We start from the raw sequence: 55955 nt of genomic DNA, 5'->3' as shown, positions 1-55955 counted from the left end.
CTCGGGTCGCCGTCCCGCCCGCGCTCATGCGCACCCTGCGTACCCTCCCGCCGCACTCGGCATGGCGCCCTTCCGCGCCGCCCCGGCCCTTTCCCTCCCCCTTCCGAATCAGGACATCACCATGAAAACCCTGCACGTCTCCGCCGACGTGTCCGCGAGCACGGACACCGTCACCCCGCTCACTCATCCGCCGGCCCGCGCCTCCGTCCTGGAAAGGACGGCGATGCGCCTCGGCCTCTGGCTGCTCCTCTGGGGCCGTCACCGCTCGGAGCGCCGCGCCGACTTCGACGCGTACTCCCGCCACCGTCTCGCCGAGCAGGTATGGGCGGAACGTCACCGGGCAGACGCCTATGGGACGTTCCACCTCCCCCTCCTCTGAACCGCGGCGCCGCCGCATCCGCACCAGGAGGTGCACACATGTCCCCGTCCACCCTCGAATTCCATCCGATCCGCGTCCCCGGGTCCGTGCACGGCGACGACGCCGCCGACTTCCGCGACATGGTCGAGGTCCGCAACCGGGTGTACCGCGAGATCTCCGGTCATGACGACAACCGGACGACGGCGGAGGAGATCCTCCCCGTCTACCGTCCCGACGACCCGCACGAACGGCGCTTGCTCTGGCTCGTGCGGGCGGCGGGACGGCCGGTCGGCCGACTGGGGATCGACCTCCCGTTGGAGGCCGGTTCCCGGTCGGCGTACCTGCTGATCGAGCTGGCCCGGGACGCCTGGGGCCGCGGCATCGGCTCGGCGGCCGAGACGTTGCTCGTCGACGTGGCTCGCCGGGAAGGACGCTCCATCCTGCAGACCTGGGTGGAACACCCCGCCGCAGAGGGAGAGCGCCTCACGCCGCCGACGGGCTACGGGAGCGTGCCGCTCGACCACGCGGCACGCTTCCTGCTGCGCCACGGGTACACGCTCGAACAGGTCATCCGGGTCAGTGCCTACGACCTGCACGGACCGCACGAGCACCTCGCCGTCCTCGCGGAGCACGCCCGCGCCGCCGCATCCGGCTACCGGACGGTGCAGTGGGAGCTCCCTACTCCGGACGCGTACATCGAGGGGTATGCCTGGATGAAGTCGCGCATGTCCACGGACGCGCCCGCGGCCGGACTCGTGGTGGACGAGGAGATCTGGGATGCGGATCGCCTCCGTGCCCATGACGCCCAGTACCTGGACGGAGGCCGCCGCGTGCTGGTCACCGCCGCCGTGCACGTCGCCACCGGGGAGCTGTGCGCCTTCAACGAGCTGGCGATCGGGCAGGACCCCACGGAAGCCTCCCACCAGGAGGACACCCTCGTGCTGACGGCGCACCGAGGTCACCGCCTCGGCATGCTCGTGAAGGCCGAGGGCCTGCTGAGCTGGCGCGAGCGGTGGCCGGGCTCGCCGCGCGTGATCACCTACAACGCGGAGGAGAACCGCCCGATGCTCGACATCAACGAGGCGCTGGGATTCGTTCCCCGCGCCTATGAGGGGGCGTGGAAGAAGGTGCTCGGATGACCCGGACGGGTCAGGCGCGCGGCGGCCGCTGGCAGCGCGGGCAGTAGTGACTCGAGCGGTTCATGAATCCGACCCGCACGATCGGCGAGCCGCACCGCGGGCACGGCTGGCCGGTGCGCCCGTAGGCGTTCAGCGAGTGGGCGAAGTACCCGGCCTGACCGTTCACGTTCACGTACTGGGCGTCGAAGCTCGTGCCGCCCTCGGCGAGGGCGCGGTGCAGCACGGTCCGCACCTCGGCCAGCAGCCGGTTCACCGAGCGGGTGTGCAGCGAGAGCGCCGGCGTCTCCGGGTTGATCCGTGCTGCCCACAGCGCCTCGTCGGCGTAGATGTTGCCGATTCCGCTCGCGACCGTCTGATCGAGCAGGACCCGTTTCACGGCGGAGGCCTTCCGGCCGAGGGCGGAGCGGAAGCCCGTATCGGAGAACGCGGGATCCAGCGGGTCCCGGGCGATGTGCTGCACCTGCGAGGGCACGGCCGGGCGTTCCGTGCCCCACCCGCCCGGAGCGCCGTCCGGTGTGGGAACGAGCGTGTCCACCGCGAGCGAGCCGAAGGTGCGCTGATCGGCGAAGACGACGCTGATCTCCCCGTGCCGCGGGTGCTGCACGTCGACGCGGATGCGCTCGTGTCGCTCCCGCGCGGCGCCCGGCTCGCGCAACAGCATCTGCCCGCTCATCCCGAGATGGGCGACCATGCACTCGCCGGACGCGACCGACTCGTCCTCGATCGGCAGCCAGAGGAACTTGCCTCGGCGCGCGGCGGTCTCGATCCGCCGGCCGACCAGGGCGTGCTCGAAGTCCGCGCCGGTACCGGGATGCCTCGTGAGGGCACGCTCGTCGAGCACCTCGACACCGGTGATGACGGCTCCGGTGACCGCGGGGGCGAGGCCCGCGCGGACGACCTCCACCTCGGGAAGCTCAGGCATGCGACGTCCCGGTCAGGACTGGGCCGACAGCAGGTGCCACGCCTGCAGTGCGGCCGCCATCTCGGCGTGCTTCTTGCTCGTCCCGGTGCCGATCTGCGTGATGTCGCCGACGGAGACACGCGCCGTGAACACCCGGGCATGATCGGGACCGGTCGCCTCCACGGCGTACGCCGGCGCGGGGAGGCCGCGAGCAGCGGCCAGTTCCTGCAGGCTGGTCTTGGGGTCGACGGCAGCACCGTAACGCTCGGGGTCGCCCAGCAGCGGCTCGATCAGCCGGAGCACCAATGCCGTGGCCTCTTCCGGCCCCGCCGACAGGTACGTCGCGCCGATGAGGGCCTCGGTCGTGTCGGCGAGGATGGAGTCCTTGTCGTCGCCGCCGGTCAGCTGCTCGCCCCGGCCGAGGCGGATGTACTCGCCCAGGCCGAGCCCTCGCGCGACCTCCGCCAGTGCCACCGTGGAGACGACGCTGGCGCGCCGCTTCGCGAGCGATCCTTCGTCGAGATCCGGATGCTCGGTGTAGAGCTTCACCGTCACGGCCTGACCCAGCACCGAGTCGCCGAGGAATTCGAGTCGCTCGTTGTGCGGGCTCTGCCCATGCTCGTAAGCGTAGGAGCGGTGCGTGAGCGCGAGTGAGAGAAGCTCGGGGTCGATGTCGACCCCGAGCTTCTCGGAAAGTGCGGAGAGGTCCGCCGCGTCCTTCATGGGACGAGGATCAGACGTCGGCGACCTTGCGGCCCTTGTACTCCAGGAACAGCTCAGTGCCCTGCGAGTCCGTGACGACCTTCGCCTGGTGGGGACGCGAGTAGACGGTCTGGCCGTTCTCGACGGTCTTGACCAGCGTGATGGGCGCGGCCTTCCACTGCGCGCGGCGCGAGCGAGTGTTGGAGCGCGAAACCTTGCGCTTCGGGGGGTTACCTGCCATGGTCTTCTCTTTCCTACGAGGTCTGTGTGCTAAGTCCGGGCTCGCCGGGATCGGAGTCCTGGTCCGCCGCGAGTTCCGCAAGCGCTGCCCAGCGCGGATCGAGGGCTTCGCGTGGTTCCACCACGGTGTTCTCAGCCAGACGTTCTCCGGTCTCAGGGTCGAGACCGGGGCAGTCAGGCCGGCACACCGGCTGGAAGGGAAGCGACAGGACGATCGCATCCCTGACCAGAATTTCAAGATCCACGTGGTCGTCTTGAACTTCGAAGTCCGCCGCTTCCTGACCAGGATACGCGAAAAGCTCCTGGAACTCGACTTCGACGGGCTGGACGATGTCGGTGAGGCACCGACCGCAGATACCGGCGGCCTGACCGGCGGCGACACCGGAGACGAGGATCCCCTCGTGCACGGACTCGAGTTTCACGTCGAGTTCGATCACGGACTTCTCCTCCACGGCGACGAGTCCTTCGCCCCATTTGTCCGCGGTCTGGACGTCGAAGGACACCTCGCGCATCTCCCCCGGATGGTGGACGATGTCACGGACGTTGATGCTGTAGGGGCCGGGCCGACGAGTTCTCACCCCGAGAGTCTAGTTGGCTCAGATGCCCCGCGCGCCGGTGTCCAGGAAGCGCGCGACCGGTTCCGGCACGTAGGGGGACACATCGCCCCCGAGCCCGGCGACCTGACGCACGAGCGAGCTCGACACGAGCGCGTGAGAGGGGTCGGGAAGCAGGAAGACGGTCTCGATGCCGGCGAGGTGCCGGTTCACGATCGCCATGGGCGTCTCGTAGGCCACGTCCACCTGGGAACGGATCCCCTTGACCAGCACTCCCGCGCCCACATCCGTGGCGTAATCGACGAGCAGGCCCATGCTCCACGAGGCGATCGTCAGGTGCCGCGAGTCCATGCCGTCCTCGACGATGGACTGCTCCAGCAGCGACACGCGCTGGGCGATGGGGAGCATCGCCTCCTTGCCGGGGTTGTGCACCACCAGGACGTGGACGTGATCGTAGAGCGACGCCGCGCGCCGGATCACATCGAGGTGGCCCAGCGTCGGGGGGTCGAACGATCCGGGGACGACGGCGATCCGGTTGCTCACGCTCTTACCCTACCGGGCGCGCAGGGTGCGCCCGGCTGTGCGTCAGTTCTTTGCGAGCGCCGCGCGCTCCCCCGTGTCCAGCCGCCGCTCGATCGCCCCGGCCAGGCCGGGGTGCCGCTCCAGCCCCGGATCGTCGGCGAGGATCGCCTCCCCCTCCTGCCGCGCCAGAGCGATGAGATCGGCGTCGGTCACCACCCGGAGCAACCGGAGCGAGGAACGTGCACCCGACTGGGCATCGCCCAGCACGTTGCCCTCGCCACGCAGCTCGAGATCGATCTCGGCGAGCTGGAAACCGTCCAGGGTCGCGGCGACCGCCTCCACGCGCGATCGGGCGGGCGTGCGCATCGGGGCCTCGGTCACCAGCAGGCACAGCCCCGCCACCTCACCGCGTCCGACGCGTCCGCGCAGCTGGTGCAGCTGCGACACCCCGAAGCGGTCCGCGTCCAGGATGATCATCGTGGACGCGTTGGGCACGTCCACGCCGACCTCGATCACGGTGGTGGCCACCAGCACGTCGATGTCGCCGGCAGCGAAGGCGCGCATGATCGTGTCCTTCTCCTCGGCCGGCATCCGGCCGTGCAGCACCGCCACGGTGATGTCGCCGAACAGCGGATGCTGCTCCAGCAGCGCGGCGACCTGCACGACCCCCCACCGGGTGCGGCTCGAACCGCTGTCGTCCGCGGCTTCCTCGGCCGTCTCCTCCGGCGCTTCCTCGCCCTCTTCCACCGCGGCGTCGCCGGCAGCCTCCACGTCGATGGCCGGGCACACCACGAAGACCTGGTGCCCCTTGCGCACCTCCTCGGCTGCGCGCTCCCACACCCGCGCGAACCATCCGGGCCGTTCCGCCAGCGGGGCCACGAACGTCTCGATCCCCGCCCGGCCGGCGGGCATCGTCCGGATCGTGGACACGTCCAGATCGCCGAAGACGGTCATGGCCACGGTGCGCGGGATCGGCGTGGCGGTCAGGACCAGGGCGTGCGGGCTCGTCCCCTTCGCGCGGAGGGACTCGCGCTGTTCGACCCCGAACCGGTGCTGCTCGTCCACGACGACCAGCGCAAGGTCCGCGAACGTGGTCTTCTCGCTCAGCAGCGCGTGCGTGCCGATGACGATGAGCGCCTGGCCGGAAGCGACCCGGAGCGCGGCGCGCCGGCGGTCGGCGGCACCCATCTGCCCGGTCAGGAGCGTCGGCATGAGCTCCGGCGCGAGCTGCGTGCCCAGCATCCGGGTGATCGAGCGGAGGTGCTGTCCGGCGAGCACCTCGGTCGGGGCGATGAGCGCGGCCTGCCCGCCGCTCTGGGCGACCTGCAGCATGGCACGCAGCGCCACGAGCGTCTTCCCCGAGCCGACCTCGCCCTGCACCAGCCGGTTCATCGGCCGGTCACCGACGAGATCCGCCGCGATGGCGTCCCCGACCTCGACCTGGTCGCGGGTACGCGAGAACGGCAGCGCCGCGTCGAAGCGCTCGAGCAGCGACCCGGCGGGCCGTGGGACGGCCGAGAGTGCCCGGACGTGCTCCCGCTGCTGCAGGAGAGCCGTCTGCAGCACCAGCGCCTCGTGCCAGCGCAGCGTATGCACCGCTTCGGCGATGACGTCCTCCGACTCGGGTCGGTGCATGCGCTGCAGGGCATCCCGGATGGACAGGAGCCCCTGACGCTCCCGGAGCGGGGCGGGAACGGGATCGTCCAGTGGCCCGAGGACATCGAGGACGTGGCCGATGAACGAACCGATCTGCCAGCTCGACAGCGTCGACGTGGCCGGATAGATCGGGATCGGCTGCGTCGCGTAGGCCTGCGCCGTGGCCATGACCGCGTCGTCGTCGTCGAAGAGCTCGTAGTCGGGATGCGCGAACTGCTTGCCGCGCCGGTACTCGCCCACCTTCCCGGAGAAGATCCCCCGGCGTCCCGGCCGGAGGTCCTTCATCCGCCACGCCTGGTTGAAGAAGGTGAGCTGCAGGTCGCCCTGACCGTCCGTGATGATCACTTCCAGGAGCGACCCGCGACGGCTCTGCATCTTCCGCTCGTTGGCGCTCTTGATCTGGGCGACGATGGTCACCTGTTCGCCGACGACGAGCGAGTCGATGGGGGTGAGCTCGCCGCGCTTCGCGTACCGGCGCGGGTAGTGCGAGAGCAGATCGCCCACGGTGCGCATCTGAAAGGCGCGCTGCAGAGCGGATGCGGTCTTGCCGCCGACCACGCCGTCGAGGCGACTGTCGAGGGTGACCGGCATGTCAGAAGTCTAGGCGTCGGCACCGACAGCACCTCGCCGCCCGCATGTGCGCGGGAGAGAGCGCCGTGCACCGCGTACGGTGGGCGGATGTCCCGATTCCTCGCGCGTCTGTTCTGGACCTTCAGCAGGTGGTCGCTCGTCACCGAGCCTGCCCCCACCCGGCCGACCATCCTGATCGGTGCGCCGCACACCTCCAACTGGGATTTCGTGCTCATGCTGGCCATCGCCTGGCAGCTCGGCATCCCGGTCCGGTGGCTCGGCAAGGACGGCCTCTTCCGCGGATGGCGCGGACCGATCATGCGGGCACTCGGGGGTATCCCGGTGGATCGCTCGGATCCCGCGGGCGTCGTCGCGGAGGTGGTCGCCGACGTGCACGCCGGCGAGGTCTTCGGCCTGGTCGTCACGCCGGAGGGGACGCGCGCGGGGTCGGGCTGGAAGTCCGGCTTCTACCGCATCGCCCGGCAGACCGGGATGCCCGTGACCCTCGGCTACGTAGACCGCACCACCATGACGACCGGGCTCGGGCCCACGCTGGAGATGACCGGCGATGTCGCGGCGGACATGGACCGCATCCGCGCCTTCTACGCCGACAAAGCGGGGCTACGCCCGCAGCTGCGCACCGAGCCGCGCCTGCGGGACGAGTCCCCGGATGCCGGCGATCGCTCCGCCTGAGGCGGACGGGCGCGACGCGCTCCTCGCTAGGCTGGACGGGTGACGCGCATCATCGCCGGGACCGCCGGCGGCATCCGGCTCGACGTGCCCGGTAGCGGTACCCGACCCACCAGCGAGCGGGTGCGGGAGGCGCTGTTCGGCGCCCTCGACTCCGCCGACGCGATCGACGGCGCCCGTGTGCTCGACCTCTACGCGGGTTCCGGGGCGCTCGGGCTCGAGGCATTGAGCCGGGGCGCGGCGCAGGTGGACCTGGTCGACAAGGCCGGCGGCGCGGCATCGGTGGCCGCACGCAACGCGGAACGGGTGAGCCGCGCGACGGGAACCCCGGCCCGCACGCACCGGAGCGCCGTAGCCACCTACCTGAGCGTCCGCCGAGGCCCCTTCGACCTCGTCTTCCTCGACCCTCCCTACGACCTCGCCGACGCCGATCTGGCGGAGGATCTGCGGCTGCTCCGTCCCTCGCTCTCGCCCGACGCCCTCGTGATCGTCGAGCGGGGACGCCGCGCGGCCGAACCCGGCTGGGCGGACGCGGACCTCGAGGTGTACCGCTCGCGGACGTACGGCGACACGACCCTGTGGTGGGCTCAGCCGCGCGCCGAGTCCCAGTCCTGATACGGGTCCCAGCCGCCGCGGCCGCCGTACGGGGCACCGTCGACCAGCACCGGGGCGCCGCCCCGGGGCGTCACGCGCCCGATCACCCGGAACCCGTCCGGCACGCCGTCGACCGGGAAGGTCGCGAGCAGCGCGTGGTCCTCGCCGCCGGTGAGGGCGGTGCCTGCGTCCGGGCCGAGCCCCTCGCGCGCGAGGTCGAGCGTGACGCCGGACGCCTCGGCGAGGCGGGTGGCATCCAGGAGGAGCCCGTCGGACACGTCCATCATCGCGGTGGCGCCGGCCCGTGCCGCGACCGGCCCGAGCGCGATCGGCGGTTCCGGTCGCAGTTGCGCCGCCACGGCGCGGCGTTCGTCGGTTGACAGCTCGTCCGTCACCACCGGGACGGGCGTCCCGTCGGCATCACGGAACCGATCGAACAGCAGACGCAGTCCTCGAGCCGCCTCCCCCGCCGCACCCGCGAGCGCCACGACGTCCCCGGCGGACGCCCCCGACCTGCGGATGGGCGGCCCGCTCAACGTGCCGAGCGCCGTCACCGCGATCGTGAGCGTGTCCGAGACGGTCAGGTCGCCGCCCTCCACCGCACACCCCGGAGCGAGCCGGTCGCAGGCGGCGCGCAGGCCGTCGGCGACGGCTTCGACGAAGGACAGGCGCGTGTCCTCGGGCATCGCCAGGGCGACCAGGAGCGCCACCGGGCGCGCGCCCATGGCGGCGATGTCGGCGAGGTTCACGGCGGCGGACTTCCAGCCGAGGTCGAAACCGCTCGACCAGGCCAGGCGGAAGTCCGGCCCGTGCACGAGGGTGTCGACGGTGGCGACCACCGGCCCCCCGGCGAGGTCGAGCACGGCGGCATCGTCCCCGGGGCCGACCGCAGCGGTGCTGGGCGGGAACCGGGAGAGGATGCGGCGCAGGATCGTGCCCTCGCTCGTCTCCCCCACGGTGGGGTCCGATGGGGCAGCGGTCATGCTTCCACGCTACCGGCTCCCCCTCCGTGCTCCGCGGCGCGGGGCGCCCCGTCAGGGACGACGGGTTAGCCTGGAGGGGTGCCCCGATCGCGTCTGTCCCGTTCCTTCGCGCCCGCCGTCACGGCCGCACTGCTCGCTCTCGGGATGGCGCTCAGCGGATGCGCCTCGACCGTGTCCCTCGAGCCCGCACCGGAGGCCAACGACCCGCTCTGCGCGGAGGTGACGGCGTACCTGCCCGAGACCGTGGACGGCCAGCAGCGCCGGTGGACGGATGCCCAGGCGACCGGAGCGTGGGGTGACCCCGCTGCGGTGATCCTGACGTGCGGGGTGACCCCGCCCGGCCCCTCGGAGCTGCCGTGCCAGACGACCGGAGGCGTCGACTGGATCATCGACGACGCCGACGCGCCCAACTACCGGGTCACGAGCTTCGGGCGGACCCCCGCCGTCGAGGTCTACCTGGACACCCAGGTCGTCTCCAGCCGTGAGGTCCTCGACCGTCTCTCCCCGCTGGTGGCGAAGCTCCCCCGCGACGGGGAATGCACCGCGCGACCGGGGACGCCCTAGCCCCGCATGCGCGGCGGATGCGGTCGTCAGCCCCGGGCGAGCGCGGTCTCGATCAGCTCGGAGATGAGCTCGGGGTACGTCATCCCGGACGCGATCCAGCACTTCGGGAACATCGAGATCGGGGTGAAGCCGGGCATGGTGTTCAGCTCGTTCACCACCGGTCCGTCCTCGGTGAGGAAGAAGTCCACCCGTGCGAGCCCGCGCCCGTCCACCGCGGCGAAGGCGCGCAACGCCATCTGCTGCACGGCCTCGGTCTCCGCATCCGTCAGCAGGGCCGGGCAGACCACCTCGACGCCGTCGCCGCCGAGATACTTGCCTTCGAAGTCGTAGAACTCGCGGGTGGTGAGCACGATCTCGCCCGGCAGGGATACCCGGGCGGCCGCGCCGGACCGCCCCTCGAGCACCCCGACCTCGATCTCGCGCCCCACGACCCCCCGTTCGACGAGGACCTTGTCGTCCTCGGCGAAGGCGATCCGCAGCGCCTCCTCCAGCTCGTCGGCGGTGTGCACCTTGGAGACGCCGACGCTCGACCCGGCGCGGGACGGCTTGACGAACCAGGGCAGCGGGGTGTCCCCCATGGCGGCGAGGACGGAGGCAGCGGTGCCGTCCCAGTCCGCGCGGCGGATGGTGATCCCCGGAGAGACGGGCACACCGGCGGCCTGGAGGGCGACCTTCATGAAGTGCTTGTCCATGCACAGGGCGGAATCGAGCACGCCGCCGCCCGCGTAGGGCAGTTCGAGCGTGTCGAAGAACCCCTGGATGGTCCCGTCCTCGCCGTGGCTGCCGTGCAGGATGGGCAGGACGACATCCACGGCGCCGAGGTCCTCGAGCGCGCCCTCGGCCGTGCGCACGCGCATGCGGCGGTCGCCGGCCGCCTCCGGCCAGAGCACCCGCGTCCCGTTGTCGACGACCTCGGGCATGTGCTGCGGGTCCAGCCTGAACTTCGCGGGATCGTCCGCCTCCAGGACGAACGCGCCCGTGCGGGTGACACCGACCGGGATCACCCGGTAGCGGTCACGGTCGATCGCTTCGAGGACCCCCGCCGCCGTTGCGGAGCTGATCGAGTGCTCGCTGGATCGACCGCCAAAGAGCACCGCCACCACCGGCTTGTCCATACTGTGTCCTCTCACCCTTCGGGGTGTCGTCGTCGGTTGTCAGGTGCGGGGCGATCTCGCGCGGGTTCATCGTGCCGTCGAGCACGCGCTTGACCTGCTCGACGATCGGCATCTCGACACCGCTGGCACGGGCCAACTGCAGGACGGGCGCGACGGAGGCGAGACCTTCCGCGGTCTGCTGCATCTGGCTCACGACGTCCTGGAAGCTGTACCCCTGGCCCAGGAGGCGGCCCGCGGTGTTGTTGCGGCTCAGCGGGGACTGGCAGGTCGCGATGAGGTCGCCGAGCCCGGCGAGCCCCTGCAGCGTCTCGGGCTGGGCGCCCTGCGCGACCGCGAAGTCGGTCATCTCGACGAGCCCGCGCGTGATGATCGACGCCTTCGTGTTCTCGCCATACCCCACGCCGTCGACGATTCCGATGGCCACCGCGATGAGGTTCTTCAGAACGCCGCCGAATTCGGTACCGACCACGTCGGAGTTGACGAACGTCCGGAAGTAGCGGTTCCGCGCGAGACGCGCGACCGCCGCGGCGGTATCGGCGTCGATCGAAGAGATCACGGCGGCCGTCGGCTGCTCCTGGGCGATCTCGAGCGCGAGGTTCGGCCCGGAGGCGACGGCGATGCGCGCGGGATCGCACGCGAGTTCCTGCTCGATCACCTGACTCATCCGCAGTCCCGACCGCTTCTCCACGCCCTTCATCAGCGAAACGAGAGGGATCTCGCTGCCCACGAGCATGGGGCGCAGCACCTTGAGGTTCTCGCGCAGGCTCTGGCTCGGGATCGACAGGAAGATCTGGTCGACGCCGTCGATGGCCTCCTCCAGCTGTGCGGTGGCCGACATCGACCGGGGCAGGTTGATGCCCGGCAGGTACTTGGAGTTGCGCTTCCCGGTATGGATCTCGCTCGCCAGCTCCGCCCGGCGGGCCCACATGACGACGTCCGAACCGCCGTCCGCGAGGATCTTGCCGAAGGTCGTCCCCCAGCTGCCGGCGCCGAGGACGGCGACCTTGGCCGGACGCGCCTCTGCGCGGCGGCTCACGCCTCGCCCTCCCGCTCGAGCCGGCCGGTCTCGGCCTGGCCGTGATCGCCCGGGTTCCACCGGGTCGGCGGCGCCTTCTCGCCGCGCAGTCCCTCCAGGAGATGCGCGATCTCATCCATGAGCATGGTCGTAGCCTCCTGCTGAGCGGCGGGGTGCAGGGACCGGTCGGTGAAGCCCGCCAGGTCCAGCGGCTTCCCGATGACCACCCGGACGCGCTTGCGCAGCGGCCAGAGACTGAGCTTCCCGTACCGGGGAAGGATGCGCTGCGCACCCCAGTGCGCCATCGGGATCAACGGGATGCCGCCGGCGAGGGCGAGCCGGGAGGCGCCGGTCTTGCCTCGCATCGGCCAGAGATCCGGGTCCCGGGTGAGCGTCCCCTCGGGGTACACGATCACGCCGGCCTGCTTCTCGACGAGCTTCTCGGCCGTCTCGAGGGTCTGCCGGGCACCGGTCGCCGAGGCGGAGCGAGCGACCGGCACCATTCCCGTGGCCCGGAGCGCCGCGCCCAGCACGGGGATGCGGAAGAGGCTCTCCTTGGCCATGAAGCGCGGCGCGCGGCCGAGCCGCCAGACCGCTGCCGCCACGAGCACGGGATCGATCTCGCTGTAGTGGTTGGGCGCGAGCACGTACGGGCCCGTCTCGGGCAGGTTCTCCTCGCCCTCGATCTCGATCTTCGCGATCACGCCGATGATCGGGACGACGATGCCCGCGAGGGGCCAGAAGATGCTGGGCCGCGTTCTCTCCGGAGACGCCCGGCGGCGACGGGTTCTGCCTGCGGCCATCAGCCGATGACGTCGAAGTCCGCGCCGAGCGCGGTCAGCTTGTCGAGGAAGTCGGCGTAGCCGCGTCGGATGATACCGATGTTGCGCACGGTGGACTCGCCCTCCGCCGCCAGCGCCGCGATGACGTGGCTGTATCCGCCGCGCAGGTCCGGAACGGTGATGTCGGCGCCGTGCAGCGGGGTCGGCCCGTTGATGACCGCCGCCTGCTCGAGGGAGCGACGGGGCACGCGCCGCGGACCGTCCTGAAGTCCGTTCGGGTACACCGTGATGTCGGCGCCCATCTGGACGAGCGCCTGGGTGAAGCCGAACCGGTTCTCGTAGACGGTCTCGTGGACGATGGAACGACCCTCCGCCTGCGTCAGCGCGACGATCAGGGGCTGCTGCCAGTCGGTCATGAACCCGGGGTGCACGTCGGTCTCGACCGTGACGCCACGGAGCTGTCCGCCGCGGCGGAAGAGGATGCCGTCCTCACGGATCTGGAAGTCGGCGCCGACCTTGCGCAGCACGTTCAGGAACGTGAGCATCTCCTGCTGGCGCGCCCCCTCGACGAAGATCTCGCCGTCGGTGGCGATCGCGGCACTCGCCCAGCTCGCGGCCTCGTTCCGGTCGAAGATCGCGCGGTGGTCGTAACCCTCGAGACGCGGAACGCCCTCGATGACGATGACGCGGTTCGGCTCGTACGAGATGATCGCGCCCATCTTCTGCAGGACGGCGATGAGATCCATGATCTCCGGCTCGATCGCCGCGTTGTGCAGCTCCGTGACGCCCTCGGCCCGCACAGCGGTCAGGAGCACCTGCTCGGTGGCACCGACGCTCGGGTACGGGAGGTGGATGTTCGCACCGTGCAGCCCGCGCGGCGCCGACAGGCGGATGCCGCTCGGGAGCTTCTCGACGACCGCGCCGAACTTGCGCAGCGCGTCGAGATGGAAGTCGATGGGCCGGTCGCCGATGCGGCATCCGCCGAGGTCGGGGATGAACGCCTGACCGAGGCGGTGCAGCAGCGGTCCGCAGAAGAGGATCGGGATCCGCGACGCACCGGCGTGCGCGTCGATCTCCTCCATGTGCGCGCTCTCCACGCCGCGGGGATCGAGCACGAGGGAACCGCGCTCACCCAGCTCCTGCACCTGCACACCGTGTACCTCGAGCAGGGATCGCACCACGGCGACGTCGCTGATCTCCGGGACGTCGCGCAGCGTGCTCGGGCTCTCACCCAGGAGGGCCGCCACCATCGCCTTGGTCACGAGGTTCTTGGCGCCCAGAACCTGCACCGTTCCGCGCAACGGTCGCCCGCCGCGGATGGCGAGAACCTCGCCTTCCCCTCCTTTCCGGCCGCCCGTGGTCGCGGTGTCGCCGAGGAGTGTCATATGCGGTGCCTCACTGTGCGGGAAGCGACGGAACCGGTAGGGTCCGCGGCTTCCAGGGTTCGCGTCGCGCCTCGTAGGCGGCGATCTTGTCTTCGTTCCGGAGGGTGAGCCCGATGTCGTCGAGACCCTCCAGGAGCCGCCACCTAGTGTAATCGTCGATCTCGAACGGGACCCGGAGCTCGCCGATCGCGACCTCCTTGGCCTGCAGATCGACCGTCGCCGAGACCCCGGGCTGGGCGTCGACGGCAGCCCAGAGACGCTCCAGGTCGGCCTCCGCGACGATTCCGGTCACGAGTCCCTGCTTGCCCGCGTTGCCGCGGAAGATGTCCGCGAACTTCGTGCTGAGCACGACCCGGAAGCCATAGTCGCGCAGCGCCCAGACGGCGTGCTCCCGGCTCGACCCGGTGCCGAAGTCCGGTCCAGCGATGAGCACGGACGCACCGGCGAACGGCGCCTGGTTGAGCACGAACTCGGGGTCCTGCCGCCAGTTCGCGAACAGCGCGTCCTCGAAGCCCGTCTTGGTCACGCGCTTCAGATAGACGGCGGGGATGATCTGGTCGGTGTCGACGGCCGCTCGCTTGAGCGGCACCGCGACGCCGGTGTGTACGGTGAACTTCTCCATGTCAGGCCTCCGCTCCGACGGTGAGCACCTCGGCGACCGGTTCCAGGTCGCTCGGGCTCGACAGGGTGCCGCGGACCGCGGTGGCGGCGGCGACGAGGGGGGACACGAGGTGCGTGCGGCCGCCCTTGCCCTGACGCCCCTCGAAGTTGCGGTTCGAGGTCGACGCGCAGCGCTCACCCGGCGCCAGCTGGTCCGGGTTCATGCCGAGACACATCGAGCATCCCGCGAAGCGCCATTCCGCACCGAAGTCCAGGAACACCCGATCGAGGCCCTCGGCCTCGGCCTCCAGGCGCACCCGCGCGGAGCCGGGGACGACCATGACACGCACGCCGTCCGCCTTCTTCCGGCCCTTGACGACGGAGGCGAAGGCCCGCAGGTCCTCGATCCGGCTGTTCGTGCACGAGCCCATGAACACGGCGTCGACGGGGACATCCTTGAGCCGGGTGCCCGGCTCCAGGTCCATGTACTCGAGCGCACGTTCCGCTGCGGCGCGGTCGTTCGCGTCGGGGAAGTCGGTGGGCGCAGGCACCACGTCGTTCAGCGGGACGCCCTGACCGGGGTTGGTCCCCCAGGTGACGAACGGCTCGAGCTCGTCGGCGTCGAGGACCACCTCGGCGTCGTAGACGGCGCCCTCGTCGGAGGGCAGCGTCCGCCAGTAGGCGACCGCGTCCTCCCAGTCCTGACCGGTCGGGGCGTGCGGCCGGCCCTTGAGATACGCGAAGGTCGTCTCGTCGGGGGCGACCATGCCCGCGCGGGCGCCCGCCTCGATCGACATGTTGCAGATCGTCATGCGCCCCTCCATCGAGAGGGCGCGGATGGCACTGCCGCGGAACTCCAGGACGAAACCCTGCCCGCCGTTGGTCCCGATCTTGGCGATCACCGCCAGGACGATGTCCTTCGCGGTGACGCCCGGCTTCAGGTCGCCGTCCACCGTGATCGCCATCGTCTTGAACGGCTTCAGCGGCAGCGTCTGCGTCGCCAGGACATGCTCGACCTCGCTCGTGCCGATCCCGAAGGCCATCGCGCCGAAGGCGCCGTGCGTCGAGGTGTGGGAGTCACCGCAGACGACGGTGATACCGGGCATCGTCAGTCCCAGCTGCGGACCGACGACGTGCACGATCCCCTGTTCCTTGTCGCCGAGCGAGTGCAGGCGCACGCCGAACTCGGCGGCGTTGCGCCGCAGGGTCTCGATCTGCGTGCGGCTGGTGAGGTCCGCGATCGGCTTGTCGATGTCCAGCGTCGGGGTGTTGTGGTCTTCCGTGGCGATGGTGAGGTCGAGTCGGCGCACCGGCCGTCCCTCGGCGCGCAGACCGTCGAAGGCCTGCGGGCTCGTCACCTCGTGCACCAGGTGCAGGTCGATGTAGATGAGGTCCGGTTCGCCGTTCTGGCCCTTGACGACCAGGTGGTTGTCCCAGACCTTCTCGGCCAGGGTGCGGGGCGGCGCGGAGTGCTCGGTGTGGCTCATGCTCTGTCGTTCTCCTGAGGATGACGGTGGATCAAGCCCGCGAAGGAACTCCGCGACGAGGGAGGCCTGGGTTAGGACTCGTCGCGGCCGCTAAGGAGAAGGCGAGCGATCCGCATCCGCTCAGGTTACCACCGCGATAGGGGCTCGACCCGACCTCCCCGGTTCGCCACCGCAGCGCGCCGGGTGGGGCGCTCCGGCGCCGAGGGATGCCGATCAGTCGCGGCCCGACGATGCGTCCTCGTCGGAGACCTCGGCGGGTGATGTCGGCGCGGCGGGGGCCGGTCCGGTGCGACGGGCGGCGATCAGGCTCGTGATCGTGGCGACCGCCATCGCTGCCACGATGACCGCGAGCGACGTCAACGTGGAGATGTCCGGCGCCCACTCGACGTGCTGCCCGCCGTTGATGAACGGGAGCTCGTTCTCGTGCAGGGCGTGGAAGAAGAGCTTCACCCCGATGAAGGCGAGGATGAACGCGATCCCGTAGTGCAGGTACTTCAGGCGGTCGAGCAGCCCGCCGAGCAGGAAGTAGAGCTGGCGCAGTCCCATGAGGGCGAACAGGTTCGCCGTGAAAACGATGAACGGACTGCGGGTGATTCCGAAGATCGCCGGGATGGAATCGATCGCGAACACGAGATCTGTGAACCCGATCGCCAGGAACACGAGGATCATCGGGGTCCACACCCGCTTGCCGCCCACGACCGTGCGCAGCTTCGACCCGTCGTAGGAGTCGCTGATGTCGATGAAGCGGCGCAGGAACCGGACGAGACCCGTCTCCCGCTTGACGTCGTGGTCCTCCTTGCCGGGGAACGCCTGCCGCCACGCCGTGTAGATCAGGAAGAGGCCGAAGACGTAGAAGATCCAGCTGAGGTTCTCGATCAGGACCGCGCCCAGCATGATGAATGCGCCGCGCAGGACGAGCGCGATGATGATCCCCACCATCAGCACCTCCTGCTGGTACTTGCGGGGCACCGCGAACTGCCCCATCAGCAGCACGAAGACGAAGAGGTTGTCGATCGAGAGGCTGTACTCGGTGAGCCAGCCCGCGACGAACTGCCCGGCGGCGTCGCCGCTCCCCGTCACGCCGAACAGGATGACCGCGAACACGAGCGCGAGCGCGACGTAGAAGGCCACCCAGAGCGTGGCCTCCTTCATGGAGGGGATGTGGGGGCGCTTCAGGATGATGAGCAGGTCGGCGACCAGGATGAGCACCAGGACGACCAGGGCACCGATCTCGAACCAGAGCGGAATCTCGAAGCCCATGAGAGCCTTTCCGGAGGTGCAGGGGGACGCCTCAGTCTAGAGCGTGGGCGCCGTCACGTCTGAGACGATCTCCCCGGGACGGACACCTGAGGGTGAGACACATCACCGGACGCGGCGGCGGCCGGTGCGTGAAGGGGGAATCGGGATGACGACGGATGCGGAGCTGGTCTCGCGTGCGGTGTCCGGGGACGAGGGCGCGTTCCGCACCCTGTATCGACGTCACGTCGATGCGGTGTACCGGGTGGCCATGATCCTCCTCGAGGACAGGGCCGACGCCGAGGACGCCACCCAGGACGCCTTCGTCACCGCCTGGCGCAAGCTCGGCGAGCTGGACCTGCGGGGCGAGTCCGCCCTGCCGTGGCTGGCGACCATCTGCCGGTACACCTGCGCGAACCGTCTGCGCACCCGCGGTCGGGAACGGGCCCACACCGCCGGCGAGGTCGACGAGCGCACCCCCGCCACCATCGACGTCGAGCAGCACGTGGTCGGCGCGGAGCTCGCCTCGCGCATCGCCCGCGAGGTCGCCGAGCTGAACGAACTCGACCAGCGGATCTTCGTGCTCTGCGTCACCGAGGGATTCGCGTACCAGTCCGCCGCGGCAGAGCTGGGGCTGAGCCACGGTGCGGTCCGGAATCGCCTGTCCCGCATCCGGGGCCGGCTGCGGGAGTCCGTCCAGGAGGGAAGCGCAACGTGAACCAGCAGATCGCGCAGAACGAGCAGACGCTGCCCGAGGCGCCGGACACGGCGCAGGTCGCACGGATGGAGGCATCCGTGATGGGCCGGATCCGCGAGGACCGGTCCCGGCGCCGGGTGCGCCGGGTCCGTATGTGGGGCGGCGCGGCCGCCGTGGCCGCGGTGGTGGCCCTGGCCGCCATCATCTCCCCCGCGGTGCTCTCCGGCATCGGGGGCGCCGCGTCGTCCACCGACGGGACCGTGATGGTCGCCCCCGCCGCGGAGCCCTTCCCGCTCCTGGAAGGACCGGCCATGGACGAGGGGATGCTCGAGGGCCGCAGCGCCGGTGGCGCTGCGGAGTCCGCGGACATGGCCCTCGAGGGCGCGACGGGAAGGGACGTGATCGCGAACGGGTGGGTCCAGCTGACGGTGGATGACGTGGAGGCGACGACGGACCGGGTGACGGCGCTCGCGGTGGCCGAGGGCGGCTACGTCGAATCCGCGAACCTGGGACGCACCGGTCCCCTGCCCGCGGACCGGTCGATGCCCGTGGTGGGCGGCGAGAGCTGGATCACCATCCGGGTCCCCGCGGACCGGCTCACCGCCGTCGTCGATGAGGTCTCCGGCTTCGGAGAGGTCACCGCCACCTCGATCGACCGCACGGACGTGACGACGCAGACGGTCGATCTGCGGGCGCGGATCACCGCGCAGGAGGAATCGGTGGCGCGGCTGACCGAACTCCTGGGGCAGGCGGGGTCCGTCGCGGACCTGATCGCGGCGGAGAGCGCCCTGGCCGAGCGGCAGGCCCAGCTCGACGCGGACCGCCAGCAGCTCCAGCTGCTCGAGACCCAGGTCGCGATGTCGTCGCTGACCGTCACGCTGAGCCGTACCCCGGAGACCGTCACCGCGGATCCGGCCGGTTTCGGGGACGGACTGTCCGCCGGGTGGAACGGACTGGTCGCGACCCTGAACGGGACGGTGGTGGCCCTCGGCTTCCTCCTGCCCTGGCTGGTCCTGGTGGGCGTGATCGTGCTCGCGGTGTGGGGCATCCGGACACTCGTCGTGCGGCGACGGCACCGCGGCACCCGGGCCGGCGGGTCCGACGTCAGCGACGGCTGAACCGGGACGTCGGCAACGCTGGGCGGTGATCGCAGGTCCGGCTCCGCCGGTGGCGGCGGTCCGACCCGGCGGCTCCGCTCGGCGACGGGAGGAGGATCCACCGAGACGAGGATTCCCGGAGGGCGAGCGTCCTCGCGTGGGCGGATCCTCCTCGCGTCGGGGGCAGAGGCAGCTGTCACACCCCGGACGCTCGAATCATCAGCGGGACACCGAGGCGTGCGCGCACGCCGGCGACGGGCCGGGTGCGGAGTGCGCGGCCACAGGGGTGGGTCGGATGTCGGAGGTCGGCGTTAACGTCGCGGGTACGCGCCGCTCTTCGCAACGCTTCCGCTGAAGAAGGACCTCATCATGAGCACGCTGCACCTCTCCCCCTCGGTCTCCGTCCCCCCGCAGACCACGCCGTCCGCGCCGCTCCCCCGTCCTGTCCGTCGACGATCCACCGATCGGATGTCGTTCGTCGACCGCGCGGCGATGCGCGTCGGGCTCCGGCTCGTCGCGTGGGGCCTCCGCCACGCCCGGCGGACGCTCTCCGTCGAGGCGCACGACAGGCAGGAGGCCGCCCGGCAGGCGCGGCAGGAGCACGACCGCGCCATCGCCTACGCGGCGCTGACCTCCCGCATCCTCTGATCCCGCGTCTCCGGGATCGCCGCCCATCATCGTGTCGGCGGTCCCGGATACCGTCGGAGCATGTACGAGACGCGCCAGGAGATCGCCGACCTGCAGGGTCTGATGGACCGGTCCCACGCGGCCGGATCAGCGCACCTCCGCGAGATCGTCCAGGGCGAACGCCGGCTGACCGCGGCCCGCGTGGTCGACGAGCTCGTCGGGATGAAGGTCCTGAGCCTCGCCACCGTCACCGCGCGGGGGGAACCACGCGTGAGCGCCGTGGACGGTCACTTCCTGCACGGCGCCTGGACCTTCGGGACGGACGGACGCGCAGCCAAAGCACGTCACCTCGGCGTCCGGCCCGCAGTGAGCGCCGCGCACGTGGACGGCGAGCGGCTGGGTGTGTTCTGCCACGGCGAGGCGGTCCGGTTCACACCGGGCCATCCGACGTGGACCGAGACGATCGCGCACTGGCGCACGCACTACGGCAGCGACCCGACGACCTGGGGCGACGACATCCGGATGTACCGGATCACGCCGTCCTGGTTCGTCGGCTACGGCGTTCCCGACCGCCCCGCGGACGGCGGCGCGGTCGACGACTCCGGGATCAGATGACGCCGAGCGCCAGCATGGCGTCTGCCACGCGGGTGAATCCGGCGATGTTCGCTCCGGCCACGTAGTTGCCCGGCGTCCCGTACTCCTCGGCGGTGTCCAGGCACCGGTCGTGGATGGAGCGCATGATCTCGCCCAGACGCTCCTCGGTGTAGTCGAACGACCACGAGTCGCGGGACGCGTTCTGCTGCATCTCCAGGGCGCTGGTCGCGACCCCGCCGGCGTTGACCGCCTTGCCGGGGGCGAACAGCACGCCCGCCTCCGTGAACACGCGCGTCGCGCCGGGGGTGCACGGCATGTTCGCGCCCTCGGCCACGATGCGGCAGCCGTTGCGCACGAGGACACCGGCCGCAGCCTCGTCGAGTTCGTTCTGCGTCGCACACGGCAGCGCGATGTCGCAGGGGACGTCCCAGATCGACCCGCCGGCGACGAAGGTCGCGCGCGGCCGACGATCGGCGTACTCGGAGATACGGCCGCGTTCGACGGACTTGACCTGCTTGAGCAGCTCGAGGTCGATGCCGTCCTCGTCCACGACGTAGCCGGAGGAGTCCGAGCACGCGACGACGCGGCCGCCGAGCTGGTGCACCTTCTCGACGGCGTAGATCGCGACGTTCCCGGATCCCGAGATGAGGACGCGCTTGCCGTCGAACGACTGCGACTGGGAGCGCAGCATCTCGTCGACGAAGAACACCGTGCCGTAGCCGGTCGCTTCCGTCCGCACCTGCGAGCCGCCCCAGGTGATGCCCTTGCCGGTGAACACACCGGACTCGTAGCGGTTGGTGATGCGCTTGTACTGACCGAAGAGGTAGCCGATCTCGCGGCCGCCCACCCCGATGTCACCCGCGGGCACATCGGTGTACTCGCCGATGTGGCGGTACAGCTCGGTCATGAAGGACTGGCAGAACCGCATGACCTCCGCGTCGGACCGGCCCTTGGGGTCGAAGTCCGAGCCGCCCTTGCCGCCGCCGATCGGCATGGCGGTCAGGGCGTTCTTGAAGATCTGCTCGAAACCGAGGAACTTGACGATGCCGAGGTACACGGTCGGGTGGAACCGCAGGCCGCCCTTGAACGGCCCGAGCGCCGAGTTGAACTCGACCCGGAATCCACGGTTCAGCTGCGTGCGACCGGCGTCGTCGACCCACGGCACGCGGAAGATGATCTGTCGTTCGGGCTCGCACAGCCGACGGATGACCTCGGAATCGGCGTACTCCGGGTGCTTGGTGATGACCGGACCGAGGCTTTCGAGGACCTCGCGAACGGCCTGGTGGAATTCCTTCTCACCGGGGTTGCGGCCGACGACCTCGTCGAAGACGGATACGAGACGAGTATCGAGCGTGGGCACAGCGGTTCTCCGTTCCGAGCGCCTGTGAAGCCTGGGCGCACCGTGACGACATTACCGTGACGCGGAGGACCGATTCGTCACTCGTGGCAGTGCGACAGGTCCGTCTCGGCGAGAGGCTTGTGTTCCGGCGTGACGTAGGTGACCCAGAGCACCACGTCGGATTCGCCCTCGTTGCGTCCCTCGTGGGGGTAGCCGGTGCCCTCGATGATCGACTCCCCGGCCGAGTAGACCCGCACGCCGCCCGGGTGCGTCTCGGCGTAGTGCGTCAGCTCCCCCTCCTGCACGACGGCGATGAGCTGCCCGTAGTGGCAGTGCTCGCCGGTCCCTGCTCCCGGCTCGATCGTGATCTCGCGGAAGGTGACGTCCACGCCGTCCGCCCCGCCGTCGACGGCGACCTCGACCGGCTCGGCCTGCTCGCCGGAGGCCAGGTCGACGGCACGGACGGGGGCCTCGGAGGCCGCGGGAGTCGGCGTCGATCCCGCAGGGGTGACCGCTCCGCAGCCCGCGAGCAGCATCCCGCCCGACAGGATCAGTGCCGCCCAGCGTGTCCGTGCTCCGCGCGCCTTCGCTCGCATGTCGTCCCCCCGTATCCCCCGGCGCGGAGCCCCCGCGTCCTCCTGGACCCTAGCCGCCCCGCCCCGCTCCCCGCTTCCCCCTCTTTTTCCCGCGAGACTGCATAGTGGGCACGAGACAGCGCGTAGCGACATCCGTCTCGTGGTCAGCGTGCAGTCTCGCGGGAGGACGACGGGGAGGACGACGGGGAGGACGACAGGGAGGACGACGGGGCCGAGGCGGACGACGCCCGCAGGATGTGGCCGCGGTACAGCTCGGTCTGAGCGAGCGCCGAACGCAGCGTGAAGCCGTCCAGCGCCGCGAAGCCCCCGCTCCAGGTCAGACGTGACGCCAGCTCCCACGTGCTGAGGTCGGATTCGGCTGCCACCACCTCGGCGACCTGGGCGACGCGGCGGAGCACATGCGCCCGGGTGGCCGAGAGTCGCTCGCCCAGATCCGAGAAGGCCTGGCCGTGGCCGGGGGCCGCCTCGTGGTCGCGGTAGGGTTCCAGCCGGTCCAGCGATTCGAGGTACGCCGCCACGGGATCGGGTCCGGGGTCGGCGCTGAGACCGAGGCCGGGATGCCCCGTGGGCAGCACGTGGTCGCCGGTGAACACGAGCCGCTCCCCCTCCAGCGCGAGGCAGACGTGCCCGGCGGTGTGGCCCGGCGTCGATATGACGAGCCCACGGGCGTCGTCGCCGAGAACGATCCGGTCCCCCGTGCGGAACGTCCGGATCGCGGACCGGACCGGGAAGCGCACCGGCGTCGAGGCGAACCGGATGCGGTCGCGTTCGCCGGTCGGCATGCCCCACCGCTCCGCGTGGACGTCCGGGTCGCCGTATCGTCGCTCCCGCGGCGTGAGGACGTCCGGGAGTTCGTCCTCGTGCACGTGGAGCGCCGCACCGCTCGTCTCGGACAGCCAGGCCGCCAGACCGATGTGGTCGGGATGATGGTGGGTCCCGATGATCGCCGCGACGTCGCGCACGCCGAAGCCGAGGGCGTCGAGCGCCTCCTCCAGCCGGGAGGCATTGTCGCCCTCGTGCGCCCCGGGATCGATCACCACCACGCTGTCACGCGAGCGGATGAGGTAGACGATGCTGTACCCGCCACGGGGCCCGAACGGCATCTCGAGCGCCCAGATCGATTCGCGCAGCTGCTGCATCTCACGCATCCGTCGATCCTCTCATCGGCACCGCGACGGCCGGGGCCGCAGGGACCATCCTGACCTGCCGCACGGAAACGGACGGCCCGCATTCCGTGCAGCGGGACGCGCGTCATCGCCGCCGTGATGGCCGGGTCAGCCCGACGAGTATGACCGTGATGCTCAGAAGTAGGCCTCGTGCACGGCCTCGGAGACGCTCCGCGTGCGAATGTCGGACCAGCCCAGCACGGCCACCCCGTGCACGCCCGTGGCATCCAGCGTGTGCTCCGTGAGCCGCTCCGCGAAGCAACCGGCATCCTCGCACCCGGTGACATCCAGCACGGTCACCTCGACGTCCCGGCCCACCTCGCGCTCGAACTCCATGTGCCGGCGTGTGGCCGCGGCGGATGCTGCTCGCCTGCGGCGCATCTCATGCTGCGGTCCGGCGACGATCACGATGACGAGGTGCCGGACGGAGGGGTGCGTCCGTACCACTCGTGCCGCCGCGGCGGAGCGTTCGCGCAGGAGGCGCGTCGCTTCCCGGCCCGGGCCGGCAGCGCGCAGATCGACGCCCACAACCACAGCCCGCGGCATCACGAGCGGTGCCGCGGTGTCGTCGCAGAGGACCGCCACCGGCGGATCCTGCGTGAGCAGTGGAGAGAACGTCTCCAGCACATCGCCGAGGACCAGGATGCGAGGGATCAAGACAGCCACCAATCGTCGAACCGAACGTCAGCGAAGACGCTGCCGACCAGACTTCCCAGCTCACCATGCACGTACGCGGCGCCCACGCTACACCGGCGGCGGGAGATCCGGCGCGCAAACGCCGACGACGCCGATCAGTACGTCAGCGCCGCCGGAACGAGGTTGGCCGTTCGATCCCCCACACCCGATCTCCACCAGGTGGGATAGCCGCGCGAGCCGACCGTGTCCCCGTCGGCCTCCCGGCGGGCCCCCTCCCGCGGAGACTGACGGCTCCGTCGCACGGACGCAGACCGGGCCGGCTCGCGCAGCGCGGGCCGGCCCGGGGAGACGGCCGTCGTCACTGCACGGCCACGAGCGCATTCCGAGCGGCGGTCTGGATGACCTCGGCGACCGCCTGGGGCTGCGTGAAGTACGAGGCGTGACTGGCGGTGACGTAGGTGACCTCGGAGCCCGCCCGCGCCGCCATGCTCTGCAGCATCGCCTGGTCGAACGCCTTGTCCTCGGTCGCGATGACGGCCCAGGAGGGCTTGTCCCGCCATGCCGCGTGCTCCACCGGCGTCTCGAAAGCCGCCATGTTGACGGGGACCTGCGCATCGCGCAGGAACGCCGCGTCCGCTTCGCTCGCCTCGGCGACGAAGCCGCTCTGGAACCGCTCGAAGTTGAGGAACCCGAATCCGTCGTCTCCGACATCGATGATGAACTCCGGGGTGGGGGCGAACCCCTCATACTGCTTCGCCGTGTTCTCTCCGCTGTCCGGGGCGAGCGCCGAGACGTACACCAGCCCGGACACAGACGGGTGGTTGCCGGCCGCGGTGATGACCGTGCCGCCCCAGGAGTGGCCGACGAGGATCGTCGGACCGTCCTGCATGTCGAGCACCCGGTTCGTCGCCGCGATGTCGTCCTCCAGCGAGGTGAGCGGGATCTGCACGCTGGTGACGCGGTGTCCCTGTGCGGTGAGGATGTCGTACACCCCGCGCCATCCGGAGCCGTCAGCGAACGCCCCGTGTACGAGGACGATGTTCGTGATCGGTTCATTCGTAGAACTCATGATCGTGTTTCCTTTCCATTCCTCCGCCGACGTTCGGCGGCAGTTCTCCGGGGAGGGCGGGGGTCAGCCCGCTATCGCCGCGAGGATCGTCCGGGTCACGACATCGGGCTGGGAGACGCCGATCGCGTGGGAGGCCTCCTCCACGACCGTGGTGCCGCGGGACCCGGCGCGCACGGCGAAGAAGGCGATGGCGGCGGCCGGGATGTTCCTGTCCGCTCCGCCGTAGACGAACCAGGAGGGCAGCCTCCGCCAGCCGGGGGCGGAGGTGGCGAGCGGCCCGTTCAGGGCGCGGTCGGAGAATCCGCGCTGGGTCGCCGCCATCAGCGCTGCCGTCGCCGCGTCCACATCCGCGCAGAACTGCTGGTGGAACAGTTCCGTGCGGATGGTGAGATCGGTCTCCCCCGAGCTGAGCGCGACACCGGAGACGGCATCGCCCAGCGTGCTGCCCGGGTACAGAGCGGTGAGGGCGGCGGCCGATTCACCGGTGTCGGGGGCGAAGGCGCTGACGTAGACCAGGGCCTGGACGTTGCCCGCGGACTCCGCCGCCTGGGTGATGACGACACCCCCGTAGGAGTGCCCGACGAGTACGACCGGACCGTCGACGCCGCGCACGACGTCCGCCACGTACTCGGCGTCACCCGTCACGCTGCGCAGCGGGTTCGCCACCGCGAACGCGCGGACACCGTTGTGCGTCAACCGCTCGATGACGCCGTTCCAGCTCCCGTTCTCGGCGAACGCTCCGTGGACCAGCACGACGGTGGTGTTGCTCTGGGACATGATGGTCGCTCCCCTCGCCGCCCGGTGCGGTACCGGGCGTCCTCCCGGCTGTGCGCCGGTGAGTCGATCCTGCGGCGCTGAGGTGACCCGCGCGGAGAGTCGATCGACTCGGACGAGTCATCGGCGGGTCGCGAAAGCGGATCGCGGCGCACCCGGGTCGTGTGACCCGGCTCAGCGGACGCGGGTGAGGGGTGCGCGCTGACCAGGCCTTTCCATATGATCAAGCATGGTCACCCGATCGCCCGACGGGACCGACATGCCGACGCCGTCCGCTCTCGTCCTCCGGCACGTCGAGAACATGTACGGCGCGCCCGGCGCTCCCGCGGGGGCGATCGCAAGGCTCTCCCGCCAGGACCAGTGGTCCGATGCGCTCCCCCGGGTCAGCGATCTGACCCCGGAGGGTCGGACCCTCGCCGCCGACTTCCGGGCGCTGTCGCCGGACCTCCGCGGCAGCCTGCTCGCGCTCGCGCTGCAGGAAGACGTGAGCGCGGCTCCGCTGGACCGGGCCGCGGCGGCGGCCAGCGGGTTCGTCGATGTCGAGCGCATGGGCCTGGTCACCTGGATGTCACCTCTTCATCGGCTCGCGGTCGTCGCCGGATCCGAGCCGGACGACCACGGAGTCGCCGGCCGCGCCTGCTTCTCCGGCCCGCGGCGCGCACACGGAGGTGCGCTGCATCTCTTTTTCGCCGGCGAGCCGGTCGAGATCGCCGACCTCGTGGCGGCGGCGGACTACTTCGCGCGTGCGGATCGCCCGCCCTGGGCGGTGTTCTGCCTCGTCCGGGCGGCCCAGACGGCCTCGTCTCCGGAGCTCGCCGCATCCCTCGCCGCCCAGGCCGCGAACGCCGCTGTCTTCGACGGGGACTTCGGGATGGCGGACAGGGTGCTGGAGACGTTCATGTTCTCCGACACGCGTGTGCTCATCCGGGAGAGCGCCCCGGCACGGGGTCTGCGGCAGGCCCTGCTGGAGGGGGACAGTGTGGCGGCGAGGGAGACCGTTCTCGCACGGCTACGCCAGGACGGTCTCGATGACCCGGCCGTGGGGGAAGCGCTCACCGTCTACGCGCTCGCCACCATCGTGGACGGCGATCCGCAGGCGTGGGAGGGGTTCCTGCAAGCCTGCTCTACCGCGGCCATGCCTCTGCATCCCGCGATCACCGCGATCGCCGCCACGATCGTTGCGCCGGACACCGCGTTCGAGCCGCATCTCACGTTCCCCACCACCCCCGACGGCCGCGGGTGGTCGCAACTCGCGGGATGCGTGGCAGCGCTGCTCCAGAGCTACCGGGACATGCGACGGGGAACGTCCGCTCCGTGCGGCGAGTTGCCCACGGGTGCGGGAAACAGACTCGTGCGCACGGTCGCCGCGACGTGGGAGTCGGTCATCCGTGCCCACAACCAGCACTGGGACAGGCTCGAGACCGTGGTGCGCATCGGGATGGAGACGACCGTAACCGTACCGATCCCGCTGATGCGCATCAGTGCCGAGACGCTCCTCGCCCTGGCGGAGGCGTTCCGCGGCGAGCGCGACTCGGCGAAGGAGCGGGTGGATCGCATCCGCGCCGATCCCGTGCTCCGGCGCGCGTACCGGCTCAGGACCGTGCTGGACTCCGTGGAGGTGATGATCGAGGGGCCGCGGGGGAACCACGAGCATGCGCTGGCGCTGCTGTCCACGCGGGAGCCCGACGTCCTGGACCTCACCGCCGGCCCATACGGTCCGGTCGAATTGTTCGACTTCGTCGACTACGCCATCCTTCTCCAGCGCGACGAGGATGCCGCGGAGCGCGTCGAGCGCACCCGCGAACTCCTCCGCCCTCATCGCCTGGAGCGCGCCGAGTTCGTCCTGGCCGCGTGCGACGCAGCGCTCGCCATGCGCAGGGACCTGCGGCCGGCGGAGGATCTCCTCGCCCGCGCGCAGACGCATCCGTTCGTCTACGAATCCGCCCGGCTGCGCCTCGTCTATGCGGAGCGGCTGAGGAGGCTGAACCGCACTGCAGAAGCACGGCGGCACCTCTTCCGCGTCGAGCACGAGCTGCGCAGTGTGCAGGCGGGCGCCTGGCTGGAGCGGGTGCAGCGCGAGCTTCGAGCGTGCCAGCGCGAGATCGCCGTGCGAGTGGGCGATCTCACCGACCAGGAGACCCGGATAGCGGAGCTGGCGGCGGAAGGACTGTCGAACAAGCAGATCGCGGCCCGGCTGTACCTCTCACCCCGCACCGTTGGCGGGCACCTCTACAAGATCTTCCCCAAACTGAGCGTGACCACCCGCGCCCAGCTGCGTGATGCGCTGTCCGAGGGTGAGCGTGCCGGCCGGGGACCGCGTTCCGCGGACGACGGGGCCGCTCCCGGCGCCGGGTGATGCGACGTGGGGCGGCGCGTTCTGGCTCCCGCAGCGTCCGACCATGCGTATTCCGGCGCCTGCGCGGACGCAGCCGAACGGATCCGCGGGTTTCCACGCCGCGAAGAGCGCACGGGGGCTCGGCCGCGTGCCGCGCCGAGCCCCCGAACGCTCAGGAGATGGAGTCCGCCGGCCCGAACCCGGCTCCGTTGAACTCCATGACCACGACATCGCTCATCGCGGGCCGGTCCTCGTGCGTGGCATCGATGAGTCCGCCATCGAGCAGGAATGGCGCGGAGAACCCGGACACCGAACGCAGCGCTTCCATGAAGCTCGCCCGCGTGGGCTCCGTCATCTTCGTGAACGCCTCTTCGAGGATGGACGCGCCGATCCAGCTCCACACGCACTGAGGGAATCCGGGGACGTCCGTTTGCGCCGTGTACGTGTGCAGAGCGTCGAGGAATCGCTGGCCTTCTTCGCTGTCCTGGAACGCGGGCGAAGCCGCTGACAGCGACGACGCCGTCGAGTAGATTCCGGCGAAGGAGTCCGCCACGCCCGACGGTTCGAGCAGGGCGGGGCTGGATGAGGTGGAAGGCAAGAACAGGCTCGGGCTCCACCCCAGGGTGTGGGCTTGTTGCAGTGAACCGATCACGAGCGGCGCGAGCGAGGACATCGCGTTGAAGAACACGTCGGCGTCGGTCGACGCGAGATCGGTGATCTGGGCGTTGACTTCGGTCGCGGTTGCCTCGTAACCGATCTCCTTGACCACTTCGATGTTCTCTGCACCCTCGATACCCAGCTTGAATCCCTCGACGTAGCCCAGTCCGAAATCGTCGTTCTGGTAGAGGATGGCGACGCGATGCTCTCCCGGGCTGGCTGCGAGGAGCTCTCCGAACGCTTGGCCCTCCTGCTGGTAGATCGGCAGGAGCCCGAGCTGCCAGGGGCTCTCGGCCCGGTCGCTGAAGAGCGGGTCCCCGGTCTGGACGAGGACCTGCGGGACTTCGGCTGCGATGGCAGCATCCCGGAACGCCCTGTTCGTCGGGGTACCGAGGCTCAGCGCCGTTCCGAACACCCCGTCGGACACCATCTGCTGAAAGTTGGCGAGTGCTCTCTGCGGGTCATAGCCGTCGTCATACGCCTTGAACTCGACGTTTCGGGTCTTGCCATCCCCGAAGGTGATGCCGCCGTCGGCGTTCCGTGATTCGAAGTACGCGATCGCTCCGTCCGCCGCACAGTTGCCGACGCCGGCGGCGCTTCCGGACAGCGGCGACGTGGTGCCGAAGGTGATCGTGGTGTCGGTGATACCCGGCGAGGCGGTGACCTCCCCTTCCTCAGCCTCCGCGTCCCCGCCGCGCGCGCAGCCGCTCATCGCCAGCGCGATGGTGCAGAGCGCGGCGAGCGCCACGACGTCTCTTCTCGTCCGTTTCGTGATCTTCATCGAGCAGAACCTCCCTGGTATTCGCGTTCGGATGCCGCACAGAACTCGCCGCTGAGTCCTGCGCCCTCGGCTCCGCCTGCTTCCGGTGTACCCGGAAGCTCGCGCGATGCTGCCCATGGTTCCGGGCGTGCATATGACGGGTCAAACCGGACAAATCGTGCAGCTAGAACGATTTCTCCGTGTTTGGGGCGAGCCGATCACCGGTAGTGGGCGCGCGCGAGCCGTTCGAGCGCTTTCGCGCGCGGTGACAGTGGAACATCCCTCGGCCAGGCGAGGACGACGGGGCACCCCTTGACCTCAGGGAGGATCTCTTTCTCCACGATCGAGAATCCCTCGTAGCTCGACTTATTGGTGGGGCGCTGAACGAGGAGCGCGTAGGCCAGATTCCGGGCCACGAGGGAACGTGTGAGTTCGTAGGTCTGCGTGCGATGACGGATATTCGGCTTCAACCCCACATCGTGGAACAGTGACATCGCGTACCGCGCGCTGGGCGCCTGGTTGAAAAGGGCCAACGGCTCCGTCGACAACTGTTCGAGCGTGACGAAATCCGCAGACGCCAGCGGGTGATCTGCGGCGAACAGTGCGTAGGCGCGGGGCTCATAGAGCGGCACGGACGTCAATGCCTCGGACAGATCGAGGTCGTACATGATCGCGATGTCGAGTTCTCCGGCGAACAGGCCCTCCTGCAGACGGATCTGGTCGCCCTCCACGAGGTCCACCGTGACGCGCGGATGATCGGTCTCGAATGTCTCGAGAAGGCGGGGCAGAACAGTGGGCGCGAGCGTGACATAACACCCCACGACGAGCGGGCCGGTGAGCTCCTGATCGTTCCCGCGCGCGAGGTAGCTGATCTCCGCCGCCTGAGCCAGGAGCCGCTTGGCCTCCACGAGCAACACGCGCCCGACCGGGGTGAGGGTGACCCCCTGGGCTCGGCGTCGGACGCAGAGGTCGGCCCCGAGCAGCCGTTCCAGCTCGCTCAGCGATGCGGCGACGGCTGAGGGCGACATGAACAACCGCTCGGCAGCGCCCGCGAGGGTCCCCGCGTCCGCTACAGCGACGAAGTGCGCCAGCTGGCGAAGCGAGAAGTCACTCCAGTTCGGCGCCGGGTGTTCGTCCCCGATGACCGACTCGTCCACATTCGACCTCCTCGTCGCTGTGATCTTGTGTCCGCCCCCGCGCATACATCAATCAGACTGCGGAAGTAGTGCGATTAACCGATCTTGACCGAGGTAGGACGTGATCTGCAACATCGGCGGAGGAGGACACCGACGGGGTCGCCCCGCGACGTCAGCGAGGAGTTGGCCCAGCGGTGACTCTTCGACTCGCAGGTTTTGAGAACGCGACCAGTGCCGGTCGCACAAGGAGGACTCATGAGCACGCTCGTAGATCGTCATGCATCGCGCGAGAATCCCCCAGCGCCCCCGAAGCCCGATATGTCCGCGCGGGACATCCTCGCCGCCGCGGAGACGCTCGTTCCCATGCTCAAGGAACGGGCAGTGGAGATCGACGCCAACCGCCGAATCCCCGACGATGTGTACCGTGCGGTCCAGGAGGCCGGCCTTCTGCATGTTCTGAAGCCGAAGAAGTATCACGGCCTCGAGCTGACCGAACACGAGCACGCCAAAGTCGCGATGACCCTCGCACGCGGGTGCGCATCCACGGCCTGGGTCTTCTCCATCCTCAGCTCGGACAACATGGCTGTGCTCTCCTTTCCGGAAGAGACCCAGGACGAGATCTGGGGCGATGACAGCTACGCAACGCTCGCGGGCAACACCAACCTGAATCTGAAGGCGAGCACCCGTCGGGTTCCGGGTGGGTACCGTCTGTCAGGCAGTTGGGGGTTCTGCAGCGGATCGGACTTCTCCGAGTGGCTCATCTTCAACGCTCCCGTCGGCGAGGCGGGCGAGGGGCACATGTTCATCGTTCCCGCCGCCGATGCCGAGACAGTGGATGATTGGACACCGACCGGTTTGCGCGGGACCGGTAGCCGAACGAAGGTCGTCAGGGACGTGTTCGTGCCGGACCACCGCGTCATGCGCACAGCCGACACCGTCGACAAGATTCAGGAGCGCCGTGGGCTCCACCCGACCTTCGACGCCATGTACGCGCCCTGGCCGTCGTACGGGCGCTTCACCTTCGCCGGCGTCGGCGTGGGGGCGGCGATGGGGGCCGCAGAGGATTTCGCGGCGACGGCCGGATCCACCAGTCGCGTCGCCAACGCGCTCGGCGGCACGCTGCGGCTCACGGATCAGGACTATGTGGCAACGGAGTACGCCGAGATCACCGGCGAGCTCGAGATGGCAAGGCGGCTCATCGAGTACCGCAGCAGGGAAGCCTCTGATCTGGCGCACCAGCGGGTCGTCCTCGACGAAGCCCAGCTCGCGGAGCAGGTCCGCGACAACTCGCTCGTGGCTCGAGTGGCCTTGCGTGCCGCGCAGCGCCTTCAGATGATCGTCGGAGCGAAAGCCGGCTTCCCTCAGCATTCCGCCTCCCGCGCCAAGCGTGACGCCGAGCTCGTCGCCTCGCACGTGACCCTGAACTGGCGACAGGCTTCCGTGCGATACATGTCGGCCATGGTGAACGGATGAGTCGGACGATGGTCGCCTCCCGTCGACGTCTCAGCGGGCGCCCGCTGACCGCGGATCATTTCACGGTCGCGTTCCGGCTGCATCCAGGAGGCGTCGCGCTCGTCACCGCGGATGCCGCCGACGGGCCCGTCGCCCTCACCGCGAGCTCGCTGGCGTCCGTCAGCGCGTCCCCGCCCATCTTCATGTTCTCCGTCTCCAGTCAGTCCTCCAGCACGGCGACCCTGCGTTCGTCGACCACCGTCGTGGTCCACCTGCTCGACGCGGCCGCGCAGGATCTGGCCGAGCTCGGAGCCACCTCCGACATCGACCGTTTCGGTGACGAGAGCTCCTGGGCTCGCCTCGACACCGGCGAACCCGTGTTCCCTGCGGCCCGCGCGTGGATCCGGGGACGCGTCCTGCACCGCCTGGATGCCGGTGGATCCACGGTGATCGTCGCAGAAGGCGTCGAGTCGAGTATCGGCGACGATCACGTCGAGCAGTACGGAGAGCGTGACGGACTGGTGTACTTCAACCGCTCCTGGCATACCGTCGGCTCGCACACCCGACTTCCCGGTCACTGAGCAGGAGCGCGGCACCGCCGGGTGGGCAGCAAAAGTGACCCACCGACGAGACCTACGCGACTCTCACCGACGCGAGAGCCCCTGCTCCCCCGGCAGGCTGGCGAACGACGGGACCCACTCGGGGTCCCGTCGTTCGGAACACCCAGGGAGAGAGGGACGAGCAGATGGACGAGTTCAAGGTAGGCAACACCGTGCAGGTCACCGGGTCCGTCATGACCGGAAACGTCGGAACAGTCATCTGGATCGACAAGAAGCGCGAACGATACCTGGTGCTGATCACCCCTCAGACGCAGAACTACTTCACGGCGTCTGAGCTGAAGATCTACTCGCGATGGCAGCCGGCGCACCGTTCCCCCGCGGATGCGGCGCCCTAGGCCTTGAGGAAGTCGATGAGCGCCGCGTTGACCTCGTCGGCGTGGGTCCACAGGAGGCCGTGGGGTGCACCCTCGATCTCTACATAGTCGGCCTCGGGGAACGCGTCGCGGAAGCGACGCCCGGTGGCATCGATCGGAAGGATGTTGTCCTTGGTCCCGTGCAGGATCAGAGCCGGCTTGCCGGTGGCACGAACGGCATCCACATCCGCGCGGAAGTCCTCGACCCAGGACGCCACGACCGCGTACGCGGCGACCGGAGCGCTGGCGATCGCGACGTTCCAGCTGGCTGCGACGGCTTCTTGACTGATTCGGGTCCCGAGGTTCTCGTCGAGGTTGTAGAAGTCTTGGTAGAACTGCGTGAACCAGGCGTACCTGTCCCCCTTCGCGGCTGCGGCGATGCCGTCGAACACCTCCTGCGGCACGCCATCGGGATTGTCCTCGCGGGCGACGAGGAAGGGCTCGAGCGAGGCCAGGAACGCGAGCTTCGCCACCCGCTCGTGTCCGTACCGTGCCACATACCGTGCGAGTTCTCCGGTGCCCATCGAGAAGCCGATGAGGACGACGTCGCGCAGATCCAGGGTGTCGAGGATCGTGTTGAGATCCGCCGCGAACGTGTCGTAGTCGTAGCCGGTGCCGACCTTCGACGACTGCCCGAAGCCGCGACGGTCGTAGGTGATCACGCGGTAACCGGCGGCGAGGAGTTCGCGCGTCTGTCGCTCCCAGCTGTGACCGTTCAACGGGTACCCGTGGATGAGCACGACCGGCTGCCCTTTCCCCTGGTCCTCGTAGTACAGCTCGACGGGGGTGCTGTTCTCCTCGCCGACAACGATGTGGCCCATGATGTTCGTCCATTCCTCGGTATCCAGTCGGATGCTGGAAGCTCATGGCCATCAGAATCCATGTGCTCACCACAGGGTCAAGACCCGTTTTCCCACCCCTCGGGCGGAGCGCCCAGAACCTGCTCGACATCACGGACGACGGTGACGCGGCCACCATCGCCCGGGCGGGGGTCCGGGATCATCGACTCGGGGTCGACGAGATAGACGTCATGGCCGTCCAGCGTGAGCCGGCGCACGGCCTCGAGGAGCATCCGCCGGCCGGTACGGGGGTTCACCCCCCGGTTGGCCCAGGTCGCTGCCATCACGGCCAGGTCCCGGGTGGTGACGAGCACCGAGCACTGGCGGATGTATCCATCGACCGCTGCCCTCGGGTCTTCGGTCAGGATGCCGTAGCTGCGGAGCATGTGCGCGACGGCGAGGTTGCGGTGCGCACTCTCCATTTCCGAGGCGCACACCGTCTCGTCGACCGTCAGCTCACGGCCAGCGAACGCGGACAGGCCACGGACGACGGGCTCGACCCTCTCGGTCGGCGGCAGACCCTCTGCGCCGGCGACCGAGTGGGTCGTGATCGCGCCCGCGTTGATCATCGGATTCCGCGGGCGCCCCGTTTCCCTTTCGACGGAGATCCCATTGAACGCCTCGCCGGACGGCTCGACGCCGACCTTTGCGAGCACCGGAGCGAAGCCACGGTCCGACAAGGCCAAGGCGTACACGAACGGTTTCGAGATCGATTGGATCGTGAACTCGGCATCGACGTCACCGGCACCGTAGACCTCACCGTCGACGGTGGCGAAGACGGCGCCCAGCCGCCCAGGATCCGCTGCCGCGAGTTCGGGGATGTAACCCGCCAGCTCACCCTGCGTGTTGGACTCCACCTCCGCAAGGACGTCCGTCAGGTAGTCGGGAACGATGGAACGCATTCATCCTCCTCAGCGCCATCACGAAATCGGGCCGGCATAATCCATCCAGAAGTCGATGGCATCCGCACGCGGATGCGGAGTCGGCACACCACCGGTCGCGCTGAACTCCATCACCTGATCCGGCGCATCGTCCAAGGCCGGCCAGGGCGTGAGCTCGGGTGCGTGGGAATGCCCCGTACGCACGAACGCCGCCCAGTGCCCGCTCATCTGATCGCGCAGCCGGTAGTCGGTCGCGGTGTAGTCCGCGTCGCCGTCAGCGCCGAGATTGTCGTAGGCGTACGCCACCTCGGCGCCGTGGTAGGCGCCGTACTTCTCCAGCCCCGATTCGGGCGGGATGTGGGAGAAGAAATACAGGTACGCAGGTTGCCGACCGGACTGCGTCTGCAGATGCGCCCACCGGAACATGGCCCGGGTCATGACTCTGTCGGTCTCTGCACGCAGAGCGGACTGCAGCGCCTGCTCCGGCGTGTCACCCGGGTAGAGGCGGAGGAACCCGTCGGCCAGGTCGCCATAGGTCTTCTCCGCCGACGAACGGTACTCGTCGACGTCCACGCGCGGAGGGATGGCGAGGGCGAGGGACGCTTCATCCGCATTGCTGCCGACGAGGATCGGCACGTCGTGCTGCCTGCCGGAGGCGTAGATGTCCGCGGGCGGGAGGGGCAGGACGTACCCGTCGATGGCGGGACGCCAGTGCGCGGCGAGGTCGCCGGCTGCCTCGAGGATGCGGTCGACCGGCATCTCACGCATCTCCGCCATCGTCGCGCCGCCGAGCTGCTCGCTCAGGCGCCGGCCGGCGTCCTCCGCCGCGTCCCGGGTGTCGAATTGGTCTCCGTTCTCGACGTCACCGCTGGTGCCCATGCACGCTCCGCTGCCGGCGATGATGCCGTGGACGAGGCCGTGCGAGCGCGGCGTCGCGCCCAGGATGCAGACGCTCTCGCCGCCCGCGGATTCGCCGGCGACCGTCACCCGGTCCGGGTCACCGCCGAAAGCCCCGATGTTGTCCCGCACCCACTCGAGCGCGGCGATCTGGTCGAGGATGCCGTAGTTGCCCGAGGCGTCGTGCTCGGACTCGTCGGCGAGCTCCGGGTGGGAGAGGAAACCGAACACACCGAGCCGGTAGTTGATGGTGACCGTAATGATGTCACCGCGCGAGGCGAGCGCTGCACCGTCATAGAGCGGCAACGCCCCCGAGCCGGTGGAGAAGCCCCCGCCGGGGACGTAGACCAGGACGGGCAGAGCACCGCCCATCGGCGCGGTGCTGCGCCAGATGTTGAGCGAGAGGCTGTCCTCGCTCACCCGGTAGGGGTTGAACAGGGTGCCTTCCAGGGGCAACTGCAGGACCCCCGAGAGCGCCCGGGTGAGGAAGCTCGAGGTGCTCTGCACGGGAGCAGCGGAGAAGCGGTCGGCGACGAACGCCTCCGCACGCGATGGGGGCGGCTCAGGCGCCCGCCATCGCAGATCACCGACCGGGGGCTGCGCATAGGGGATGCCCGCGAAGACCTCCACGCGGCGGGCGTCGTCCACCACTCCCTGCACGGGTCCCTGCCGTGTGGAGACCCGGGCCGTCGGCAACGGGTCGTCGCCTCCCGCCGCCCGGGTGCCGGCGGGTGGGTAGGCGAGGACGGCCGTGCCGCACACCAGGACCGCCGCGAGCAACCACGCCCCCATCCGCGTAGGCGTTCGTCGTCGACCCACCCAGCGCGCGCCCGCGGGGATCACCGCGAGGAGCGCCAGCACGAGCAGCCAGCCCCACCACGGGCTGCGGTTGAGCCACGTCAGCGCGAGCGCGACGACCGCCAGCACGATCAGCGGCACCGCGAATCCCGGTCGACGAAGGAACCCATGCCCCTTCCCTCCACGGCCCCCGGCGCCCGTGGGATGCGCCTTCCGGTGTTGCCGGCCGTGCTCGGCCCGGCGGATGCCGGCCATGTCACCGCTCGGATTCGACTGTGTGATCCGTCACGGACGATGTCGCGTCCAGCGCTGCCCGGACCAGGTGACTCAGATCGATGGATGTCGTCGGAGGCAGGGCGATGTCACCGGGCCGTTGTCCGTACATGTCGTTCATCCCCCGCCCTGAACGGGCGGACCGTTCGGGCACCCGGGCCACCGGCCCCACTGACTCATCGATGCGTTCTTGCAGCGGGTACATGGCTCGGTTCATCTCCTCGGGGTTCGCGTGTCGAACGTCTTCGACTGCGGCACCAGTAGAGACCGTGTTGTCGGAACGAGGTCAAGCCGCTCCGGATTCCTCCGCAGGGCTGCGCCCCGGCCGCGAGCGTGAAGACGATGGCTTTTCCGGCTGACTCGGGATCCGTGTCCCCGGCACAGGGTCCCGATCAGCCGTCGTATGAACGTCCACGCGCCCGCTTGACCTTGTGCCCAGCACACGGACTTGACTGAGCTTCGCTTCCCGGCGCAGACGCACCGCGGAGAACACTGCCGACAGAGGACGAGGATCACCGCATGGGATGGAGCACACGAGAGGTCGCGAATCTGGCCGGCACCACCGTCAACACGGTGCGGCATTACCATCGGGTCGGGCTCCTCGACGTGCCGGATCGGGCATCGAACGGGTACAAGCAGTACCAGGTGAGACACCTCGTTCGACTGCTGCAGATTCGACGTCTCCGGGACCTCGGAGTGCCGCTCGAACGGATCGAGCACGTCGGTGGAGACAGCGACCCGTCCTCGCAGGCGCTCGCCGCGATCGACGCGGACCTGGCCCTGAGCATCGAACGGCTCCAGCGTGCCCGCGCAGAGATCAGCGCGATCATGCAGGGATCGTCCGCGACGGACGTCCCGAGCGGGTTCGAAGACGTGGCGGCGCGTCTGTCCGCCCCGGAACGCGCATTGATGCTCATCTACTCCCAGCTCTACGACGAGGATGCGATGGCCGATGTGCGGAAGATGCTCGAGACGCACCGCGACGAGGTGACTGCGGCGTTCGATGCGTTGGCGCCGGACGCCGACGAGACTCAACGGCGACAGCTCGCCGAGAAGTACGCACCGAAGGTGGCGCGCAGCCTCGCCGAATACCCGTGGCTGAGCGACCCCACTGAACACCTCTCCCAGAGCCCCGAGATCGCCCAGAAGGCGCTCTTCCAGTCGATCGTCGCGCTCTACAACCCTGCACAGATCGATGTCATCGCCCGTGCGAGCGTCATCGCGCAAGAGCTGCTCCCGGAGATGGCCGAAGGCCGGCATGAGTGATCCCGCCGGTTGACCGTGGTGCTCGCCTACGCCATCGGAGGCGTAGACGTCGAAGGCGACACGTCCACGTGCGCGGACTGGCCGGCGACCGGCGAGCTGTCGACGAGATCGCGGCCGTGAGAGGGCGAAAGGCACCCTCCCGCCACCCAGGGAAGCCCTCGAAGTCCGCATGAAATCAAGGGATCTGGCGTGGGTGAGCATCGTTCATCTGTGCCCAGTTCTCGCCCGATGCTGTCGTTAGCAGCCGCGGAAGAGGCGGGTTCGCCGGGCTCCTGTGGGGTTCCGGTCAGTGCAGCGTGTGCCGCCACGGACCATGTCCCGTTCTGGTCGTTCACGCGGGGCCATCTGGGATCGAAGCATGAGGATCCTCCTTTCCTCCGTATGGATTCCGTAAGGACAGCCGCCTGCGGCTTGGCGCGGGTATTGCATCAGGTTTCGTGCCGCTCGGCACCCGCACCACAGTCGTCGTGCGGCGTTCACGCCGGCCCTGCTGGCCGATCCGGGAGTCTCTTGTGCTCGATGTGATCTATCTCCTGGCCACGATGGCGATATTCGCGCTGGTCGCATTCATCGCGAAGGGGGCGGATCGGCTGTGATCGTCTTCTCTGCCGTTGCCAGCGCGCTCGCCGTTGCGGCGATCGTCTATCTGCTGGTCGCCCTCGTCTCTCCGGAGCGATTCTGATGGCCCCGGATGCCGCCGCCATCTGGTCAGGCGTGCTCCAGGCCGCCACGCTGCTGCTGATGCTGGCGCTCCTCTACCGTCCCCTCGGTGACTGGATCGCTCGCATCTACACGAGCCCGAAGGACTGGCGCGTCGAGCGTGGGCTGTACCGGGTCGTCGGTGTCGACTCGGGATCGGAGCAGACCTGGACCGCGTACGTGCGAGCCGTGCTGATCTTCTCGCTGATGGGCGTGCTCTTCGTCTACGCCCTGCAGCGGTGCCAGGCGGTGCTCCCCTACTCCCTCGGGCTACCGGCCGTCCCCGAGGGTCTCGCCTTCAACACGGCGGTGTCGTTCGTCACGAACACCAACTGGCAGTCCTATTCGCCCGAACTGACGATGGGCTACACCGTCCAGCTCGCAGGGCTCGCCGTGCAGAACTTCGTCTCCGCCGCGGTCGGCATCGCCGTGGCGATCGCGCTGGTTCGGGGCTTCGCGCGCCGCGACTCGACGACGATCGGCAATTTCTGGGTCGACCTGGTGCGTGGCGTCACACGACTGTTGCTTCCTCTGGCCGTGATCGGTGCGCTCGCGCTGCTGGCCGCGGGTGTCGTGCAGAACTTCACCGGTTTAACCGAGGTCGCGACGATCACGGGGGGAACACAGGTCCTGCCGGGCGGGCCCGTCGCTTCGCAGGAGGCCATCAAGGAACTCGGCACCAACGGCGGCGGGTTCTTCAACGCCAACTCGGCGCATCCGTTCGAGAACCCCACGCCCTGGAGCAACGTGCTCGAGATGCTGCTGATCCTCGCGATCCCGTTCGCGATGCCGCGCGCATTCGGCAAGATCATCGGCGACAACCGTCAGGGATACGCCATCCTGGCCGTCATGGGGGCGCTCTTCGTCGCCTCGATCGTCGCCGGGACGTGGCTGGAGGCTCTGAATCTCGGTACCGCACCCCAGCTAGCGGGCGCCCCGATGGAGGGCAAGGAACAGCGGTTCGGCCTGTTCGGCTCGACGCTGTTCGCCGGGGTCACCACCCTCACTTCGACCGGCGCCGTCAATTCCATGCACGATTCGTATACCGCGCTCGGCGGCATGATGCCGATGGTCAACATGATGCTCGGAGAGGTGGCCCCCGGCGGGGTCGGTTCCGGGCTGTACGGGATGCTGGTGCTCGCGGTCATCGCCGTCTTCGTCGGCGGGTTGCTCGTCGGTCGCACCCCGGAATACCTGGGCAAGAAGATCGGGCCCCGCGAGATCAAGCTCGCCAGCCTCTACATCCTCGTCACCCCGACCCTCGTGCTCGCCGGCACAGCGCTCAGTTTCGGAATCCCCGCCATCCGAGCGGATATGGAGTCGACCTCCATCTGGAATCCCGGTATTCACGGCATGAGCGAAGTGCTGTACGCCTTCACGTCGGCGGCGAACAACAACGGCTCGGCGTTCGCCGGGCTCACGGCCAACACCCCCTGGTTGAACACCGCGCTCGGCATCGCGATGCTCCTCGGCCGGTTCATCCCCATCGTCCTGGTGCTCGCACTGGCGGGGTCCCTCGCCGCGCAGTCCACACGACCGACCACCGTCGGCACCCTCCCCACCCACCGCCCGCAGTTCGTCGGGCTCCTCGCCGTCGTATCCGTGATCATCACGGCGCTCACCTATTTCCCCGTTCTCGCGCTGGGTCCCCTGGCGGAAGGGCTCGTCTGATCATGTCCACCTCATCCATTGCCCCTCTCCCCGGCAGCACGACCCTGGACGCCGGCCCCCGCTCCCCCCGGGGACCCAAGCCGACCGGCACCTTCGGCTGGTCTGCGCTGGTACGAGCGCTGCCCGGCGCGCTGCGCAAACTGAACCCCACGGCGCTGTGGCACAACCCGGTCATGTTCCTGGTCTGGGTGGGGGCAGCCCTGACGACCCTGATCGCTCTGGCCGAACCGTTCCTCGGCGGCGCCGAGCAACCCGGCGGCGACGCCGTCCCGGCCGGCTTCACCTGGGGCATCGCCGTCTGGTTGTGGCTCACCGTCCTCTTCGCCAACATCGCCGAATCGGTCGCCGAAGGACGCGGAAAGGCCCAAGCTGCCAGCCTCCGCAGGACACGCACCAGCACGATGGCCCGCCGGGTCGCCTCGTACGACCCGGCCATGGATCCGACGGCCGAGGATGCGCCCCTGGTGGAGGTGGCATCTTCGGCCCTTCAGCTCGGCGACCTGGTCGTGGTCTCCGCGGGCGAGCTCATCCCCGGGGACGGGGATGTCGTGCAGGGCATCGCCACGGTCGACGAATCGGCCATCACCGGCGAGAGTGCGCCCGTCGTCCGGGAGTCCGGCGGCGATCGCAGCGCCGTGACCGGCGGCACCCGGGTGCTGTCCGACCGCATCGTGGTCCGCATCACCTCGAAACCGGGCGAGACGTTCGTGGACCGCATGATCGCGCTTGTGGAGGGCGCCAGCCGACAGAAGACCCCGAACGAGATCGCCCTGAACATCCTCTTGGCGAGCCTGTCGATCGTGTTCGTCATGGTCGTACTCACGTTGAACCCGATCGCGTCCTACGCGGCCAGCCCGGTCAGCATCCCCGTTCTCGTCGCCCTGCTGGTGTGCCTCATCCCGACGACCATCGGCGCCCTGCTCTCAGCTATCGGCATCGCCGGGATGGACCGCCTCGTGCAACGCAACGTGCTGGCGATGTCCGGCCGTGCCGTCGAAGCGGCCGGCGACGTCACCACACTGCTGCTGGACAAGACCGGGACCATCACCTACGGCAACCGCCGAGCGACGGACTTCATCCGGATGCCCGGAATCACGGACGACGACCTCACCCGGGCCGCCGCCCTGGCGTCGCTCGCCGACCCCACCCCGGAGGGGACATCGGTCGTCGAGCTCGCCGGAACGCGCGGCATCCGCGCCCACCTGCCCGCCGATGCGGTGGTGGTGCCGTTCACCGCACAGACCCGCATGAGCGGGCTGGACCTCGCCGACGGCACGATCCTCCGCAAGGGAGCCGGATCCGCCGTGATGGCATGGCTTGAGGCGGCAGGCATCCCCCTCGACGACAGCACGCGCGGCCACCTGACCCGCGAGACCGACGCGATCGGTCAGACCGGCGGCACACCCCTCGTGGTCGCAGAGATCGACGCATCCGGCCACGGCCGTCTTCTCGGAGTCATCCATCTCAAGGATGTCGTCAAGGAGGGCCTGCGCGACCGGTTCACGGAGCTGCGCAGCATGGGCATCCGCACCGTGATGATCACCGGGGATAACCCGCTGACCGCGAAGGCGATCGCCGCAGAAGCCGGCGTGGACGATTACCTGGCAGAGGCCACCCCGGAGGACAAACTCGCCCTGATCGCGCGCGAACAGGAGGGAGGCAACCTCGTCGCGATGACCGGTGACGGCACGAACGATGCCCCGGCCCTCGCCCAGGCGGATGTCGGCGTGGCGATGAACACCGGCACGTCCGCGGCGAAAGAGGCCGGCAACATGGTCGATCTGGACTCGGACCCGACCAAGCTGATCGATATCGTGCGGATCGGCAAGCAACTGCTGATCACCCGCGGGGCCCTCACCACCTTCTCCCTGGCGAACGACATCGCGAAGTACTTCGCGATCATTCCCGCGATGTTCATGACGGTCTTCCCCGGCCTCGCCGCGCTGAACATCATGCAGCTGCACTCCCCCGCATCCGCCGTCACCAGCGCGATCATCTTCAACGCGATCGTCATCGTCGCGCTGATCCCCCTGGCGCTGCGGGGAGTGAAGTATCGCCCCGCGGGCGCAACGCAGATCCTCAGTCACAACCTGCTGGTCTACGGACTCGGCGGCGTCATCGCCCCCTTCATCGGCATCAAGCTCATCGACCTGGTCGTGAGCCTCATCCCGGGCTTCTGAGCCCGACACAGGAGTGACCACATGACTTCCACCCGCACCACCTGGCGCACGACAGGGGTCGCACTCCGTGCGATGCTCGCCTTCACCCTCATCCTCGGCATCGGATACACCGCAGCGGTCACCGGCATCGGCCAGCTGCTCCTTCCCGCGCAGGCGAACGGCTCGGTCCTCACAACGACGGATGGCGCCGTCGCCGGCAGCGCACTCATCGGCCAGTCCTTCACGGACGCCGACGGCACCCCACTTCCCCAGTACTTCCAATCGCGCCCGTCCGCGGCGGGCGGCGGGTACGACGGCGGGGCATCCGGCGGCAGCAACTGGGGCCCGGAGAACGACGACCTGATCGCCGCCATCTCCGAACGCCGCGCGGTGATCGCCGACCTCGAGAGCGTCGACCCCACCGACATCCCCCCGGATGCGGTGACCGCATCCGGGTCCGGTCTGGACCCGCACATCAGCCCCGACTACGCGCTCCTGCAGGCGGACCGCGTCGCGCGAGCACGAGGGGTCGACCCACAGACGGTCCGCGCGCTTGTGGAATCCGCGACCCAATCCCGCGACCTCGGGTTCCTCGGCGAACCGCGAGTGAACGTGCTCGAACTCAACCTCTCCCTCGATGCCCTGCGGAATTGACGTGCGCCGCGACGACGACGGGCGCCACCGCACATCTCCCGTGCCGCGCGGAGCATCGCGCTGCACGGGGATCAGCGAGCGGCGCTGGGCGGAGGCCGTATGGTGAAGCGCATGAAACGGGGGCGACTGCGGGTCCTGCTCGGCGCCGCCCCCGGCGTCGGGAAGACGTACGAGATGCTCGAGGAAGGCAGACGTCTCCAGGGTGACGGACGCGACGTCGTGATCGGAGTCGTCGAAACCCACGGGCGGGCGGCGACCCTCGCCCAAACCATCGGGCTGCCCGAGATCCCCCGTAGAACCATCGCACACCGCGGCGTCGAGCTGACCGAGATGGACGTGGACGCCGTGATCGCGCGTAGCCCGCAGATCGCACTCGTCGACGAGCTCGCCCACACCAACGCACCCGGCTCCCGCCACGACAAACGATGGCAGGACGTCGACGCCCTGCGGGACGCCGGTATCGACGTGATCACAACGGTCAACGTGCAGCACATCGAATCCCTCAACGACGTCGTCGAGCAGATCACCGGCGTCGCACAGCGCGAAACGGTTCCGGACGCGGTCGTGCGTGGTGCGGACGAGATCGAAGTCGTCGACCTCGCACCCCAATCCTTGCGGGATCGGCTCGCTGCCGGGGTTGTCTACCCGGCGGAGCGGATCGACGCAGCACTGTCGAACTATTTCCGACTCGGCAACCTCACCGCCCTCAGAGAACTCGCGCTGCTGTGGCTGGCGGATGAGGTCGACAGCGCTCTGACGTCCTACCGCACCGAACACGGGATCACACGCACCTGGCATGCGCGGGAACGTGTCGTCGTCGCCCTCACCGGCGGCCCGGAAGGCGAGACGCTCATCCGGCGGGGTGCCCGTATCGCGGCTCGGTCCGCCGGCGGTGACCTCCTGGCGGTGCACGTCTCAAGCCAGGATGGGCTCCGCGCCGCAGCACCCGGAGCGCTGGCATCCCAACGGGCCCTCGTGGAGTCCCTCGGCGGCTCCTACCACCAGGTCCTCGGCGACGACGTACCGGCGACCCTCGTCGAATTCGCGCGGAGCGTCAACGCAACCCAGTTCGTCATCGGGGTCAGTCGGCGCGGACGACTGGCATCATTACTGACCGGCCCCGGCATCGGTGCCACCGTCGTCCGCGAGTCGGGCGACATCGACGTGCACATCGTCACGCACGCGGCCGCGGGCGGGCGCCGCGCGCTGCCACGGATGACCGGCGGCGCGTTGAGCGTCAAGCGGCGCGTGCTCGGTTTTCTCATCGCGCTGGCGGGAGGCCCGCTGCTCTCCTGGCTCCTCTTCGCCACCGACACGGATGCATCCATCACCACCGACGTACTCGCTTACCAGCTCCTCGTCGTCGTCGTCGCGCTCGTCGGAGGCATCTGGCCCGCCCTGTTCGCCGCAGTCCTCTCCGGTATCACCCTCGACTACCTCTTCGTTGCGCCGATCTACACTGTGACGATCTCCGACCCACTGCACGCGCTCGCCCTCATCCTCTACGTCGTCATAGCGATCCTGGTCAGCTGGATCGTCGATCAGGCGGCGCGGCGCACCCGCACCGCGCGCCGTTCCGCCGCCGAATCCGAGCTGCTCGCGACGGTGGCCGGCAGCGTCCTGCGCGGCGAGAGCGCGATTCCCGCCCTCGTCAACCGCGCGCGCGAGGCATTCGGCATGACCGGGGTACGGCTGCTCGACGCCGACGGCTCCGTGCTGGCCACCGACGGTGAACCGGTACCCGACGGCCGCGCTGTTCGTCTCCCCGTCGGTGATGTCGCGAATCCCCGCGCCACCCTCGAGCTCCACGGCGGGGAGCTGGAAGCGTCCGAGCGTCGACTCCTCGACGTGATCATCGCCCAGCTCGCCGCTGCGATCGAACGCGCCGACCTGACCGAAACCGCCCGGGAGGCCGGAGTACTCGCCGAAACCGACCAGGTACGCAGCGCCCTACTGTCGGCCGTCAGCCACGACCTGCGCCGCCCCCTTGCCGCCGCCGTCGCCGCCATCGGGGGCCTCCGCGCAGCCGGCGACGCCCTCACCGACGACGACCGCCGAGAACTCCTGGACACCGCCAACGAGAGCCTCGCGACACTCTCGGCTCTCGTCACGGACCTCCTCGACGTCAGCCGCGTCGAAGCCGGGGTACTCGGAGTGTCCCTGATGGACACCGATCCTGCCGCAGTGGTGCTCGCAGCCATCGACGAACTCGGACTCGGACCGGACAGCGTCGACCTGGCCCTCGACATGGATCTCCCCCCGGTACGGGCCGACCCGGTCCTGCTGCAGCGGGTGCTCGTCAATCTCCTCGCCAACGCCCACAGACATAGCCCGGCCGAACAGCACGTACGCGTCTCCACAAGCCGGCTCGGTGGCGTCGCCGAGATCCGCGTCGTCGATCTCGGCCCCGGCGTGCCGCCGGAAGACCGGGACGACATCTTCGCGCCCTTCCAACGGCTGGGCGACACGGACAACACCGTCGGACTCGGACTCGGACTGGCCCTCTCCCGCGGATTCACCGAAGGAATGGGCGGCACCCTCGCCGCCGAGGACACCCCCGGCGGTGGCCTGACCATGGTCATCTCGCTCCGGGTGGCGGCCGAACCCGATGGTGCCGCGCGCGACGGGAGGTCGGGCGAATGAAGATCCTCATCGCCGACGACGATCCGCAACTCGTCCGCGCCTTGCGGATCACCCTGGCCGTACACGGCTACGCGGTCGTCGCCGCCGCCGACGGCGCGGCCGCGATCACTCTCGCTGCGCAGACGCACCCAGACATCGTGCTGCTCGACCTCGGGATGCCGCACCTCGACGGCATCCACGTGATCGAAGCACTCCGTGGCTGGACCACGGCGCCGATCATCGTGGTGTCCGGACGCACCGGCTCCGCCGACAAGGTGGACGCACTCGACGCCGGCGCCGATGACTACGTGACCAAGCCGTTCCAGATCGACGAACTGCTCGCACGGCTCCGGGCGCTCACACGTCGTTCCACCGCCGCCACCGGTGAACCCGTCGTCACCTTCGGCGACGTCGCGATCGACCTGGCCGCGAAGGCGGTGACGCGCGCAGGCGAACGTGTACATCTCACCCCCACCGAGTGGCGGATGCTGGAGTTCCTCGCCCGCCATCCCGGCGCTCTGGTGACCCGACAGACGCTCCTCAAAGAGATCTGGGGCAGCGAACAGGTCACCGACTCGGGGTACCTACGGCTGTATATGTCGCAGCTTCGCAAGAAGCTCGAACCCGACCCGGCGCGTCCGCTCCATCTGCTCACCGAGTCGGGCATGGGATATCGACTCGTCACGGACACGGCCGACTCGGCGCAGTGACCGTCGGCGGGACGCTGATCCCCTCGGGGCGGCCCGGCATCGACCGGTCTCGGGCGTGTCGCTCCGGTCACGGGGAATGGATGCGGGGGCGCCCCGATCGGCCCCGGGAACGCGAAAACCCCCCGGAGATCCGGGGGGTTTTCTGTGTGGTGACCCCAGCGGGATTCGAACCCGCGTTACCGCCGTGAGAGGGCGGCGTACTAGGCCGCTATACGATGGGGCCCTGTACTTTTTCGCTGCCGTTTCGGCAACCGTTCAATTATGGCATGGGTATTCCACCCCCGCCAAATCGAGCCGCAGAGGGTGTTTCGCGCTTGCTGCCGCCGGCCGGTCGGGGTTGACTCCTCAGCATGCGAGTCACAAAACACGAGCACGCTGCGCTCACGCTGGAGAAGGACGACTGCGTCCTGATCATCGACCCGGGTTCGTTCACGTCACCGCTGGACACCGGTCGCGTCGTGGGCATCGTCCTCACCCACGAGCACGCCGATCACTGGACGGCGGAGCACCTCGACCGGATCCTCACGAACAACCCGGGCATCCCGATCCTGGCGCCGGAGGGCGTCGCGAAAGCTGCGCCCGGCTACGACATCACGGTGGTCTCCCCCGGCGACTCGGTGGATGTCGAGCCCTTCCACCTCGAGTTCTTCGGGGGGCGCCACGCCGTCATCCACGAGTCCATCCCCATCATCGACAACGTCGGTGTGCTCGTCGACGGCGCCTTCTACTACCCGGGCGACTCCTACGCCGTCCCGAAGGGTGCGAAGGTGCGACTGCTGGCAGCGCCGGTCGGTGCGCCCTGGCTGAAGATCGGCGAGGCGATGGACTTCGTCCTCGCCGTCGCCCCGCGCCAGGCCTTCGGCACGCATGACATGACGCTGTCGGTGGCGGGGCTCGGCATGGGCCGCGCACGGCTGCGCTGGGCGGTGGAACAGGGCGGCGGCGAGTTCCTGGAGCTCGATCCGGGCGACAGCACCGAGGTGTGAGAACCACGAAGCGGCGGATGCGGTGACCCCGGGGTCGCCGCATCCGCCGCTTCGCGTTCTGCGCGCCTACTGCGCGTCGAGGTCCGTCTCGAGGAGCGCGACCAGGTCATCGAGCGCCGCGTCGGCACCCTCCCCCTCAGCTTTCAGGGTCACGACCGTTCCCTTGGACGCGCCGAGACCGATGAGCGACAGGATGCTGCCCGCGTTCAGGTCCTTTCCGCCCGGGACGGCGATGGTGACGGGGATCTTCTTCTCCTGCACGGCCTGCACGAAGAGCTTCGCGGGACGCGCGTGCAGCCCCGAGCTGCTGGCGATCGTGGCCTGTCGTTCTGCCATGTCTTCTTCCTCTCGTCAGTGGGTCTATCGTGTCAGGCCGGGACCGCGACTGCGGGGGTCGCTTCGGCCCGGGCGAGTTCCTTGCCTCCGACCCACTTCTTGAGGGCCACGACCGCGAGGGCGGAGACGATCGTTCCGGCGATCACCGCGAGCAGGAAGCCCCACCAGGGATCGATCGCGAACAGCACGAAGAGGCCGCCGTGCGGGGCCAGCGACGAGACGCCGAGCGCCATGCTGAGCCCGCCGGTGACCGCGCCGCCCAGCATGGATGCGGGGATGACGCGCAGCGGGTCGGCGGCGGCGAAGGGGATCGCCCCCTCGCTGATGAACGCCGCACCCAGCAGCCATGCCGCCTTGCCGTTCTCGCGCTCGACGGGGGTGAAGACGTTCTTCGCCAGCACCGTGGACGCGAGTGCCATGGCGAGCGGCGGCACCATCCCGGACGCCATCACCGCTCCCATGATCAGGAAGGGAACGGCGTGGATGTCGCTTGTCGAGGCGCTCGCGAGCCCGGCCGTGGCGAAGGCGTACGCGACCTTGTTCACCGGGCCGCCGAGGTCGAAGCACATCATGAGTCCCAGGATGATCCCGACCAGCACGATCCCGGAGGTTCCGGCGAGACTGGTCAGCCCGTCGTTGAGCGCCTCCATGAGCGCGGCGATCGGACGTCCGAGGAAGAGGATCATGAGGCCCGAGGCGACGATCGACCCGATCAGCGGGATGATCACCACCGGCATCAGCCCGCGCAACCAGCGCGGCGGGTTCAGCCGTCCCAGCCACCAGGCGATGAAGCCCGCGAGCAGACCGCCGATGATGCCGCCGATGAACCCGGCGTTCATCAGCACCGCCACGGCACCGGCCACGAAACCGGGCGCGATACCGGGACGGTCAGCGATAGCGAAGGCGATGTAGCCCGCGAGCGCCGATACCAGGAACCCCATCGAGGTGGAACCGATCATGAAGGCCACGGACCCGAGATACTGTCCGATCCCGCCCTCGGGAAGCTCCCAGAGCGAGTTCTCGATGATGACGGTGCCCGCGTTCTCGGTGACGTTGTAGCCGCCGAGCAGGAACCCGAGAGCGATGAGCAGACCGCCGCCCGCGACGAACGGGATCATGTAGCTCACGCCGGTCAGCAGGATGCGCTGGATCTTCGTGCCCCACCCGCCACGCTGGCCGTTGTTCCCGCTGTCGCCGCCCGCCGCAGCCGTCGCGGCGGTGCCGCTCACGCGGGTCGCCTGCGGGTTGCGCGCGGCGGCCACGGCGTCGGCGATCAACGCCTTGGGCGCCTCGATCCCCCGCTTCACGCCGGAGCGCACGACGGGTTTGCCGGCGAAGCGCTGCGGCTCTCGCACGTCGACATCCACGGCGAAGATCACCGCGTCCGCCTGATCGATCTTGTCCTGCGGGAGCGCCTGGTAGCCACTGGAGCCCTGCGGCTCCACGACCAGGTCGATCCCCTCCTCTGCACCGGCCGCCGTGAGGGCGTCCGCAGCCATGAAGGTATGCGCGATGCCGGTCGCGCAGGCGGTGACGGCGACGATGCGTGCGGGGCGCCCGTCGATCTCCAGACTCGGCTCCGTCGCGGGCGCGCTCGAGGTAGCCGGGACCGGAGCGGGTGCCGCTGCGCTTGCGGATGCAGCGGGGACCGCGGCGGCCTCGTCGGCGGGAGCCGGTGCAGGCTCGTCCGTCTCGGGCGCCTCTCCGATCGCGGCGCGCACGATCTGCACGACCTCGTCGGCGGATGCGGCCGCACGCAGGGAGCTGGTGAACTCGTCCTGCATCAGGCTCCGGGCGAGCTTGGACAGCACGGCCAGGTGCTCCTCCGCGGCGTTCGCGGGTGCCGCGATCAGGAACACGAGGTCCGCGGGCCCGTCACCCGCGCCGAAGTCGACGCCCGGAGAGAGCCGCGCGAAGGCGAGGGAGGCCTCGGTCACTGCGGCGCTCTTCGCGTGCGGGATGGCGATCCCGCCCGGGAGCCCTGTCTCGTCCTTCTCCTCCCGCGCCCACGCGTCGGCGAAGAGTCCGTCGGCATCGGTGGCTCGGCCCGCGGCGACGACCCGCGCGGCCAGCGCGCGGATGACGGCGGCTTTGTCTGCTCCCAGGTCCTCGTCGAGACTGACGAGGGTGGGGACGATGGTGTCTGACACGTTGACCTCCAGTGGTCGTGGCGCGCTCAGCGCGATATCCGTTGGATGGGGATCTCGGCGGACGGCAGATCCGCCGGGGTGGGGGATTGCGTTCCGGGAAGCGTGGCGGCTGCCGCGCCGTAGAGCATCGCGTGCCGGAGGGCCTCGGGGGCTGGGCTGCCCGCCACGTCGGCGAGCAGGAACCCGGCGAGGGAGCTGTCCCCCGCACCCACCGTGCTGACCGGCGTGATCCGGGGGGCGACGCCGAACCAGGCACCCTCGGGGGTGACGATGAGGGCGCCCGCCGCGCCCAGGGTCACGAGTGCCGAACCGACCCGCCCCGGCACCAGACGCCCGGCCACGCGCGCGATCTCGGCGAAATCGCGCGGGTCCGCTCTCTCTCCGGTCAGCTCGGCGAGCTCCTCGTCGTTCGGCTTGATCAGATCGGGCCGCCCGTCTTCCACGACTGCGCGGAGCGCCGCTCCGGACGTGTCGACCGCGATCCGCGGCGCGGCGTCCTGCCACCGTGCCCGCACCGCGGAGATGACCCGAACATAGAAGTCGTCCCCGGCACCGGGAGGCAGGGAGCCGGCCAGGACCAGCCAGTGCGCGCCCTCGGCGGCGACGACGACGGCGTCCTGCAGCGCCTGCACGTCGCCGGCATCCAGGAGGGGCCCGGGCAGATTGAGCTTGGTGGTCGTCCCGTCCGGATCGAGGATGGTGAGGTTGGCGCGCGCATGACCGCTGATGCGCACCGGGTGCACGGGCAGCCCCGTCCCCGCCAGGACCGCGGCGAACGGATCGTCCTGCGCCAGGGGAAGCACCGCCGTGGTGGACTCTCCCGCACCGGCGACGACCCGGGCGACGTTGATCCCCTTCCCCCCGGCATCCTCACGTCCGGAGGCGACCTGCTGCACCTCGCCGTGGCGCAGCGGCGCCGCCAGCAGCAGGGAGCGGTCGAGGGCAGGATTGGCGGTCAGCGTGACGATCATGCGACGAGCACCTCCACTTCGGCCTCCGCCAGCGCGGTAGCCAGGGGCTCGGGCGGCGCCGCATCCGTGACGAGGACATCGACGGCGTCGAGCGGGGCGAAGCCGACCAGCAGCTCGCGCTCGAACTTCGTGGAATCGCAGACGACGATGACCCGCCGGGCGGAGGCGACGATCGCGGATTTCACTGCTGCCTCCTCCGGATCGGGCGTGCTCAGCCCGAATCCCGAGGAGATGCCGTTGGTGCCGACGACGGCCACGTCGGGTCGGAGTCCTGCGATCGTCGCCACCGTGGTCGCGCCGACGGCCGCCGCGGTGACGCCGCGGATGTGTCCACCCACGACGGAGAGCTCGATCCGGCCCGCCTCGGCCAGCGCGGGCGCGAGCGCGAGCGAGTGCGTGACCACATGCGCGTGCCCGGCGGTCTCGGTCAGATAGGGAGGGAGGGCAGCGGCGACGGCCGCGGCGGTGGACCCGGCGTCCAGGAAGATCGATCCGGTGAACCCGTGCCCGAGCGCCGCCACGGCCCGCGCGGCGATGTCTCGCTTCGCCCGGCTGTTCTCCCGGATCCGCTCCCCGATCGCGGTCTCGCGGATGCTCGAGCGCTCGGCCGCGACCGCTCCGCCATGGACACGGGTCAGGACGCCGCGCCGCTCCAGCTCGGCGAGGTCCCGGCGTACGGTTTCGGTCGTCACGTCGAACCGCTGGGCGAGGTCGAGCACGGCCAGCCGGCCATCGGTCTGCAGGATGCGCTCGATCGCGTCATACCGTTCCGTCGCGTACATACGTCCTCCTGAAATCACACACAGTACAACACAAAACCAACCAAAAAAACAGAGTCCATTGCTGACTGTTTCCGGAGCGATGCACGCCGCGCCGCTGCGTCGGCAGATCGGCCGAGACGACGGACGGCACCGAGACACCGGCGGCCGGCGCCACGTCGCTCTCCCAGTGCGTCGACCAGCTCGCGGACGGGGCCGCCGACCGCGCCGAGGGGTCGACCCTCCTCGCAGACGGCAACGCCGAGCTGCGCGACGGCGCCGCTTCCCTCGCGGACGGTCAGCTCGCCGACGGTACCGGCGAGCTGGCGGCGGCAGCCACCAACGCGGCACCGAACATGGTGCCGTGGATGCTCGGAATCGCCCTGCTGGGCCTCATCGCCGCGGGTTTCTGGGTGGGGCACCGCGTCCAGCACCACCGTTCCACTGACCCGAGCGGATGAAAGGGAGGGGCCCCGATCCAGCCGGATCGGGGCCCCTCCTGATGGGTCGAGCGCGAAGCCTCAGGCCTCGCTCATCATGGTGACCTCGGCCTGGCCGCGGGCGGCGAGCGCGGCCGCACGGGCGGCGAGGCGGCGTGCCTGCTCGGCCTGGCCGGCGTCCAGCTCGTCCTGCGGGACATAGACGCTCTCGGTGTGGTTCACGCCGTTGTACTTCTCGATGTACGCATCCAGCTCGGGGCCGGACTCCCACGACGTGATGAGGCAGTAGCGGGGCTCGTCACCGATGTGCGTCGCGGCGTGCCACAGACGCTGGGTGTCGATGATCAGCTGCGCGCCGGCGGGCAGCGCGATGCGGGTCTCGCCGCTCGGGTCGGTGCGGTTCTCCCGCAGCACGAAGAAGCTGTCCTTGTCGTCTGTCAGGTTGAAGAACCCGCGGACGACCCAGCCCGTGCCGTCCGGGTTCAGACGGTTGTTGTCGTCCTGGTGCAGGTTGTACAGGCAGTCCGCGTAGGTGTTCGGCTGCAGCTCGATGATGCGGCAGCGGCCGACGTTGGCGCCCGGCTCCTTCGCACGCGCGGTGAGAGTGGGCGCGATCGCGGTCTGCGAGTCGATCCACACGCCGTCCTTGTCGGTACGGGGGTTCTTGCCGCTCCAGAAGCCGGCGCATTCGATCTCCCCGTCGCGTGAGGCGAGGGGTGCGAAGCGGGTGTCGCCCGAGGACTTCCAGTCGACGTACTCGATGTCGAGCCATTCCTTGGGATCGATCGGCTTGTTGTACCGGTCGAGGACCACGTAGCCGGTCTCTTCGAGAGCGGCGGACTTGATGTAACCCATGATCTGGATCATGCCTTCCGTAGGGGGCCAGCGCGTTTTTACAGGCCCAGGTGAGGTCAGCCTACCCAGGACCGCTGAGAGGGCCGTGGGTCACAGGGGGTGCGTCGCCGCATCGGCCTACAGTAGGTGGGGTCGGCCGTCGCGCCGCACCGGAACCGCAGTTGTGAGGGACGAGAACACGGAACATGGTCACTGCCACGAACGTCGATGCGACCGCCGTCAACACGATCGGCTGGCTGTCCGACACCGAGACGAGCATCGTGGTGCCGGTGTACCAGCGGCAGTACCGGTGGGACATCGGCGGATGCGAGCAGCTGCTCGCGGACATCCGCGCGGTGGCCGCATCCGACGACCGGCACACCCACTTCCTCGCCTCCATCCTCTCCACCCGGAGCAGCGAGGCCGGGTCCACCGAACTGGTCCTCATCGACGGTCAGCAGCGGATCACCACGTTGATGCTGCTGGTCGCCGCCCTCCAGCACACCGTCCGCGACAGCGATCCCGCCCTCGCCGCCGAACTGCAGCGCGTCCTCGTCCGCCGGGACGACCCCACCCGCACGAAGCTGCGGCCGCATCGCGCCTGGGCAGAGGTCTTCGAGAGCGTGGTCCTGGACCGGCGCACCGAGGGCGAACGGATGCGGGCGTCCCGGTTCGACGACAACTACGCCTTCTTCCGCAGCCAGATCCGGATCGACGAGGCGCCACAGATCTGGCGTGGACTCCAGAAGCTCGAACACGTGGCCATCACCCTCGGCGCCGACGCGAACGCGCAGCAGATCTTCGAGAGCCTGAACTCGACCGGCGAGCCGCTCCGGGACCACGAGCTGATCCACAACTACGTCCTGATGGGGCTCTCGCACGAGGAACAGCGTGAGATCGAGGACGAGTACTGGCTTCCCATCGAAAGGAACACCGGCGACGCCATCGGCGGCTTCTGGCGGCACTTCCTGGTGATGACGACGGGTCGCGAGGTCACCGTCGCGGGAGAGCGGGGCGTGTACGACGCCTTCCGCGCCGAGTTCCCCCGACTGGACCTCCGGACGCTGCGCGCCCATGCCGCCGAGTGGCGGGCGTTCTCCGACATCTACCGCATCCTCCTCGATCCCGCCCAGGCACCGGGAGAGCGCATCGCCCGGCAGCTCGCCTATGTCAACACCTTCGGCCGCGGCATGTACCCGCTCGTGATGCGCGCGTATCGCGACCACACCCGCGGCACCCTCACCGAGGACGCCTTCGTGGCGACGCTCGAACACATCCAGTCGCTGCTGCTGCGCCGCGCGACGGTGGGTGTCCCGACGGATCGTCTGGTCGCACGCCTGTGCCGCGCGCGCGAAGGAGGGCAGGAGGCGCTGGAGCACGCCATCGCGCGCATCACGCCCTCCGACGAGCGGGTGCGGGTCGCCCTGAAGTACAGCGACCTGCCGCACGCGGCATACGTGCTCGGCCGGATCGCGGGCGTGGACGACCTCGCCGGACTCGACGTGGAGCATGTCTTCCCCCTCGCTCCCTCCGACGACTGGAGCGGTGACGGTGAGCGCGCCTGGCGCGACTACACCGACGACGAGCAGAACAGCCACCGGGCGCTCGCACAGACCATCGGCAACATCACCCTCCTCGAGCAGTCCCGCACCGAGCGCGCATTGGACGCCTCGTTCCCCGAGAAGCGGGACGACATCTATCCCGGAAGCGCCGTGTCCACGACCCGGGAGCTCGCCGAGGTGACCACCTGGTCGACGGCGGCCATCGCGGCGCGCACAGCCGACCTGACGCGGCGCGTCCTCGAGATCTGGCGCCGGCCTGCCGCCGTCGCGATCGACGACGACGGCTTGACGCCCATCCTGGATGCGAAGCGGCGGCGGGGCTGGCCCCGCGGCTGGCAGCGCGAGTTCGAGTACGTGGAGTACCGGGGCGAGCATTGGGAGGTCTACGACATCAAGTACCTCTTCAACCGCATCTTCAAGCGACTCTGGGCGGACGCCCGTCCCGCGGTGGAGTCGTTCTCGGCACGACGGGGCGGCCCCCTGTACGACGCGAAGTCCTGGAACGGAGCGTGGGACGAGCTGGATCCCGAGCATTTCCTCTACATGGGGTGGGACTCCAAGTACATGCTGACCGCCGTCCAGGGCGTGCTCGACGAGGCCGGGTTCGCCTCGGAGGTGTTCGTCAAGTACTCGTACATCGGCGCGGCGATGTGACGTCGCCACCGCGGCTGCCGCGACGCGCGCTCAGCGCAGCGGCGTCCAGCCGATCGGGAGCGGCCCGTCCTGCACGGCACGTTCCCGGTCCGCGCTGAGCGACCAGCCCTGTGCGCGCTCCGGATCATCGGAGGCGCCCCGCGCCACCCGGAACCCGATGTCATCCGCTCCGCCCCCCGGCGCTCCCCCGCGCCGTACCGATGCGCGCACGCTCCACGCGTCGTCCGAGAACCCGCCGCCGCGGAAGACCCGGTAGTCCCCGTATCGCGCCGGGTCGAGCAGGTCCCAGCACCACTCCCAGACGTTCCCGAGCGTGTCGAAGAGGCCGTTCAGGTTCGGTAGCTTCCCCCCGACGTTCTGCGGCGAGCGCACGCCGTCGAGCGCCGTCCAGGCGACCTCGTCGAGCGGACCGTACTGGGGCGCGTTGGATCCCGCCCGGCAGGCGTACTCCCATTCCGCCTCCGTCGGCAGACGGAAGCCGTCCGAGTCCGCGTCCCAGGTCACGTCCGTGCCGTCGAAGCGGTAGGCGGGATCCAGGCCCTCCCACTCGGACAGGGCGTTGCAGAAGCGGATGGCGCGCGTCCAGCTCACCTCGATGACCGGACGACGCGGGTGGGACACCGCGATGCCGAGCATCTCCGCGAACACGTCCTCGGTCACCGGGTAGACGCCGATCTCGAAGGCCTCCAGCTCCACGTCGCGACGGATCCGGCGCCGGGCGTCGTGCAGGGTGACGCGGCCGGCGCCGATCCTGCGCATCTCGACGTCGGTCATCGCAGCCGGTCCTGCGCCGC

At 69.6% G+C, this 55955-nt stretch carries 56 protein-coding genes and 1 tRNA gene (1 of these 57 running past the window's edge); 24 read left to right on the top strand and 33 right to left on the bottom strand.

The annotated features are described in order from the left end of the window. Nucleotides 1–121: 121 nt before the first annotated feature. Together F6J84_RS06725 and F6J84_RS06720 are read left to right on the top strand one after the other, a co-directional pair. Complete coding sequence (locus F6J84_RS06725) at nt 122–379, top strand: hypothetical protein (RefSeq protein ID WP_150972428.1); 258 nt, start codon at nt 122–124, stop codon at nt 377–379. 38 nt (nt 380–417) lie between these two features. Next, a complete protein-coding gene (locus F6J84_RS06720; protein WP_150972426.1) occupies nt 418–1497 on the top strand; it encodes a GNAT family N-acetyltransferase in 1080 nt (359 codons plus the stop codon). A gap of 10 nt (nt 1498–1507) precedes the next feature. On the opposite strand, the gene mutM is transcribed toward F6J84_RS06720, so the two are convergent. From mutM to F6J84_RS06690, 6 genes are all read right to left on the bottom strand, one after another. Next, nucleotides 1508–2419: a bifunctional DNA-formamidopyrimidine glycosylase/DNA-(apurinic or apyrimidinic site) lyase gene (gene mutM, locus F6J84_RS06715; RefSeq protein WP_150972424.1), complete on the bottom strand. Its 912-nt coding sequence runs from the start codon at nt 2417–2419 to the stop codon at nt 1508–1510. A gap of 12 nt (nt 2420–2431) precedes the next feature. Beyond that, nucleotides 2432–3121 carry a ribonuclease III gene (gene rnc, locus F6J84_RS06710; protein ID WP_150972423.1) on the bottom strand — a complete coding sequence of 230 codons (690 nt, stop codon included), beginning with the start codon at nt 3119–3121 and terminating at the stop codon, nt 2432–2434. Nucleotides 3122–3131: 10 nt separating this feature from the next. Then, nucleotides 3132–3341 (bottom strand): 50S ribosomal protein L32, encoded by a 210-nt coding sequence (rpmF, locus tag F6J84_RS06705; RefSeq protein ID WP_150892329.1) that lies wholly within the window; start codon nt 3339–3341, stop codon nt 3132–3134. 13 nt (nt 3342–3354) lie between these two features. Then, the gene (locus F6J84_RS06700; protein WP_150974725.1) at nt 3355–3852 is read right to left on the bottom strand and encodes a YceD family protein; all 498 of its coding nucleotides are present in this window, start codon (nt 3850–3852) and stop codon (nt 3355–3357) included. Nucleotides 3853–3936: 84 nt separating this feature from the next. After that, entirely contained in the window at nt 3937–4437 is a 501-nt protein-coding gene (gene coaD / locus F6J84_RS06695; RefSeq protein ID WP_150972421.1) for a pantetheine-phosphate adenylyltransferase, read from the bottom strand. 42 nt (nt 4438–4479) lie between these two features. Next, nucleotides 4480–6663 carry an ATP-dependent DNA helicase RecG gene (locus F6J84_RS06690; protein ID WP_150972419.1) on the bottom strand — a complete coding sequence of 728 codons (2184 nt, stop codon included), beginning with the start codon at nt 6661–6663 and terminating at the stop codon, nt 4480–4482. A gap of 87 nt (nt 6664–6750) precedes the next feature. On the opposite strand from F6J84_RS06690, the gene F6J84_RS06685 reads away from it, so the two are divergent. Both F6J84_RS06685 and rsmD read left to right on the top strand, forming a co-directional pair. Further along, a complete protein-coding gene (locus tag F6J84_RS06685) occupies nt 6751–7335 on the top strand; it encodes a 1-acyl-sn-glycerol-3-phosphate acyltransferase (RefSeq protein ID WP_150972417.1) in 585 nt (194 codons plus the stop codon). A gap of 39 nt (nt 7336–7374) precedes the next feature. Next, on the top strand, nt 7375–7947 hold the full coding sequence (gene rsmD, locus F6J84_RS06680) for a 16S rRNA (guanine(966)-N(2))-methyltransferase RsmD (protein ID WP_150972414.1): 573 nt from the start codon (nt 7375–7377) through the stop codon (nt 7945–7947). Here the strand turns inward: rsmD and thiL are convergent. Beyond that, a complete protein-coding gene (gene thiL, locus F6J84_RS06675; protein WP_150972412.1) occupies nt 7920–8909 on the bottom strand; it encodes a thiamine-phosphate kinase in 990 nt (329 codons plus the stop codon). The genes rsmD and thiL overlap by 28 nt on opposite strands. Nucleotides 8910–8987: 78 nt before the next feature. Between thiL and F6J84_RS06670 the strand changes: the two genes are divergently transcribed. Continuing rightward, the gene (locus F6J84_RS06670) at nt 8988–9473 is read left to right on the top strand and encodes a DUF3515 family protein (RefSeq protein ID WP_238702625.1); all 486 of its coding nucleotides are present in this window, start codon (nt 8988–8990) and stop codon (nt 9471–9473) included. Nucleotides 9474–9499: 26 nt separating this feature from the next. On the opposite strand, the gene F6J84_RS06665 is transcribed toward F6J84_RS06670, so the two are convergent. The 7 genes from F6J84_RS06665 to F6J84_RS06635 all read right to left on the bottom strand — a co-directional run bounded on the left by F6J84_RS06665 (nt 9500) and on the right by F6J84_RS06635 (nt 17117). Next, nucleotides 9500–10588 carry a D-alanine--D-alanine ligase family protein gene (locus tag F6J84_RS06665; protein WP_150972410.1) on the bottom strand — a complete coding sequence of 363 codons (1089 nt, stop codon included), beginning with the start codon at nt 10586–10588 and terminating at the stop codon, nt 9500–9502. Next, the gene (locus F6J84_RS06660; RefSeq protein WP_150972408.1) at nt 10488–11624 is read right to left on the bottom strand and encodes an NAD(P)H-dependent glycerol-3-phosphate dehydrogenase; all 1137 of its coding nucleotides are present in this window, start codon (nt 11622–11624) and stop codon (nt 10488–10490) included. The genes F6J84_RS06665 and F6J84_RS06660 overlap by 101 nt, the downstream gene beginning before the upstream one ends. Then, nucleotides 11621–12406 carry a lysophospholipid acyltransferase family protein gene (locus tag F6J84_RS06655; RefSeq protein ID WP_150972406.1) on the bottom strand — a complete coding sequence of 262 codons (786 nt, stop codon included), beginning with the start codon at nt 12404–12406 and terminating at the stop codon, nt 11621–11623. The genes F6J84_RS06660 and F6J84_RS06655 overlap by 4 nt, the downstream gene beginning before the upstream one ends. Beyond that, nucleotides 12406–13770 carry a UDP-N-acetylglucosamine 1-carboxyvinyltransferase gene (gene murA, locus F6J84_RS06650; RefSeq protein ID WP_150892320.1) on the bottom strand — a complete coding sequence of 455 codons (1365 nt, stop codon included), beginning with the start codon at nt 13768–13770 and terminating at the stop codon, nt 12406–12408. Before murA ends, F6J84_RS06655 begins: the two co-directional genes overlap by 1 nt. Before the next feature lie 10 nt (nt 13771–13780). Next, nucleotides 13781–14392: a 3-isopropylmalate dehydratase small subunit gene (gene leuD, locus F6J84_RS06645; protein ID WP_150972404.1), complete on the bottom strand. Its 612-nt coding sequence runs from the start codon at nt 14390–14392 to the stop codon at nt 13781–13783. 1 nt (nt 14393) lies between these two features. Then, nucleotides 14394–15857: a 3-isopropylmalate dehydratase large subunit gene (leuC, locus tag F6J84_RS06640; RefSeq protein ID WP_150972402.1), complete on the bottom strand. Its 1464-nt coding sequence runs from the start codon at nt 15855–15857 to the stop codon at nt 14394–14396. A 213-nt stretch (nt 15858–16070) separates the two neighbouring features. Next, nucleotides 16071–17117 carry a TerC/Alx family metal homeostasis membrane protein gene (locus tag F6J84_RS06635; RefSeq protein WP_150972399.1) on the bottom strand — a complete coding sequence of 349 codons (1047 nt, stop codon included), beginning with the start codon at nt 17115–17117 and terminating at the stop codon, nt 16071–16073. A 145-nt stretch (nt 17118–17262) separates the two neighbouring features. Here F6J84_RS06635 and F6J84_RS06630 point away from each other — a divergent pair, with 145 nt between their 5' ends. The 4 genes from F6J84_RS06630 (at nt 17263) to F6J84_RS06615 (ending at nt 20129) form a co-directional block, all read left to right on the top strand. Next, on the top strand, nt 17263–17811 hold the full coding sequence (locus tag F6J84_RS06630; protein WP_150972397.1) for an RNA polymerase sigma factor: 549 nt from the start codon (nt 17263–17265) through the stop codon (nt 17809–17811). Then, complete coding sequence (locus F6J84_RS06625) at nt 17808–18908, top strand: DUF4349 domain-containing protein (RefSeq protein WP_150972395.1); 1101 nt, start codon at nt 17808–17810, stop codon at nt 18906–18908. Before F6J84_RS06630 ends, F6J84_RS06625 begins: the two co-directional genes overlap by 4 nt. A gap of 348 nt (nt 18909–19256) precedes the next feature. Next, nucleotides 19257–19535: a hypothetical protein gene (locus tag F6J84_RS06620; RefSeq protein WP_150972393.1), complete on the top strand. Its 279-nt coding sequence runs from the start codon at nt 19257–19259 to the stop codon at nt 19533–19535. 60 nt (nt 19536–19595) lie between these two features. Continuing rightward, entirely contained in the window at nt 19596–20129 is a 534-nt protein-coding gene (locus F6J84_RS06615) for a pyridoxamine 5'-phosphate oxidase family protein (protein ID WP_150972390.1), read from the top strand. Here the strand turns inward: F6J84_RS06615 and gdhA are convergent. The 6 genes from gdhA to F6J84_RS06585 all read right to left on the bottom strand — a co-directional run bounded on the left by gdhA (nt 20122) and on the right by F6J84_RS06585 (nt 25691). After that, nucleotides 20122–21468 carry an NADP-specific glutamate dehydrogenase gene (gdhA, locus tag F6J84_RS06610; protein ID WP_150972388.1) on the bottom strand — a complete coding sequence of 449 codons (1347 nt, stop codon included), beginning with the start codon at nt 21466–21468 and terminating at the stop codon, nt 20122–20124. The two genes, F6J84_RS06615 and gdhA, sit on opposite strands and share 8 nt — an antisense overlap. 77 nt (nt 21469–21545) lie before the next feature. Continuing rightward, the gene (locus F6J84_RS06605; RefSeq protein WP_150972386.1) at nt 21546–22043 is read right to left on the bottom strand and encodes a cupin domain-containing protein; all 498 of its coding nucleotides are present in this window, start codon (nt 22041–22043) and stop codon (nt 21546–21548) included. 143 nt (nt 22044–22186) lie between these two features. Continuing rightward, a complete protein-coding gene (locus F6J84_RS06600) occupies nt 22187–23191 on the bottom strand; it encodes an MBL fold metallo-hydrolase (RefSeq protein ID WP_150972384.1) in 1005 nt (334 codons plus the stop codon). Nucleotides 23192–23344: 153 nt separating this feature from the next. Continuing rightward, entirely contained in the window at nt 23345–23866 is a 522-nt protein-coding gene (locus F6J84_RS06595; protein WP_191905774.1) for a hypothetical protein, read from the bottom strand. A 337-nt stretch (nt 23867–24203) separates the two neighbouring features. Beyond that, entirely contained in the window at nt 24204–24914 is a 711-nt protein-coding gene (locus F6J84_RS06590; RefSeq protein WP_150972380.1) for an alpha/beta fold hydrolase, read from the bottom strand. 63 nt (nt 24915–24977) lie between these two features. Further along, the gene (locus tag F6J84_RS06585) at nt 24978–25691 is read right to left on the bottom strand and encodes an alpha/beta fold hydrolase (RefSeq protein WP_150972378.1); all 714 of its coding nucleotides are present in this window, start codon (nt 25689–25691) and stop codon (nt 24978–24980) included. 226 nt (nt 25692–25917) lie between these two features. On the opposite strand from F6J84_RS06585, the gene F6J84_RS06580 reads away from it, so the two are divergent. After that, nucleotides 25918–28044: a helix-turn-helix transcriptional regulator gene (locus F6J84_RS06580; protein WP_150972376.1), complete on the top strand. Its 2127-nt coding sequence runs from the start codon at nt 25918–25920 to the stop codon at nt 28042–28044. A gap of 151 nt (nt 28045–28195) precedes the next feature. Here the strand turns inward: F6J84_RS06580 and F6J84_RS06575 are convergent, their stop codons facing one another. Beyond that, complete coding sequence (locus tag F6J84_RS06575; RefSeq protein WP_150972374.1) at nt 28196–29461, bottom strand: ABC transporter substrate-binding protein; 1266 nt, start codon at nt 29459–29461, stop codon at nt 28196–28198. Nucleotides 29462–29658: 197 nt separating this feature from the next. After that, the gene (locus F6J84_RS06570; RefSeq protein WP_202980478.1) at nt 29659–30597 is read right to left on the bottom strand and encodes a LysR family transcriptional regulator; all 939 of its coding nucleotides are present in this window, start codon (nt 30595–30597) and stop codon (nt 29659–29661) included. A 234-nt stretch (nt 30598–30831) separates the two neighbouring features. Here F6J84_RS06570 and F6J84_RS06565 point away from each other — a divergent pair, with 234 nt between their 5' ends. The 3 genes from F6J84_RS06565 to F6J84_RS06555 all read left to right on the top strand — a co-directional run bounded on the left by F6J84_RS06565 (nt 30832) and on the right by F6J84_RS06555 (nt 32983). After that, nucleotides 30832–32049 (top strand): acyl-CoA dehydrogenase family protein, encoded by a 1218-nt coding sequence (locus tag F6J84_RS06565; RefSeq protein WP_150972370.1) that lies wholly within the window; start codon nt 30832–30834, stop codon nt 32047–32049. After that, nucleotides 32046–32609 carry a flavin reductase family protein gene (locus F6J84_RS06560; RefSeq protein WP_150972368.1) on the top strand — a complete coding sequence of 188 codons (564 nt, stop codon included), beginning with the start codon at nt 32046–32048 and terminating at the stop codon, nt 32607–32609. Before F6J84_RS06565 ends, F6J84_RS06560 begins: the two co-directional genes overlap by 4 nt. A 164-nt stretch (nt 32610–32773) precedes the next feature. Next, nucleotides 32774–32983 (top strand): KOW domain-containing RNA-binding protein, encoded by a 210-nt coding sequence (locus F6J84_RS06555; RefSeq protein WP_150972365.1) that lies wholly within the window; start codon nt 32774–32776, stop codon nt 32981–32983. On the opposite strand, the gene F6J84_RS06550 is transcribed toward F6J84_RS06555, so the two are convergent. The 3 genes from F6J84_RS06550 to F6J84_RS06540 form a co-directional block, all read right to left on the bottom strand. Beyond that, nucleotides 32980–33822, bottom strand: coding sequence for an alpha/beta fold hydrolase (locus F6J84_RS06550; protein WP_150972363.1), 843 nt, complete (start codon nt 33820–33822; stop codon nt 32980–32982). The two genes, F6J84_RS06555 and F6J84_RS06550, sit on opposite strands and share 4 nt — an antisense overlap. A 77-nt stretch (nt 33823–33899) precedes the next feature. Further along, on the bottom strand, nt 33900–34742 hold the full coding sequence (locus F6J84_RS06545) for a glutaminase (protein WP_150972362.1): 843 nt from the start codon (nt 34740–34742) through the stop codon (nt 33900–33902). A gap of 18 nt (nt 34743–34760) precedes the next feature. Further along, a complete protein-coding gene (locus tag F6J84_RS06540; RefSeq protein WP_238702624.1) occupies nt 34761–36557 on the bottom strand; it encodes a carboxylesterase/lipase family protein in 1797 nt (598 codons plus the stop codon). A gap of 651 nt (nt 36558–37208) precedes the next feature. On the opposite strand from F6J84_RS06540, the gene F6J84_RS06535 reads away from it, so the two are divergent. The 9 genes from F6J84_RS06535 (at nt 37209) to F6J84_RS06500 (ending at nt 46470) form a co-directional block, all read left to right on the top strand. Beyond that, on the top strand, nt 37209–37955 hold the full coding sequence (locus F6J84_RS06535) for a MerR family transcriptional regulator (RefSeq protein WP_150972358.1): 747 nt from the start codon (nt 37209–37211) through the stop codon (nt 37953–37955). A gap of 206 nt (nt 37956–38161) precedes the next feature. Beyond that, nucleotides 38162–38317 (top strand): universal stress protein, encoded by a 156-nt coding sequence (locus F6J84_RS15785; RefSeq protein WP_150974724.1) that lies wholly within the window; start codon nt 38162–38164, stop codon nt 38315–38317. 75 nt (nt 38318–38392) lie between these two features. Then, on the top strand, nt 38393–38551 hold the full coding sequence (locus tag F6J84_RS15465; RefSeq protein WP_191905773.1) for a hypothetical protein: 159 nt from the start codon (nt 38393–38395) through the stop codon (nt 38549–38551). Beyond that, nucleotides 38548–38637, top strand: a complete 90-nt coding sequence (locus F6J84_RS06525) for a potassium-transporting ATPase subunit F (RefSeq protein WP_150972356.1) — start codon at nt 38548–38550, stop codon at nt 38635–38637. The genes F6J84_RS15465 and F6J84_RS06525 overlap by 4 nt, the downstream gene beginning before the upstream one ends. Then, nucleotides 38637–40325 (top strand): potassium-transporting ATPase subunit KdpA, encoded by a 1689-nt coding sequence (gene kdpA, locus F6J84_RS06520; protein ID WP_150972354.1) that lies wholly within the window; start codon nt 38637–38639, stop codon nt 40323–40325. The genes F6J84_RS06525 and kdpA overlap by 1 nt, the downstream gene beginning before the upstream one ends. Before the next feature lie 2 nt (nt 40326–40327). Continuing rightward, on the top strand, nt 40328–42505 hold the full coding sequence (gene kdpB, locus F6J84_RS06515; RefSeq protein ID WP_150972352.1) for a potassium-transporting ATPase subunit KdpB: 2178 nt from the start codon (nt 40328–40330) through the stop codon (nt 42503–42505). A 21-nt stretch (nt 42506–42526) separates the two neighbouring features. Continuing rightward, a complete protein-coding gene (gene kdpC, locus F6J84_RS06510; protein ID WP_150972350.1) occupies nt 42527–43138 on the top strand; it encodes a potassium-transporting ATPase subunit KdpC in 612 nt (203 codons plus the stop codon). A gap of 111 nt (nt 43139–43249) precedes the next feature. Beyond that, nucleotides 43250–45781 (top strand): DUF4118 domain-containing protein, encoded by a 2532-nt coding sequence (locus F6J84_RS06505; RefSeq protein WP_150972348.1) that lies wholly within the window; start codon nt 43250–43252, stop codon nt 45779–45781. Further along, nucleotides 45778–46470, top strand: coding sequence for a response regulator (locus F6J84_RS06500; RefSeq protein WP_150972346.1), 693 nt, complete (start codon nt 45778–45780; stop codon nt 46468–46470). The genes F6J84_RS06505 and F6J84_RS06500 overlap by 4 nt, the downstream gene beginning before the upstream one ends. 147 nt (nt 46471–46617) lie before the next feature. Here F6J84_RS06500 and F6J84_RS06495 read toward each other — a convergent pair. Continuing rightward, nucleotides 46618–46693, bottom strand: a tRNA-Glu gene (locus F6J84_RS06495). Between the two features lie 127 nt (nt 46694–46820). Here F6J84_RS06495 and F6J84_RS06490 point away from each other — a divergent pair. Continuing rightward, on the top strand, nt 46821–47456 hold the full coding sequence (locus tag F6J84_RS06490) for an MBL fold metallo-hydrolase (protein ID WP_150972344.1): 636 nt from the start codon (nt 46821–46823) through the stop codon (nt 47454–47456). 66 nt (nt 47457–47522) lie between these two features. Here the strand turns inward: F6J84_RS06490 and F6J84_RS06485 are convergent, their stop codons facing one another. From F6J84_RS06485 to F6J84_RS06465, 5 genes are all read right to left on the bottom strand, one after another. Further along, the gene (locus F6J84_RS06485; protein WP_150892297.1) at nt 47523–47792 is read right to left on the bottom strand and encodes an HPr family phosphocarrier protein; all 270 of its coding nucleotides are present in this window, start codon (nt 47790–47792) and stop codon (nt 47523–47525) included. Between the two features lie 32 nt (nt 47793–47824). Then, nucleotides 47825–49942: a PTS fructose transporter subunit IIABC gene (locus F6J84_RS06480; RefSeq protein ID WP_150972342.1), complete on the bottom strand. Its 2118-nt coding sequence runs from the start codon at nt 49940–49942 to the stop codon at nt 47825–47827. A 26-nt stretch (nt 49943–49968) separates the two neighbouring features. After that, entirely contained in the window at nt 49969–50913 is a 945-nt protein-coding gene (locus F6J84_RS06475) for a 1-phosphofructokinase family hexose kinase (RefSeq protein WP_150972340.1), read from the bottom strand. Continuing rightward, the gene (locus F6J84_RS06470; protein WP_150972338.1) at nt 50910–51695 is read right to left on the bottom strand and encodes a DeoR/GlpR family DNA-binding transcription regulator; all 786 of its coding nucleotides are present in this window, start codon (nt 51693–51695) and stop codon (nt 50910–50912) included. Before F6J84_RS06470 ends, F6J84_RS06475 begins: the two co-directional genes overlap by 4 nt. Before the next feature lie 497 nt (nt 51696–52192). Further along, entirely contained in the window at nt 52193–52966 is a 774-nt protein-coding gene (locus F6J84_RS06465; protein WP_150972336.1) for a hypothetical protein, read from the bottom strand. 185 nt (nt 52967–53151) lie between these two features. Here F6J84_RS06465 and F6J84_RS06460 point away from each other — a divergent pair, with 185 nt between their 5' ends. After that, nucleotides 53152–55161, top strand: a complete 2010-nt coding sequence (locus F6J84_RS06460) for a DUF262 domain-containing protein (protein WP_150972334.1) — start codon at nt 53152–53154, stop codon at nt 55159–55161. A gap of 30 nt (nt 55162–55191) precedes the next feature. Here the strand turns inward: F6J84_RS06460 and F6J84_RS06455 are convergent, their stop codons facing one another. Next, nucleotides 55192–55935, bottom strand: a complete 744-nt coding sequence (locus F6J84_RS06455; protein WP_150972332.1) for a formylglycine-generating enzyme family protein — start codon at nt 55933–55935, stop codon at nt 55192–55194. Then, nucleotides 55932–55955, bottom strand: partial view of an aminopeptidase N gene (gene pepN, locus F6J84_RS06450; protein WP_150972330.1) — the final stretch only. The gene runs 2469 nt beyond the window's last position; 24 of the gene's 2493 nt are visible here — the last part of the coding sequence; the start codon falls outside the window, past its right edge; the stop codon is at nt 55932–55934. The genes F6J84_RS06455 and pepN overlap by 4 nt, the downstream gene beginning before the upstream one ends.

Origin of the sequence: Microbacterium caowuchunii, assembly GCF_008727755.1 — a bacterium.
Lineage (GTDB): Bacteria > Actinomycetota > Actinomycetes > Actinomycetales > Microbacteriaceae > Microbacterium > Microbacterium caowuchunii.
The sequence above is the reverse complement of the archived record's forward strand: the minus strand, read 5'-3'. Positions and strand labels throughout refer to the sequence as shown.

What these genes read in the sequence shown, in the direction of transcription:
- F6J84_RS06725 (WP_150972428.1), top strand. Translation starts at nt 122, where the DNA reads ATGAAAACCCTGCACGTCTCCGCCGACGTGTCCGCGAGCACGGACACC.
- F6J84_RS06720 (WP_150972426.1), top strand. Translation starts at nt 418, where the DNA reads ATGTCCCCGTCCACCCTCGAATTCCATCCGATCCGCGTCCCCGGGTCC.
- mutM (WP_150972424.1), bottom strand. Translation starts at nt 2,419, where the DNA reads ATGCCTGAGCTTCCCGAGGTGGAGGTCGTCCGCGCGGGCCTCGCCCCC.
- rnc (WP_150972423.1), bottom strand. Translation starts at nt 3,121, where the DNA reads ATGAAGGACGCGGCGGACCTCTCCGCACTTTCCGAGAAGCTCGGGGTC.
- rpmF (WP_150892329.1), bottom strand. Translation starts at nt 3,341, where the DNA reads ATGGCAGGTAACCCCCCGAAGCGCAAGGTTTCGCGCTCCAACACTCGC.
- F6J84_RS06700 (WP_150974725.1), bottom strand. Translation starts at nt 3,852, where the DNA reads ATGCGCGAGGTGTCCTTCGACGTCCAGACCGCGGACAAATGGGGCGAA.
- F6J84_RS06690 (WP_150972419.1), bottom strand. Translation starts at nt 6,663, where the DNA reads ATGCCGGTCACCCTCGACAGTCGCCTCGACGGCGTGGTCGGCGGCAAG.
- F6J84_RS06685 (WP_150972417.1), top strand. Translation starts at nt 6,751, where the DNA reads ATGTCCCGATTCCTCGCGCGTCTGTTCTGGACCTTCAGCAGGTGGTCG.
- thiL (WP_150972412.1), bottom strand. Translation starts at nt 8,909, where the DNA reads ATGACCGCTGCCCCATCGGACCCCACCGTGGGGGAGACGAGCGAGGGC.
- F6J84_RS06665 (WP_150972410.1), bottom strand. Translation starts at nt 10,588, where the DNA reads ATGGACAAGCCGGTGGTGGCGGTGCTCTTTGGCGGTCGATCCAGCGAG.
- F6J84_RS06655 (WP_150972406.1), bottom strand. Translation starts at nt 12,406, where the DNA reads ATGGCCGCAGGCAGAACCCGTCGCCGCCGGGCGTCTCCGGAGAGAACG.
- murA (WP_150892320.1), bottom strand. Translation starts at nt 13,770, where the DNA reads ATGACACTCCTCGGCGACACCGCGACCACGGGCGGCCGGAAAGGAGGG.
- leuD (WP_150972404.1), bottom strand. Translation starts at nt 14,392, where the DNA reads ATGGAGAAGTTCACCGTACACACCGGCGTCGCGGTGCCGCTCAAGCGA.
- leuC (WP_150972402.1), bottom strand. Translation starts at nt 15,857, where the DNA reads ATGAGCCACACCGAGCACTCCGCGCCGCCCCGCACCCTGGCCGAGAAG.
- F6J84_RS06635 (WP_150972399.1), bottom strand. Translation starts at nt 17,117, where the DNA reads ATGGGCTTCGAGATTCCGCTCTGGTTCGAGATCGGTGCCCTGGTCGTC.
- F6J84_RS06630 (WP_150972397.1), top strand. Translation starts at nt 17,263, where the DNA reads ATGACGACGGATGCGGAGCTGGTCTCGCGTGCGGTGTCCGGGGACGAG.
- F6J84_RS06620 (WP_150972393.1), top strand. Translation starts at nt 19,257, where the DNA reads ATGAGCACGCTGCACCTCTCCCCCTCGGTCTCCGTCCCCCCGCAGACC.
- F6J84_RS06615 (WP_150972390.1), top strand. Translation starts at nt 19,596, where the DNA reads ATGTACGAGACGCGCCAGGAGATCGCCGACCTGCAGGGTCTGATGGAC.
- F6J84_RS06605 (WP_150972386.1), bottom strand. Translation starts at nt 22,043, where the DNA reads ATGCGAGCGAAGGCGCGCGGAGCACGGACACGCTGGGCGGCACTGATC.
- F6J84_RS06600 (WP_150972384.1), bottom strand. Translation starts at nt 23,191, where the DNA reads ATGCGTGAGATGCAGCAGCTGCGCGAATCGATCTGGGCGCTCGAGATG.
- F6J84_RS06590 (WP_150972380.1), bottom strand. Translation starts at nt 24,914, where the DNA reads ATGAGTTCTACGAATGAACCGATCACGAACATCGTCCTCGTACACGGG.
- F6J84_RS06585 (WP_150972378.1), bottom strand. Translation starts at nt 25,691, where the DNA reads ATGTCCCAGAGCAACACCACCGTCGTGCTGGTCCACGGAGCGTTCGCC.
- F6J84_RS06580 (WP_150972376.1), top strand. Translation starts at nt 25,918, where the DNA reads ATGGTCACCCGATCGCCCGACGGGACCGACATGCCGACGCCGTCCGCT.
- F6J84_RS06575 (WP_150972374.1), bottom strand. Translation starts at nt 29,461, where the DNA reads ATGAAGATCACGAAACGGACGAGAAGAGACGTCGTGGCGCTCGCCGCG.
- F6J84_RS06565 (WP_150972370.1), top strand. Translation starts at nt 30,832, where the DNA reads ATGAGCACGCTCGTAGATCGTCATGCATCGCGCGAGAATCCCCCAGCG.
- F6J84_RS06560 (WP_150972368.1), top strand. Translation starts at nt 32,046, where the DNA reads ATGAGTCGGACGATGGTCGCCTCCCGTCGACGTCTCAGCGGGCGCCCG.
- F6J84_RS06555 (WP_150972365.1), top strand. Translation starts at nt 32,774, where the DNA reads ATGGACGAGTTCAAGGTAGGCAACACCGTGCAGGTCACCGGGTCCGTC.
- F6J84_RS06550 (WP_150972363.1), bottom strand. Translation starts at nt 33,822, where the DNA reads ATGGGCCACATCGTTGTCGGCGAGGAGAACAGCACCCCCGTCGAGCTG.
- F6J84_RS06545 (WP_150972362.1), bottom strand. Translation starts at nt 34,742, where the DNA reads ATGCGTTCCATCGTTCCCGACTACCTGACGGACGTCCTTGCGGAGGTG.
- F6J84_RS06535 (WP_150972358.1), top strand. Translation starts at nt 37,209, where the DNA reads ATGGGATGGAGCACACGAGAGGTCGCGAATCTGGCCGGCACCACCGTC.
- kdpA (WP_150972354.1), top strand. Translation starts at nt 38,637, where the DNA reads ATGGCCCCGGATGCCGCCGCCATCTGGTCAGGCGTGCTCCAGGCCGCC.
- kdpB (WP_150972352.1), top strand. Translation starts at nt 40,328, where the DNA reads ATGTCCACCTCATCCATTGCCCCTCTCCCCGGCAGCACGACCCTGGAC.
- kdpC (WP_150972350.1), top strand. Translation starts at nt 42,527, where the DNA reads ATGACTTCCACCCGCACCACCTGGCGCACGACAGGGGTCGCACTCCGT.
- F6J84_RS06505 (WP_150972348.1), top strand. Translation starts at nt 43,250, where the DNA reads ATGAAACGGGGGCGACTGCGGGTCCTGCTCGGCGCCGCCCCCGGCGTC.
- F6J84_RS06500 (WP_150972346.1), top strand. Translation starts at nt 45,778, where the DNA reads ATGAAGATCCTCATCGCCGACGACGATCCGCAACTCGTCCGCGCCTTG.
- F6J84_RS06490 (WP_150972344.1), top strand. Translation starts at nt 46,821, where the DNA reads ATGCGAGTCACAAAACACGAGCACGCTGCGCTCACGCTGGAGAAGGAC.
- F6J84_RS06485 (WP_150892297.1), bottom strand. Translation starts at nt 47,792, where the DNA reads ATGGCAGAACGACAGGCCACGATCGCCAGCAGCTCGGGGCTGCACGCG.
- F6J84_RS06475 (WP_150972340.1), bottom strand. Translation starts at nt 50,913, where the DNA reads ATGATCGTCACGCTGACCGCCAATCCTGCCCTCGACCGCTCCCTGCTG.
- F6J84_RS06470 (WP_150972338.1), bottom strand. Translation starts at nt 51,695, where the DNA reads ATGTACGCGACGGAACGGTATGACGCGATCGAGCGCATCCTGCAGACC.
- F6J84_RS06465 (WP_150972336.1), bottom strand. Translation starts at nt 52,966, where the DNA reads ATGGGTTACATCAAGTCCGCCGCTCTCGAAGAGACCGGCTACGTGGTC.
- F6J84_RS06460 (WP_150972334.1), top strand. Translation starts at nt 53,152, where the DNA reads ATGGTCACTGCCACGAACGTCGATGCGACCGCCGTCAACACGATCGGC.
- F6J84_RS06455 (WP_150972332.1), bottom strand. Translation starts at nt 55,935, where the DNA reads ATGACCGACGTCGAGATGCGCAGGATCGGCGCCGGCCGCGTCACCCTG.